General features: G+C 67.5%; 51 protein-coding genes, 1 tRNA gene, 2 pseudogenes and 2 riboswitches (2 of these 56 only partly in view). Of the genes and pseudogenes, 15 read left to right on the forward strand and 39 right to left on the reverse strand.

The window, feature by feature from the left end; all coding sequences use genetic code 11:
* The 6 genes from QK291_RS11520 to QK291_RS11545 form a co-directional block, all read right to left on the reverse strand.
* Positions 1-757: the 5' portion of a Gfo/Idh/MocA family oxidoreductase gene (locus QK291_RS11520; RefSeq protein ID WP_282381891.1), read on the reverse strand. It extends 278 nt beyond the left edge of the window; only the first 757 of its 1,035 coding nucleotides appear in the window; its start codon is at positions 755-757; its stop codon lies off the left edge, out of view.
* Between the two features lie 85 nt (positions 758-842).
* Positions 843-1,751 carry an ATP-binding cassette domain-containing protein gene (locus QK291_RS11525; RefSeq protein ID WP_282381892.1) on the reverse strand — a complete coding sequence of 303 codons (909 nt, stop codon included), beginning with the start codon at positions 1,749-1,751 and terminating at the stop codon, positions 843-845.
* Between the two features lie 15 nt (positions 1,752-1,766).
* The gene (locus tag QK291_RS11530; RefSeq protein WP_282381894.1) at positions 1,767-2,816 is read right to left on the reverse strand and encodes an ABC transporter permease; all 1,050 of its coding nucleotides are present in this window, start codon (positions 2,814-2,816) and stop codon (positions 1,767-1,769) included.
* A 52-nt stretch (positions 2,817-2,868) separates the two neighbouring features.
* Positions 2,869-3,864 carry a substrate-binding domain-containing protein gene (locus QK291_RS11535; RefSeq protein WP_282381896.1) on the reverse strand — a complete coding sequence of 332 codons (996 nt, stop codon included), beginning with the start codon at positions 3,862-3,864 and terminating at the stop codon, positions 2,869-2,871.
* 214 nt (positions 3,865-4,078) lie between these two features.
* Complete coding sequence (locus tag QK291_RS11540) at positions 4,079-4,867, reverse strand: hypothetical protein (RefSeq protein WP_282381898.1); 789 nt, start codon at positions 4,865-4,867, stop codon at positions 4,079-4,081.
* A gap of 124 nt (positions 4,868-4,991) precedes the next feature.
* Positions 4,992-6,281 (reverse strand): MFS transporter, encoded by a 1,290-nt coding sequence (locus tag QK291_RS11545; protein ID WP_282381900.1) that lies wholly within the window; start codon positions 6,279-6,281, stop codon positions 4,992-4,994.
* A gap of 173 nt (positions 6,282-6,454) precedes the next feature.
* On the opposite strand from QK291_RS11545, the gene QK291_RS11550 reads away from it, so the two are divergent.
* On the forward strand, positions 6,455-6,904 hold the full coding sequence (locus QK291_RS11550) for a MarR family transcriptional regulator (protein WP_282381903.1): 450 nt from the start codon (positions 6,455-6,457) through the stop codon (positions 6,902-6,904).
* Positions 6,905-6,968: 64 nt separating this feature from the next.
* On the opposite strand, the pseudogene QK291_RS11555 reads toward QK291_RS11550, so the two are convergent.
* The 7 genes and pseudogenes from QK291_RS11555 to QK291_RS11585 form a co-directional block, all read right to left on the reverse strand.
* A pseudogene (locus QK291_RS11555) lies at positions 6,969-7,315 on the reverse strand (TIM barrel protein); the annotation flags it as partial.
* Between the two features lie 98 nt (positions 7,316-7,413).
* Positions 7,414-8,427, reverse strand: a complete 1,014-nt coding sequence (locus QK291_RS11560) for a Gfo/Idh/MocA family oxidoreductase (protein WP_282381905.1) — start codon at positions 8,425-8,427, stop codon at positions 7,414-7,416.
* Positions 8,428-8,454: 27 nt separating this feature from the next.
* Entirely contained in the window at positions 8,455-9,366 is a 912-nt protein-coding gene (locus tag QK291_RS11565) for a sugar phosphate isomerase/epimerase (protein ID WP_282381907.1), read from the reverse strand.
* A 295-nt stretch (positions 9,367-9,661) separates the two neighbouring features.
* Entirely contained in the window at positions 9,662-11,590 is a 1,929-nt protein-coding gene (iolD, locus tag QK291_RS11570; protein WP_282381909.1) for a 3D-(3,5/4)-trihydroxycyclohexane-1,2-dione acylhydrolase (decyclizing), read from the reverse strand.
* 39 nt (positions 11,591-11,629) lie between these two features.
* Positions 11,630-12,580, reverse strand: a complete 951-nt coding sequence (locus tag QK291_RS11575) for a deoxyribose-phosphate aldolase (RefSeq protein ID WP_282381912.1) — start codon at positions 12,578-12,580, stop codon at positions 11,630-11,632.
* The gene (gene iolC / locus QK291_RS11580) at positions 12,577-13,578 is read right to left on the reverse strand and encodes a 5-dehydro-2-deoxygluconokinase (RefSeq protein ID WP_282381915.1); all 1,002 of its coding nucleotides are present in this window, start codon (positions 13,576-13,578) and stop codon (positions 12,577-12,579) included. Before iolC ends, QK291_RS11575 begins: the two co-directional genes overlap by 4 nt.
* Positions 13,579-13,946: 368 nt before the next feature.
* Complete coding sequence (locus QK291_RS11585) at positions 13,947-14,069, reverse strand: hypothetical protein (RefSeq protein WP_282381918.1); 123 nt, start codon at positions 14,067-14,069, stop codon at positions 13,947-13,949.
* 278 nt (positions 14,070-14,347) lie between these two features.
* On the opposite strand from QK291_RS11585, the gene QK291_RS11590 reads away from it, so the two are divergent.
* The gene (locus tag QK291_RS11590; RefSeq protein ID WP_282381921.1) at positions 14,348-14,710 is read left to right on the forward strand and encodes a metalloregulator ArsR/SmtB family transcription factor; all 363 of its coding nucleotides are present in this window, start codon (positions 14,348-14,350) and stop codon (positions 14,708-14,710) included.
* The gene (locus QK291_RS11595; RefSeq protein WP_282381924.1) at positions 14,707-15,189 is read left to right on the forward strand and encodes an SRPBCC family protein; all 483 of its coding nucleotides are present in this window, start codon (positions 14,707-14,709) and stop codon (positions 15,187-15,189) included. Before QK291_RS11590 ends, QK291_RS11595 begins: the two co-directional genes overlap by 4 nt.
* A gap of 222 nt (positions 15,190-15,411) precedes the next feature.
* Here QK291_RS11595 and sucD read toward each other — a convergent pair whose 3' ends face one another.
* The 7 genes from sucD to QK291_RS11630 all read right to left on the reverse strand — a co-directional run bounded on the left by sucD (position 15,412) and on the right by QK291_RS11630 (position 23,537).
* Positions 15,412-16,314: a succinate--CoA ligase subunit alpha gene (gene sucD / locus QK291_RS11600; protein WP_282381927.1), complete on the reverse strand. Its 903-nt coding sequence runs from the start codon at positions 16,312-16,314 to the stop codon at positions 15,412-15,414.
* A 12-nt stretch (positions 16,315-16,326) separates the two neighbouring features.
* On the reverse strand, positions 16,327-17,496 hold the full coding sequence (gene sucC, locus QK291_RS11605) for an ADP-forming succinate--CoA ligase subunit beta (protein ID WP_282381930.1): 1,170 nt from the start codon (positions 17,494-17,496) through the stop codon (positions 16,327-16,329).
* A gap of 225 nt (positions 17,497-17,721) precedes the next feature.
* Positions 17,722-18,429, reverse strand: a complete 708-nt coding sequence (locus tag QK291_RS11610) for a hypothetical protein (RefSeq protein ID WP_282381932.1) — start codon at positions 18,427-18,429, stop codon at positions 17,722-17,724.
* A 74-nt stretch (positions 18,430-18,503) separates the two neighbouring features.
* Complete coding sequence (locus tag QK291_RS11615) at positions 18,504-18,899, reverse strand: nucleotide disphospho-sugar-binding domain-containing protein (protein WP_348994573.1); 396 nt, start codon at positions 18,897-18,899, stop codon at positions 18,504-18,506.
* A 25-nt stretch (positions 18,900-18,924) separates the two neighbouring features.
* Positions 18,925-19,809, reverse strand: coding sequence for a hypothetical protein (locus QK291_RS11620; RefSeq protein ID WP_282381937.1), 885 nt, complete (start codon positions 19,807-19,809; stop codon positions 18,925-18,927).
* Positions 19,810-19,867: 58 nt separating this feature from the next.
* Complete coding sequence (pcrA, locus tag QK291_RS11625) at positions 19,868-22,390, reverse strand: DNA helicase PcrA (protein WP_282381938.1); 2,523 nt, start codon at positions 22,388-22,390, stop codon at positions 19,868-19,870.
* A gap of 292 nt (positions 22,391-22,682) precedes the next feature.
* Positions 22,683-23,537 (reverse strand): inositol monophosphatase family protein, encoded by an 855-nt coding sequence (locus QK291_RS11630; RefSeq protein WP_282381939.1) that lies wholly within the window; start codon positions 23,535-23,537, stop codon positions 22,683-22,685.
* Between the two features lie 100 nt (positions 23,538-23,637).
* Here QK291_RS11630 and QK291_RS11635 point away from each other — a divergent pair, with 100 nt between their 5' ends.
* On the forward strand, positions 23,638-24,291 hold the full coding sequence (locus QK291_RS11635; protein ID WP_282381945.1) for a hypothetical protein: 654 nt from the start codon (positions 23,638-23,640) through the stop codon (positions 24,289-24,291).
* A 110-nt stretch (positions 24,292-24,401) separates the two neighbouring features.
* Here the strand turns inward: QK291_RS11635 and QK291_RS11640 are convergent, their stop codons facing one another.
* From QK291_RS11640 to QK291_RS11655, 4 genes are all read right to left on the reverse strand, one after another.
* On the reverse strand, positions 24,402-25,427 hold the full coding sequence (locus QK291_RS11640; RefSeq protein WP_282381948.1) for a hypothetical protein: 1,026 nt from the start codon (positions 25,425-25,427) through the stop codon (positions 24,402-24,404).
* Between the two features lie 470 nt (positions 25,428-25,897).
* The gene (locus tag QK291_RS11645) at positions 25,898-27,430 is read right to left on the reverse strand and encodes an EAL domain-containing protein (RefSeq protein WP_282381951.1); all 1,533 of its coding nucleotides are present in this window, start codon (positions 27,428-27,430) and stop codon (positions 25,898-25,900) included.
* On the reverse strand, positions 27,420-27,893 hold the full coding sequence (locus QK291_RS11650; protein WP_282381954.1) for a hypothetical protein: 474 nt from the start codon (positions 27,891-27,893) through the stop codon (positions 27,420-27,422). Before QK291_RS11650 ends, QK291_RS11645 begins: the two co-directional genes overlap by 11 nt.
* 286 nt (positions 27,894-28,179) lie before the next feature.
* Entirely contained in the window at positions 28,180-28,983 is an 804-nt protein-coding gene (locus QK291_RS11655) for a DUF998 domain-containing protein (RefSeq protein WP_282381956.1), read from the reverse strand.
* Between the two features lie 86 nt (positions 28,984-29,069).
* On the opposite strand from QK291_RS11655, the gene QK291_RS11660 reads away from it, so the two are divergent.
* The 3 genes from QK291_RS11660 (at position 29,070) to QK291_RS11670 (ending at position 30,042) form a co-directional block, all read left to right on the forward strand.
* Positions 29,070-29,142, forward strand: a tRNA-Arg gene (locus tag QK291_RS11660).
* A 1-nt stretch (position 29,143) separates the two neighbouring features.
* A complete protein-coding gene (locus tag QK291_RS11665) occupies positions 29,144-29,641 on the forward strand; it encodes a DUF6314 family protein (protein ID WP_282381958.1) in 498 nt (165 codons plus the stop codon).
* Positions 29,638-30,042, forward strand: a complete 405-nt coding sequence (locus QK291_RS11670) for an NUDIX domain-containing protein (protein WP_282381960.1) — start codon at positions 29,638-29,640, stop codon at positions 30,040-30,042. Before QK291_RS11665 ends, QK291_RS11670 begins: the two co-directional genes overlap by 4 nt.
* Before the next feature lie 76 nt (positions 30,043-30,118).
* Here the strand turns inward: QK291_RS11670 and QK291_RS11675 are convergent, their stop codons facing one another.
* On the reverse strand, positions 30,119-32,032 hold the full coding sequence (locus tag QK291_RS11675; protein ID WP_282381963.1) for an ABC transporter ATP-binding protein: 1,914 nt from the start codon (positions 32,030-32,032) through the stop codon (positions 30,119-30,121).
* Complete coding sequence (locus tag QK291_RS11680; protein WP_282381964.1) at positions 32,029-33,699, reverse strand: ABC-F family ATP-binding cassette domain-containing protein; 1,671 nt, start codon at positions 33,697-33,699, stop codon at positions 32,029-32,031. The genes QK291_RS11675 and QK291_RS11680 overlap by 4 nt, the downstream gene beginning before the upstream one ends.
* Before the next feature lie 228 nt (positions 33,700-33,927).
* On the opposite strand from QK291_RS11680, the gene QK291_RS11685 reads away from it, so the two are divergent.
* Genes QK291_RS11685 through QK291_RS11700 form a run of 4 tightly spaced genes read left to right on the forward strand, consistent with a single transcriptional unit; the run spans position 33,928 to position 36,893 of the window.
* Positions 33,928-34,674 (forward strand): hypothetical protein, encoded by a 747-nt coding sequence (locus QK291_RS11685; RefSeq protein ID WP_282381966.1) that lies wholly within the window; start codon positions 33,928-33,930, stop codon positions 34,672-34,674.
* On the forward strand, positions 34,671-35,393 hold the full coding sequence (locus QK291_RS11690) for a hypothetical protein (protein WP_282381968.1): 723 nt from the start codon (positions 34,671-34,673) through the stop codon (positions 35,391-35,393). Before QK291_RS11685 ends, QK291_RS11690 begins: the two co-directional genes overlap by 4 nt.
* The gene (locus tag QK291_RS11695; RefSeq protein WP_282382102.1) at positions 35,393-36,127 is read left to right on the forward strand and encodes a hypothetical protein; all 735 of its coding nucleotides are present in this window, start codon (positions 35,393-35,395) and stop codon (positions 36,125-36,127) included. The genes QK291_RS11690 and QK291_RS11695 overlap by 1 nt, the downstream gene beginning before the upstream one ends.
* Before the next feature lie 22 nt (positions 36,128-36,149).
* Positions 36,150-36,893 carry a hypothetical protein gene (locus QK291_RS11700; protein ID WP_282381970.1) on the forward strand — a complete coding sequence of 248 codons (744 nt, stop codon included), beginning with the start codon at positions 36,150-36,152 and terminating at the stop codon, positions 36,891-36,893.
* A gap of 171 nt (positions 36,894-37,064) precedes the next feature.
* On the opposite strand, the gene QK291_RS11705 is transcribed toward QK291_RS11700, so the two are convergent.
* The 9 genes from QK291_RS11705 to QK291_RS11745 form a co-directional block, all read right to left on the reverse strand.
* On the reverse strand, positions 37,065-40,088 hold the full coding sequence (locus QK291_RS11705) for a glycoside hydrolase family 38 C-terminal domain-containing protein (RefSeq protein WP_282381972.1): 3,024 nt from the start codon (positions 40,086-40,088) through the stop codon (positions 37,065-37,067).
* A 92-nt stretch (positions 40,089-40,180) separates the two neighbouring features.
* The gene (fdhD, locus tag QK291_RS11710; protein ID WP_282381974.1) at positions 40,181-41,062 is read right to left on the reverse strand and encodes a formate dehydrogenase accessory sulfurtransferase FdhD; all 882 of its coding nucleotides are present in this window, start codon (positions 41,060-41,062) and stop codon (positions 40,181-40,183) included.
* 76 nt (positions 41,063-41,138) lie between these two features.
* Entirely contained in the window at positions 41,139-42,548 is a 1,410-nt protein-coding gene (locus tag QK291_RS11715; protein WP_282381976.1) for a molybdopterin molybdotransferase MoeA, read from the reverse strand.
* Positions 42,545-42,832, reverse strand: a complete 288-nt coding sequence (locus tag QK291_RS11720) for a DUF6457 domain-containing protein (RefSeq protein ID WP_282381979.1) — start codon at positions 42,830-42,832, stop codon at positions 42,545-42,547. The genes QK291_RS11715 and QK291_RS11720 overlap by 4 nt, the downstream gene beginning before the upstream one ends.
* The gene (locus QK291_RS11725; RefSeq protein ID WP_282381981.1) at positions 42,816-43,541 is read right to left on the reverse strand and encodes an NTP transferase domain-containing protein; all 726 of its coding nucleotides are present in this window, start codon (positions 43,539-43,541) and stop codon (positions 42,816-42,818) included. Before QK291_RS11725 ends, QK291_RS11720 begins: the two co-directional genes overlap by 17 nt.
* A 68-nt stretch (positions 43,542-43,609) precedes the next feature.
* Positions 43,610-44,110 carry an HNH endonuclease gene (locus QK291_RS11730; protein ID WP_282381983.1) on the reverse strand — a complete coding sequence of 167 codons (501 nt, stop codon included), beginning with the start codon at positions 44,108-44,110 and terminating at the stop codon, positions 43,610-43,612.
* Positions 44,111-44,328: 218 nt separating this feature from the next.
* On the reverse strand, positions 44,329-45,114 hold the full coding sequence (locus QK291_RS11735) for an NlpC/P60 family protein (protein ID WP_282381985.1): 786 nt from the start codon (positions 45,112-45,114) through the stop codon (positions 44,329-44,331).
* A gap of 309 nt (positions 45,115-45,423) precedes the next feature.
* Positions 45,424-45,583, reverse strand: a riboswitch (cyclic di-AMP (ydaO/yuaA leader).
* Between the two features lie 148 nt (positions 45,584-45,731).
* A complete protein-coding gene (locus QK291_RS11740) occupies positions 45,732-46,565 on the reverse strand; it encodes a M23 family metallopeptidase (protein ID WP_282381987.1) in 834 nt (277 codons plus the stop codon).
* Positions 46,566-46,568: 3 nt separating this feature from the next.
* Positions 46,569-46,777, reverse strand: a riboswitch (cyclic di-AMP (ydaO/yuaA leader).
* 149 nt (positions 46,778-46,926) lie between these two features.
* Entirely contained in the window at positions 46,927-47,622 is a 696-nt protein-coding gene (locus QK291_RS11745; RefSeq protein WP_282381988.1) for a metal-dependent transcriptional regulator, read from the reverse strand.
* 284 nt (positions 47,623-47,906) lie between these two features.
* Between QK291_RS11745 and serC the strand changes: the two genes are divergently transcribed.
* Positions 47,907-49,034, forward strand: a complete 1,128-nt coding sequence (gene serC, locus QK291_RS11750) for a phosphoserine transaminase (RefSeq protein WP_282381991.1) — start codon at positions 47,907-47,909, stop codon at positions 49,032-49,034.
* 85 nt (positions 49,035-49,119) lie between these two features.
* Here the strand turns inward: serC and QK291_RS11755 are convergent, their stop codons facing one another.
* From QK291_RS11755 to QK291_RS11765, 3 genes and pseudogenes are all read right to left on the reverse strand, one after another.
* A complete protein-coding gene (locus tag QK291_RS11755) occupies positions 49,120-50,427 on the reverse strand; it encodes an MFS transporter (RefSeq protein WP_282382103.1) in 1,308 nt (435 codons plus the stop codon).
* A gap of 305 nt (positions 50,428-50,732) precedes the next feature.
* Positions 50,733-51,188 (reverse strand): annotated as a pseudogene (locus tag QK291_RS11760) (DUF3027 domain-containing protein); the annotation flags it as partial.
* A gap of 9 nt (positions 51,189-51,197) precedes the next feature.
* Positions 51,198-51,581, reverse strand: coding sequence for a cold shock domain-containing protein (locus tag QK291_RS11765; protein ID WP_282381994.1), 384 nt, complete (start codon positions 51,579-51,581; stop codon positions 51,198-51,200).
* 178 nt (positions 51,582-51,759) lie between these two features.
* On the opposite strand from QK291_RS11765, the gene QK291_RS11770 reads away from it, so the two are divergent.
* Genes QK291_RS11770 through QK291_RS11780 form a run of 3 tightly spaced genes read left to right on the forward strand, consistent with a single transcriptional unit; the run spans position 51,760 to position 56,148 of the window.
* The gene (locus QK291_RS11770) at positions 51,760-51,993 is read left to right on the forward strand and encodes a hypothetical protein (RefSeq protein WP_282381996.1); all 234 of its coding nucleotides are present in this window, start codon (positions 51,760-51,762) and stop codon (positions 51,991-51,993) included.
* Positions 51,994-52,003: 10 nt separating this feature from the next.
* The gene (locus QK291_RS11775) at positions 52,004-54,496 is read left to right on the forward strand and encodes a helicase-associated domain-containing protein (RefSeq protein WP_282381999.1); all 2,493 of its coding nucleotides are present in this window, start codon (positions 52,004-52,006) and stop codon (positions 54,494-54,496) included.
* Positions 54,493-56,148, forward strand: a complete 1,656-nt coding sequence (locus QK291_RS11780) for a DNA repair helicase XPB (protein ID WP_282382002.1) — start codon at positions 54,493-54,495, stop codon at positions 56,146-56,148. Before QK291_RS11775 ends, QK291_RS11780 begins: the two co-directional genes overlap by 4 nt.
* A 91-nt stretch (positions 56,149-56,239) precedes the next feature.
* On the opposite strand, the gene QK291_RS11785 is transcribed toward QK291_RS11780, so the two are convergent.
* Positions 56,240-56,872, reverse strand: the 3' portion of a protein-coding gene (locus tag QK291_RS11785) for an FHA domain-containing protein (RefSeq protein WP_282382003.1). It continues 243 nt past the right edge of the window; 633 of the gene's 876 nt are visible here — the last part of the coding sequence; its start codon lies off the right edge, out of view; the stop codon is at positions 56,240-56,242.

Here is a 56,872-nt window from a genome sequence, read left to right on the forward strand (position 1 = left end):
GCGAGCCCTGGATTTCCAGCCGCACATCGTGGCCCGCCCCGTTGTACCGTGTGGCCGAGACGGTTCCCAGGGTGCCGTCGTCGAAGGTAACCAGCGCGAGGGCGGTGTCCACGTCGCCGGCATCCCCGATGGCCGGGTCCCCGTTGTTGGACCCCCGGGCGTAGACCTCGACGATTTCCCGGCCGGTGAGCCAGCGCAGGATGTCGAAGTCGTGGACCGAACAGTCCCGGAACAGCCCGCCGGAACTGGCCAGAAACTCGACCGGCGGCGGCGCCATGTCGCAGGTGACGGCGCGCAGCGAGTGGATCCAGCCCAGTTCCCCGGCCTGGTAGGCACGCCGGGCCTCCTGGTAGCCGGCGTCGAAACGGCGCTGTTGGCCGATCTGGACGACGCCGTTCCGGTCCCGGATGTAGTCCAGCAAGGGCAGGGCATCCGCCACGTTCAGGGCGACGGGTTTCTCGCAGAACACCGCGATGCCGGCGTCCACCCCGGCCTTGATCAGCTCCGGGTGGGTCCCGGTTCCGGTGGCGATGACGAGTCCGTCCAGCCCGGACGCGAGGAGCGCCTCCACCGAGGGCAGGAATTCGGCACCGAGCCCCGCGGCGATGCCCAGGGCGTGGTCCTCGGCGATGTCCGTGAGCCGGAGTCGGACGTTGAGGCCCTGGGGGTTGAGGACGCCGTTGAGCCCGGCGATGTTGTTGGCGTGCATGACGCCGATCCGCCCCACCCCGACCAGTCCGAGAATCACGTCTTTCATATTTCCACTTTCGTGTGCTCCGCAAATGTCCTGACGACGAAGAGCAGGGCCGTGCCGGACGGGCGGGCCCTGCTCCCCCGGACTGCTAGTAGGTTTTGCCAGTGGTCTTGGCCACCTCGGCCACTTCACCGTGGACTTCCTTGACGATGTCGCTGTGGCTGCCGAGTTGTTCGAGTTCGTGGGCGAGTTCAGCGAGTTCAGCGCCGCCGGCCATCTGGGCGGTGAGTTCGTCGAGGGTGATGTCTCTTTTGTCGTAGTAGCCAATGGACTTGCCGCGTTTGAGCAGCAGGAACCGGTCGCCGACGGGGTAGGCGTGGTGCGGGTTGTGGGTGATGAAAATGACGCCGAGGCCGCGGTCACGGGCCTGCAGGATGTAGCGCAGGACCACCCCGGACTGCTTCACCCCCAGGGCGGCGGTGGGTTCGTCCAGGATCAGGACTTTCGCGCCGAAGTGCACGGCCCGGGCGATCGCGACGCACTGGCGCTCACCGCCGGAGAGCTGGCCGATGGGCTGTTCGACGTCGCGCAGGTCGATGCCCATCGCGGCGAGTTCCTTGAGGGTGATCGCCTTCATCTTCTCGACGTCCATGCTCTTGAACGGGCCAAAGCCGGAGGTCAGCTCGGAGCCGAGGAAGAAGTTCCGCCAGATCGGCATCAGCGGCACCACCGCAAGGTCCTGGTAGACGGTGGCGATGCCGGCGTCCAGGGCGTCGCGGGGGGAGGTGAATCTGCGTTCCTCGTCCAGGACCTTCAGGGTCCCGGCGTCGTGCTGGTGCAGGCCGGCGATGATCTTGATCAGCGTGGACTTGCCCGCGCCGTTGTCGCCCAGGACGCAGGTGACACGGCCATTGTCCACGGCCATCGTGACATCGGAGAGGGCGATGATGTTGCCGTAGTGCTTGGCGACCCCGTCGAGGGAGAGCAGGTGCACGGGGGTGAGGGGGACTTCTTCTTTCTGCAGCAGCGTTTGCTGGTCGATTTCTTTGGCGTTCATGGTTCTCCGGGCCCTTTACTTCAGTTCCGTGCGGCGCTTGACGATGAGGTTGACGATGGTGGCCAGCAGCAGCATCAGGCCCAGGAAGAACTTGAACCAGTCCGGGTTCCACTGCGCGTAGACGATGCCCTTGTTGGCCATGCCGAAGATAAACGCGCCGATCGCGCCGCCTATCGCCGAGCCGTAGCCGCCGGTGAGGAGGCAGCCGCCGATCACCGCGGCGATGATGTAAAGGAATTCGTTGCCCACGCCTTCACCGGACTGCACGGTGTCGAAGGCGAAGAGGTTGTGCATGCCCAGGATCCAGCCGCAGAAGCCCACGGCCATGAACAGGCCGATCTTGGTGGCCCTGACCGGGACACCCACGGCGCGGGCGGCGTTGGCGTCCCCGCCGACGGCGAAGATCCAGTTCCCCACCCGGGTCCGCATCAGCACCCAGGTCGCGACCGCGACGAGCGCGAACCAGTAGAACACGGTGATTTTGACATCGACGCCGCCGATGGTCACCGAGGACGCGAACACCGCCCGGGCCGGGGCGAACCCCTCCATGTTGGAGATCGAGGGTGAGGACACGCCGCCGCCGATCAGCCGGGTCAGGCCCAGGTTCAGGCCGGTCAGCATAAGGAAGGTCGCCAGGGTCACGATGAAGGAAGGCAGCTTGGTCTTCATCAGGATCCAGCCGTTGATGAAGCCGATGGACAGAGACACCACCAGAGCAAGGCCGACGCCGACCCAGACGTTCGTGCTGAAGTACCAGCTGAACAGCGACGCCGTCAGCGCCGAGGTGATCACGGCGACACCGGTGGAGAGGTCGAACTCCCCGCCGATCATCAGTAAGGACACGCCTACCGCCATGATCCCGATCGTGGAGGAGCCATAGAGGATGGTCGCCAGCGCATTGGGCTGGGTGAACGTCGGGGACACCAACGCGAAGAAAATGAAGAGGACGATCGCGCCCGCCAGGGCACCGACCTCGGGACGTCCCAGCAGTTTCTGGAACGGACTGCGCTGGGCGACGCGCTCATCGGGCGCCGGCGACTTTGGCTTGGTCTGGGTAATGGTCACGATAGTTCTCCTTGCTGCCGGGCCGGCGTGAACCGCCCCGGCCAGCGGGCTGTTAGCGGATACCCTGCTGGGCGAAGGTCAGGACGTCGGCCGCATTGGACTTGTCGACGAGGCTCGGGCCGGTGAGGACCGACTGGCCGCCGCCGATGCTGAAGCCGCCGCGCTTGTTCTGCCACAGCGCGTCAACGGCGCCATAGCCCTGCAGCCACGGCTGCTGGTCCACCGTGAACAGAACTGCACCATCCACAATCTTCTGGGCGAGATCCGCGTTCAGGTCGAAACTTGCCACCTTGGCCGAGCTGCCCGCGTCAGTGACCGACTTGAGGAGAGTCAGTGTGATGGGAGCGCCGAGGCCGATGATGCCGTCGGCATCCTTGGAAGCCTGGAGCTTGGCAGTCGCGGTGGACTGGACCGAGGTCATGTCCTTGCCGTCAACGTAAAGGATCTCCGTTCCGGGCACCTTCGCCTTGACACCGGCGCACCGTGCTTCAAGTCCGACGTGCCCCTGCTCCTGAATCACGCAGATCGGGTGTTTGAAGTTCTCCGCCGCGAGCCGCGTGCCGACTGCCTCACCGGCGAGCTTTTCGTTCGAGCCGAAGTGGGTAAATGCTCCCAGCTGCGCCGAAACATCCTCGCCCGCGTTGAGGCTCACAATCGGGATGCCGGCGTCGGCGGCCTTCTTCAGGACATCCTTGAGGGCTTCGGGCTTGGCGAGCGTGACCGCGATGCCGTCGACCTTTTGGTCTATGGCCTGCTGGATGAGCTGAGCCTGACGCCCGGCTTCGGGGTCGGACGTGTAGAGGAGTTCAGCGTTGTCCTTCGCCGATGCCTCTTCGGCGCCCTTGCGAACAATGTCCCAGAAGGTATCACCTGCTGCGGCGTGCGTGATGAGAGCCACCTTGATCCGGTCGGTCGTGGCGACTTGGCCGCCGCCAGCCGCAATGCCTGCGTCTGCGGGCTTACCGCCGGTGCTTGAACATGCGCTCAGTGCCAGCATCGGCACAACCGCCGCCACTAGGGCCGCCCTACGCCAGGAATATTTAGCCATCGTGAATCTCCTCTGATTTCAGTTCCGGGCTGCTACCTTGCAGCCGCCGGAAATATTGCCTGCCTCGATCATGGTGATTTAGCTCACTCATGTCAGGGAGACTTCCTCCGGCCCCGAGCGCAAAGCCCTCCCTGTTCATCACCGAGCCGGCCACCCAGGCATGAGGCCAGATTCGTCCCCATAGCAACTTATCGGGACCGACGAAGTCAGCTCCTTACACTGTCGGAGCGGCCTTTCCCGTCCCGGATGCATGCCCCGCCCCGGCTCGGGCCGCCCGGCGCCTTCGCGCGCCGGCCACCCCTGCCGCCGCCACTGCCACTCCGGCCAGCAGCGCCGCCGCGCCCGGCACCGGGTACTGAGGCAGCAACCGCACAGCAACCCCGGCCAGACCCCAGGTTACGGCGGCGGCGTAGGCCAGGGAGACCGGCCGCAACCACGCCAGCGTAGCAGCGGCGCCGCCTGCAGCCACCAGCGCCGCTGCGCTCCAGGCCTCGGCGCCTGGCCAGGGGGCACTGATACCTGACGCGATGAGGGCCTCACCGCTGCCTGCCACCATCGCTACCGTAATCCAGCCACTGAAAAGGCCCAGCGGGACCCGCACCAGCCACCGGTCGCGCACGGAGACGGCCTCGCCCGGCCGCGCCGGTGCCGCCCGGGTGTAGGCCGTCACGGCTGCCGCAGCGGTTGCGGCGATCAAGGACAGCTCCAACCCCGGGGCGCCCTGGGCCCACACCCAAAACCCGGACAGGCCCACCGCGCATGCCGTGGCCCATCCGGTACGGCGGAGCACCGGGTCCCGGCGCCGGGCCGGCAGCGCCTGGTAGACGGCATGGCTGAAGAGACCCGCATAGATGGGCGCCCAGATGCCGAAGGCGTAGTTAGCCGGCACCACCAGACTGGGACCGGCTGCGGCGTCCCCGTAGTCCCCGGAAACACCAACAATGAAGCCTCCGCTAACCGCCGCGGCCACAGTGACCTGACGCAGTAAGTCACGATCGACCATCACTGACCTGCTCTCCTCCGGGCCTTTTCCATCATGCGCTCTCGGCAGGGCATCGGGATAGACCCCTCATCAGGGTCATCGGACCTGCGGTGATGCGCCACGGCTTCGTTCATGGCACACGGGCCTACGTGCGCTGAAGCTCCGCACTCTCCTGTTCGCTCTCCGCACCGACGGGGACGCGGGATCCGGAGGCGCCGCCGTCGTGTCCGGCTTGCCCGCCGTTCGTGGCGCGCCCGCCGCCGCGTCCGCCGTTGTGCCGCTTCGCCGCGGCCGCCGCGAACACCATGACCCCCAGGCCCAGCAGGGTGATCCCGGCGCCGGCCCAGATGGGTGAGGTGTAACCAAGTCCGGCGGTGATGGTCACGCCGCCCATCCACGCGCCGAGCGCGTTGCCCACGTTGAACGCTCCGATATTGGCACCGGAAGCCAGGGTGGGCGCGGTAGTGGCGTAGTTCATGACGCGCATCTGCAGCCCGGGAACGGTGGCGAAGCCGAAGCCGCCCAGCAGCACCATGGAGGCGATGGTCATTGGCTGGCTGGCGGCGGTCAGGGCGAAGACCACGAGGACGACGACCAGCACGGCGAGCGCCACGAGCAGGGTGCGGTCCACATTCCGGTCCGCCGCTTTGCCGCCCACGGTGTTGCCGATGAACAGGCCCACACCGAAGAGGATGAGCAGCCACGGCACGGTGGAGGCCGAGAATCCGGTCACCTCGGTGAGGGTGAAGGCGATGTAGGTGAAGGCGCCGAACATGCCGCCGTAGCCCAGGATGGTGACCAGGATGGAGAGCCAGACCTGCCCGGAGCGGAAGGCACGCAGCTCCCCGCGCAGTCCGCCACGGGCAGAACCATCGCCCGCCTGGCCCGAGCCGGTTTTCGGAACCAGGGTGAGGATGCCGACCAGTGCGAGCACACCGATGGCCGTGATCGCCCAGAAGGTGGACCGCCAGCCGGCGGCCTGGCCCAGCATCGTGCCGAAGGGAACGCCGAGCACGTTGGCCGCCGTGAGGCCGGTGAACATGATGGCGATCGCACCGGCTTTTTTGGTGGGGGCCACCATACTGGCGGCAACCACGGCGCCGATACCGAAGAAGGCGCCGTGCGCGAGCGCCGCGATGATGCGGCCGGTCATCATCAGCGAGTAGTCGGGTGCGACGGCGGAGACCAGGTTGCCGGCAATGAACAGCACCATCAGCAGGGCCAGCACGGGTTTGCGCTCGAAACGGGTCACGGCGGCGGTCAGGAGCAGGGCCCCGACGACGACGGCGAGCGCGTAGCCGGAGATGAGCCAGCCGGCCGTGGCCTCGCTGACCTGGAAGTCTGCGGCCACTTCGGGCAGCAGGCCCATGATGACGAACTCGGTGAGTCCGATTCCGAACCCGCCGAGGGCGAGGGCTATCAGGCCGATGGGCACGGGGGAGCTCCTTCAAAAACTGTACGGAAAGAAAAGCGAAGCGTAAGCTATTAGTTGCAGACGCGCTATTTATTGTTGCATAAGCAACTATGCCGCGCAAGCAACTAATTGGGGGCTGTCGGCGTTCCGCGGTTTTCTCGGGACGGGGCAGGCTGATCTGAAGGGAAGAACTGATGGGCATCAAGGACGACGCCGTCGAGGTCCGGGCGCAAGGCTGGCGGACCCTGGCGGCCCTGCATGGACTGATCGAGGCGGAGCTGGAGCGCTCGCTGCAGGCTGTGGCGCGACTGTCCATCGTGGAGTACACCGTGCTGGACGCGCTGAGCCGCCAGGACGGCTGGCACATGCGGATGCAGCAGCTGGCGCGCGCCACCGCGCTGAGCGCCAGCGCCACCACTCGCCTGGTCAACCGGCTCGAGGACCGCGGCCTGCTGACCCGGATCCTGTGCGCCGACGACCGCCGCGGGATCTACACCGAACTCACGCCGAGCGGGATCAAGCTGCTCGAGGAGGCCCGGCCCAGCCATGACGCCACGCTGGAGCGTGCGCTGGCCGAGGCGCAGGAGGTGCCCGAACTGGCGCCCCTGGTCGCTGCGCTCCCGACGCTGCACGCTCACGTGTAGCGACGTCCGGCTTTCCGGATACCTACAACTACCCCCGCTGACGGGCTGGCTACACGCTGATCAGCTCGGATTCCTCCGCCTTCTCCGGGCGTCCGCTGAATCCGGTGTTCATGGTGCTGACCCCGAGGTCCAAGGCGATCTGGATGGCACGCTTCCAGAACCGGACGGCCGCTTCGCGGGCGTCCTCGTCCGGGCCGGACCAGCGCAGCACCGGATGGCTTCGATCCCGGCGTCCGTGCAGGCCTTGGCCAGCTGGCCCACCAGTTCGTCGTCGGCCTTGGGGTGGTTGTAGAACGGGATGAGATCGGCGTGCGGGCTCATCTGCATGTACTTGTGGCCGAGGTCCGCCACCACGCGGGGAAACTCCAGCAGGGTGTGTGAGTGGCGGAAGGGCGTTGGATCAAGTGCGATTTTTACTTAGGACACTCCAGTGTGGATGGGTCAGGTTGTGCGCGGGACGGAACGGAACGGGAAGGAAGCCGCGGCCCCCAACGCGTTCGTCCCAGCGGTTAGCGGTAGAGGTCGGGCTTGGCGTTCAGCTTCACGGCGACCTTTTTGCCGTTCTTCTGCGCCTCGACGCCGGCCTCGCAGCAGGCGGCGGTGGCGTACCCGTCCCAGGCCGTCGGGCCGCCGATTTCACCGCGCAGGGCTGCGTCGACCCAGGACTGGATTTCGACGTCGTACGCCGCGCCGAAGCGTTCCTCGAAGCCGGGCGTGACGGTGCCGCCCCACCGGCCGTTGCTGCGGGTGAACGGGCCATTGTCCCCGCCGATGCTGACAATGCCGTCTTCGAAGGAAGCCTGGGTGGCCACCTCGTAGCCGAACCTGGCGTTGACGTAGATCTCGACGTCGGCCAGGACGCCGGATTCGGTTTCGATCAGCACGTGCTGCGGGTCGTGCTGGCCGCCGGGTGCGTTCCGGGTGGCCTTGCCTAGGCGGACCTGGACCGAGGTGATTTCCTCGCCGGTGAAATAACGGATGGCGTCGAATTCGTGGACGACGGAGTCGTTGATCAGCATCTCGTTGGTGAAGCCAGCCGGGGTGGTCGGGTTGCGGTGCTGGTGGTGCAGCATCAGCAGCTCGCCGAGTTCGGAATCGCGGATGATCTTGCCGAGGGCGGCGTATTCGGCGTCGAAGCGGCGCATGAAGCCGACCTGGATGCGCTGGTGGCCCAGCGTCTGCTCGGCCTGGACAACTCTCCAGGCGGTCTCGGCGTCCGGCGTGAGCGGCTTCTCACACAGGATCGGGATGTCCCTGGCGAGCGCCCTAAGCAGGATGTCCTCATGCAGGAAGCCGGGGGTGGCGACCAGCACGGCGTTGACGTCGCCGTTGTTCAGGGCCTCATCGGCGTCAGCCAGGGCGACGGCTCCCGGGATGCCTTCAATTGCGGCCTGCGCACGGGAGAAGTCAACGTCGACGACGGCGGCAACTTCCGCTCCGTGGATGCGGGTGTTGAGCCGCTGGATGTGGTCTGCGCCCATACGGCCGGCGCCAATGACAGCTACACGGAGGGTCTTGGTCATGGTTTTGTCCTCAGATCTGGTTGACGTCTAGTTGACGGCGGTGCGGGAGCCGCAGGAAAGCAGGTAATTCCGGGTGCGCTTGGCGATCGGCATCGGGACCTCGAAGGCGACCGGGTACATGTCCTGCTCCACGATGCCAAAGATCGGCCGGTTCAGCGCCTCGACGGCCTCGATGACGGCGCGAAGGTCCGGCAGGCCGTTCGGCGGTTCGGTCATCACGCCGGCCAGGTTGGCGGCGGCCCATGTCATGTTTTCCGCGTTGACCTTCCTGAGGATGTCCGGGTTGACCTGCTTGAGGTGCAGGTAGCCGATCCGGTCCGGGTAGTTCTTGATCAGTTCCAGGCTCGGGGCGCCGCAGTACTCGGCGTGCCCGGTGTCCAGGCACAGGTTGAGGTACTGGCCGTCCGTGGCGGCGAGCAGGGTCTCGATGTCCTCCTGCGCGCCGACGTGGGAGTCGGCGTGCGAGTGGAACTGCTGCTTCAGGCCGAAATCCTCCAGCAGGGTCCTGCCGAGGCGGTTGTGCCCGGCGAAGAGGTCGGCCCAGGCCTTCTCGGTGAGCTCGCCGCTTTCCACGGCCTCGCCGGTGACGTCGTCGCGCCACATCGCCGGGATGACCACGATGCATTCCCCGCCCATCGCGGCGGTGAGTTCGGCGACCTTGCGGGCCGGTTCCCACGCGGTTTCCCACTGCTCCAGGCCGCGGTGGAAGGCGGTGAACACAGTGCCGGCCGAGATCTTCAGGTCCCGGGCCTTGAGCTCCTCGGCGAGCCGGGCGGGGTCGGTGGGGAGGTAGCCATAGGGGCCGAGCTCGATCCATTTGTAGCCGGACTCGGCGACTTCATCGAGGAAGCGTTCCCACGGGGTCTGCTTGGGGTCATCCGGAAACCAGACACCCCAGGAGTCCGGCGCGGTACCGATGATCAGCTTGTTCTCAGTCATTGCCATTCCTTCTCATCGATTGCTCCACAGATGCCGTTTTGGAGCCTCAAAACGGCGGTTGTGGAGCAGTCGATTGGGGGTAGTAGGGTGGGCCCACGCCGCCAGGGTTCCCTGGCCGTGGGGCCCCACCGGCGAGGGCCCCTGCCTAAGCTTGCGAAGGCTGGGAGCCGGTGGGGACTTGCGAGGCGAGGGAGGCGGTGGGGACTAGTTGGACGGGAAGTAGTAGGAGGCGCCGGAGGGTGCTCATGGGAATGTCCTTGGGGGTTGGAAACTGGGATTGCTGAGGGGGCCGGGGTCAGCCGAGTAGCTTACGCTGGCGGCGCTTGTGGTCGACGTAGGTCTGGAAGGCCTGCTTCGTGGAGTCGAGCTCGGAGACCTGGGAGACCGGAACGTCCCACCAGGATTCGGAGCTGGGGGCGTCCATCAGCGGGTCAGATTCCACGTGGATGAGGATCGGGCCGCCGCGTTCGGGCGCCGCCTTAGCGTCGCGGACGGCCTGTTCCAGCTCCGCGATGACCTTCTCCCCCGGTTCGATCCGGATCACCCGCACGCCGAGGCTTTGCGCGTTCAGGGCCAGGTCCACGGGGAGCCGGTCGCCGTCTTCGAAGCTGTGCCGGTCCTCGTCCAGGGCCCGGTACTGGGTGCCGAAGCGCTGCGAGCCGAGGGATTCGGAGAGCGAGCCGATCGAGGCGTAGCCGTGGTTCTGGATCAGGACCACGATCAGCTTGATCCGTTCGGCGACGGCGGTGACCAGCTCGGTGTGCATCATGAGGTAGGAGCCGTCCCCCACCATCACGACGACGTCGCGCTGGGCCCCGCCCCTTGCGGCTTCGGCCAGCGCCGCGCGCTTGACGCCGAGGCCGCCGGGGATTTCGTATCCCATGCAGGAGTAGGCGTATTCGACGTGGTAGCCGAACGGGTCCCGGACGCGCCACATCTTGTGCAGGTCACCCGGGAGGGACCCGGCGGCGCAGATGATCACGTCCTGGGGGTCCATGGCCCGGCTCGTGGCGCCGATGATCTCGTTCTGCGCCGGCAGCGGGGTGAAGCGGGTGTCGAAGGCCTCGTCCACCGTGGCGTCCCAGCGGGTCTTCTCGGCCGCAATCCGCTGTTCCAGGTCGGCGCCGATCCGGTAGCCGCCCAGGGCCTGGTTCAGCTTGACCAGGGCCTTGCGGGCGTCCGCGACGATCGGCAGGGAGGTGCCGTGCTTGTAGGCGTCGATTGCGGCGACGTTGATGTTGATGAACTTCGCGTCCGGGTTCTGGAACGCGGTCCGGGACGCGGTGGTGAAGTCCTCATAGCGGGTGCCGATCCCGATGATCAGGTCCGCTTCGGCGGCGATGGCGTTGGCCGCCGTCGTGCCGGTGGAGCCGATCGCGCCGAGGGAGAACTTGTGGTCCCAGGGCAGGACGCCGACGCCGGCCTGGGTGTTGCCGACCGGGATGCCGGTCAGCTCGGCGAACCTGGCGAGTTCGTCGTTGGCGTAGGCGTAGAGGACACCGCCGCCGGCGATGATCAGCGGGCGTTTGGCGGCGCGGATGGCATCGGCGGCGCGGCGGACATCCTCGTCGTCGGCGTCCGGGCGGCGGATCCGCCATTCGCGTTCGGCGAGGAACTCCCCGGGCACGTCGAAGGCCTCGGCCTGGACGTCCTGGGGCAGCGAGATGGTCACGGCGCCGGTCTCGGCCGGATCCGTGAGCACCCGGAGCCCGTGGTGGAACGCGGAGAACAGCTGCTCGGGCCGGGAGACGCGGTCGAAGAACTTGGACAGCGGACGGAAGGCGTCGTTGACAGTGATGTCGTAGGCGTAGGGCTGCTCGAGCTGCTGCAGGACGGGGTCCGCGGCGCGGGTGGCGAAGGTGTCGCTCGGCAGCAGCAGCACGGGCAGCCGGTTGGTGGTGGCCAGCGCGGCGCCGGTGAGCAGGTTCGACGAACCCGGGCCGATCGAGGTGCTGATCGCGAAGGTCTGCCGGCGGCGGGTGTGGCGGGCGTAGCCGACGGCCTGGTGCGCCTGGGCCTGTTCGTTCCGGCCCTGGTAGTACGGCATGATCGTGGGATCGAGCTGTTGATACTGCTTGAGGGCCTGGCCGACGCCGGCGACGTTGCCGTGGCCGAAGATCCCGAAGATGCCCGGGATCAGCCGTTCGCGGAAGTCCTGGCCGCCGATCGAATCGACGGTGTACTGCTGGGACAGGTATTCCACGACCGCCTGAGCGACGGTCATTCTGCGTGTTCCTGAGGTAGTTCTGGTTCCCATGGGACGTTACTCCGATACTTCTGCGGCGCGGGCGGATGCGGCGCGGTGCAGCAGCGAGGCGGCGGTTGCCACGGCCCCGGCCACGTCGCCGTCGTGCGGGTAGAGCAGGGTCCGGCCGACGGTCAGGCCCTGGACGCCCGGCAGCGCGAGGGCTGCTTCCCAGCTCGCAAAGACGTCGTCCCGTCTGCTGTCCGGGTCGCCGCCGAGGAGCACTGTGGGCATGGTGGTGGACGCCATGACGCGCTCCATTTCGGCCACGACCGGGAGCTTCATCCAGGTGAAGGCGCTGGTGGAGCCAAGGCCTTCGGCGATCGCAACGGATTTGATCACGGCGTTGGTCGAGAGGTCGTTGCGGACCCTGCCGTTCTCCCAAATGGACAGGAACGGCTCCACCATCGCGATGAGCTTGCGCCCGGCGAGGGAGTCGATCGCCTTGGCGGTGGCTTCCAGGGTGGCGACGGTGTCCGGGTCGCCCAGGCAGATGCGCGTAAGCATCTTGCCGCCGTCGGCTCCCAGCGCCTCAAGGGCGGCCGCGGTGTGGCCGGTGAAGCGGTCATCGAGTTCATTGACCAGGCCGGAGAGCCCGCCGCGGTTCATCGAACCGAAGACCAGCTTGCCCTCGAGCGCACCGAGCAGGAGCAGGTCGTCTATGATATCCGGCGAGGCCAGCACGCCGTCGACGTCGGAATTGGCCAGGGCGATCTGGAGCCGGTCCAGCAGCTGCCTGCGGTCTGCCATCGCCATCGGGTCACTGCCGATGGCGAGGGCACCGCGGGCCGGGTGGTCGGCGGCGACAATGAAGTTCTGCTTGCCGGCCTTGACGCCGGGGTGGCGGCGGCGGGCCGTTGCAGCGCGGGCGATCGCGTCGGGGTCCTCGAGCCGGATGATGCTCAGGTGTTCGTAGCGGCGGGGATCATCGTCCACCGCAAGGGTGCCAGCGGCGGGATTGACACTCACAGGGTTGCTCCTTCGGTGGCGTAGGTGCCCGGCACGAGGCGGCCGCGTTCGGCGAGCAGGCCGGTGACTTCCTCCGGCGTCGGCATCGCGTCGGCGCAGGACAGCCGGGAGGCGACCAGCGCACCGGCTGCGTTGGCGAAGTCGAGGATCTGGGCGAGCGGCCAGCCGGAGAGCAGCCCGTGGCAGAACGCCCCGCCGAAGGAGTCGCCGGCGCCCAGGCCGTTGACGGTTTCCACCGGCACCGGGGCGGAGACGACGCGCTCGGTGCGGGTTTTTGCCATGACTCCTTCCGGGCCGAGCTTGACGACGGCGATCTCGACGCCGGCCGCGAGCAGCCGGTCCGCCTGTTCGTCCGGAGTGCCTTCGCCGACGGCGACGGCGCATTCCCTGTCATTGCCGATGGCCACGGTGACGTGCGGGAGGATCCGGGCGACCTGTTCCCGGGCTTCGGCCTCGGCGGCCCAGAACATCGGCCGGTAGTCGAGGTCCAGGATGGTGAACTGGCCGGGTTTCAGCCCGGTGCGGGGCCGCGCCTCGTGGGCCGCGAGGTGGGCGGTGCGGCTGGGCTCCTGGCAGAGGCCGGTGACGGTGGACCAGAAGATGCCTGCGTCCCTGATGGCGTCCAGGTCCAGCTCCTCGGCCTTGATCTGCAGGTCCGCGGCCGTGGGGAAGCGTCCGTAGAAGTAGAGCGGGAAGTCCTCCGGCGGCTTGATCGCGCAGAAGGTGACGGCGGTGGGCCATTCCTTGACCGCGGTGACGAAGGAGTCGTCCACGTTGAACTTGCGCAGTTCGCGGTGCAGGTAGCGGCCGAAGGCGTCGTCGCCGGTGCGGGTGATGATAGCGGCGCGGCGGCCGTGGCGGGCGGCGGCGACAGCTACGTTGGACGGTGATCCGCCAAGGTACTTTCCGAACGACGTGACATCCTCCAGATCCACCCCGATGTCGTTCGGGTAGATATCAACGCTGATGCGTCCGATCGTGAGCAGTTCGTTGGTCACGGTGATCGCGGACCTTTCTGGTGTGAACTCGGTACCTTTGCCCAGCCTGGACTTCGGCGCCTAGGAAGCCGGTGTGAGCCGGGCCACATCCACTACTCTGCCCTAGAATCCATGTACTGTCAAAGCTTTGTACTGACATAATTACAACTGCCATTGAGGCCCTGGATACCCCGCGGCGCGGCTGTTCTTGGCGGCAGCCGGCGCCCCCCCCTGCAGGCTACTTGCCGGGCACGCCCAGCTCGCGGGGACGTACTGCGCCCGGCCGAAACCGAACGACCAAGTCCCCCGCGGTGTTCTCCACAGGCGATGAGGACGTCCTCGCCGGCGACCCCGACGGCGGCCAGCCGTTCCGCTGTGGCGGCAAGCAGCTACTGCTTGGCCTCCTGGCCGCGTCCGGCCCGGCTGTAAATCTGGATCATCACCACATCCGGCGTCCGCTCGAAGCCGGGGCCGGCGTCGATTCGCACGAGTGGAACTGGCCACTCCTTCATTAGTTTGTCCTGACATAACAACAAAACTAGGATGAGCGAAGCAAGGCCACACAGCAACGCGGGGTCACTTTGCGCCCATCCCGGGGTGTGGGACGGGCGCGCAGTGACCCCGCGTTGGACTCTTGCGCAGGCCGGAGGCCAGGCGTAGCGTTAACAACCTAGAGGTTGATCAATGAGGCGGTTGAAGATGCGGTTGAAGACGCGGTTGCGGACGCGGCTGATTGCCAGTTGATCGAACAAATTCACTCTCGAATGCGGGACGGGAGGTGGGGAAACCAGTGGACGAACGCGACGACGATCAGCTCAACTCGGCCTTCCTGGCCCTCGCCGACCCGGTCCGCCGCCGCATCATCTCCCGGCTCAGCCGGGGTCCGGCCACCGTGAACGAATTGGCGGAACCTTTCGCGATCACCAAACAGGCGGTCTCGAAACACATCCAGGTCCTCGAGCAGGCGCAGCTGGTCACGCGCACCCGTGACGCCCAGCGACGGCCCGTCCACCTGAACCCCGCACGACTGGAGGCGCTCACCGCATGGATCGACCAGTACCGGCTGGTCCGCGAGGAGCAGTTCCGCAGCCTTGACGCCGTGCTCCAATCAAACGCCGCGGCACGCGGCACACCGGCAGAGGAGTCATCATGACCAACGCCCTGAAACTCAGTGTCCCGGAGGGATTGCCCTTCATCGATTGCGAGCGGGAGTTCGATTTTCCCGTCGCCGACGTGTTCCGGGCCCACAAGGAGCCCGCCCTCGTCGCCCAGTGGCTCGGCCCGCGGCGGCTGAAGATGGACATCGACCACTACGACTTCCGGACCGGCGGCACCTACCGCTACACCCACACGGGACCGGACGGCGCCGCCTACGGCTTCAAGGGAGTCTTCCACACGGTCCGGGAAAATGACTTCGCCATCCAGACCTTCGAGTTCGACGGCTACCCGGACGTCGTCAGCATCGAGTTCCTGACCTTCGAGGATCTGGGCGGCCGACGCACCCTGCTGAAGGCCCACGGTGTCTATCCCAGCCTGGAGGCCCGCGACGGCATGGCCGTATCCGGCATGGAGACCGGGCTGACCGAAGGCTACCAGCGGCTCGACGAACTCCTGGCCGGCGCCAAAGTTTGATGCTGGACGCCGGCAAGCGCCAAAGTCCGAGGGCCGGCGTCGAGAAGCGGCACAGCAACAGAGCGGCAGAGCACGACGGCGGCGGGCCGCCTCCCCGGGGAAGGCGGCCCGCCGCCGTCGTGCTTAAAACAAACAACGCGGGGTCACTTCCGGCCGATCCCAGCGAGTGGGACGGGCCGCAAGTGACCCCGCGTTGTTTTAGTGCTGGTGGTGCTTCGGCACTTAGAGGGTTGCGAAGACCTCGCGCAGGAGCTTCGCGGTCTCGGACGGCGTCTTGCCGACCTTGACGCCGGCAGCCTCGAGGGCCTCCTTCTTGGCCTGGGCGGTGCCCGCGGAGCCCGAGACGATGGCACCGGCGTGGCCCATGGTCTTGCCTTCCGGGGCGGTGAAGCCTGCGACGTAGCCAACAACCGGCTTCGTGACGTGTGCCTTGATGTAGTCGGCGGCACGCTCTTCGGCGTCGCCGCCGATTTCGCCGATCATGACGATCGCCTTGGTTTCCGGGTCGGCTTCGAAGGCCTCAAGGGCATCAATGTGGGTGGTGCCGATGACCGGGTCGCCGCCGATGCCGATGGCGGTGGAGAAGCCCAGGTCGCGCAGTTCGTACATCATCTGGTAGGTCAGGGTGCCTGACTTGGAGACGAGGCCGATGGGGCCCTTGCCCGTGATGTTTGCCGGGGTGATGCCCACGAGGGCCTCGCCGGGGGTGATAATGCCGGGGCAGTTCGGTCCGATGATGCGCGTGACCTGCTTGCCCTTGGCGTCGACCTTGGACTGTGCCAGGGCCCAGAACTCGGCAGAGTCCTGCACCGGCACGCCTTCGGTGATGACAACGACCAGGCCGATGCCGGCCTCGATGGCCTCAACGACGGCGTCCTTGGTGAAGGCCGGGGGGACGAAGACGATGGAGACGTCTGCGCCGGTCTCGGCCATGGCTTCCTTGACGGTGCCGAAGACGGTGATCTCGTTGGCGCCGTGCACGACCGTGGTGCCGGCCTTGCGGGCGTTGACGCCACCGACAACGTTGGTGCCGGCCTTCAGCATCAGGGCGGTGTGCTTGGTGCCCTCGCCGCCGGTGATGCCCTGGACGATGACCTTGGAGTCCTTGTTCAGATAAATAGACATAGTCGAGTCCCTTTACTTCGCTGCGTTGGCGAGCTCGGCAGCCTTGTCGGCGCCCTCGTCCATGGTGGCGGCCAGGGTAACCAGCGGGTGGTTGGCCTCGGCCAGGATGCGGCGGCCTTCCTCAACGTTGTTGCCGTCGAGGCGGACTACCAGCGGCTTGTTCGCGGAGTGGCCCAGCTCGGCCAGTGCACCGACGATGCCCTTGGCGACGGCGTCACAGGCGGTGATGCCGCCGAAGACGTTGACGAAGACGGACTTGACCTGCGGGTCGCCCAGGATGACGTCAAGGCCTGCTGCCATGACCTCGGCGGAAGCTCCACCGCCGATGTCCAGGAAGTTGGCGGGCTTGACGCCGCCGTGGTTCTCGCCGGCGTAGGCAACGACGTCGAGGGTGGACATGACCAGCCCGGCACCGTTACCGATGATGCCGACGGAGCCGTCCAGCTTGACGTAGTTGAGGTCCTGCGCCTTGGCCTTGGCCTCGAGCGGGTCAGCAGCGTCCTTGTCTTCAAGGGCGGCGTGCTTGGGGTGGCGGAAGCCGGCGTTCTCGTCGAGGGAAACCTTGCCGTCGAGGGCAACGATGTCACCGGCGCCGGTCAGGACCAGCGGGTTGACCTCCACGAGGGTGGCGTCTTCCTTCTTGAAAACGTCCCAGAGCTTCAGGATGACGCCGGCGACCTTGCCGCGCAGTTCCTCCGAGAAGCCTGCGGCGGCGACGATTTCGTCGGCCTTGGCCTGGTCGATGCCGACGGCCGGGTCGATGGCGATCTTGGCCAGGGCGTCGGGGCGCTCAACGGCGAGCTGCTCGATTTCCATGCCGCCTTCAACCGAGCACATGGCCAGGTAGTTGCGGTTGGCCCGGTCCAGAAGAACGGAGAAGTAGTATTCCTCGGCGATGTCCGCACCCTGGGCGATCATCACGCGGTGGACGGTGTGACCCTTGATGTCCATTCCGAGGATGTTGGTGGAGTGTTCAAACGCCTCGTCAGCGGTCTTGGCGACCTTGACGCCGCCGGCTTTGCCGCGGCCTCCGGCCTTGACCTGCGCCTTTACGACAGTTACGCCGCCGATTTTCTCGGCAGCTGCCTTTGCTTCTTCAGGGGTGTGCGCCACGATGCCAGCAAGCACGGGTACACCGTGCGCCTCGAACATATCGCGCGCCTGGTATTCAAACAGGTCCACGGTTTAGTGTCCTTCTACGTCGAAGTAGTTTCTGTACAGCCGGACCCCACGTTATCGCGGTTACCGGGCTGCGGAATAAACGCACCCTGCGACTGGTTTGGAAACGAGCCACACGGCGCAATGCTCCTCTTTCGAACTCTAGCCCTTCCTTGGGAGGGGCCCGTCCCAGAGTACCCGTTATGTGAGTAAGGACACTATTCTATGGAGCGTAGAAAAACCGCTAGATTACGGGGTTTTTGGGGCGTCTGAGGGTGCCTGGGCGGCCGTTTTCCCGGCGTCGGAGATCAGTTCGTAACGCTCGCGCGACACGAAGAATGCGACGCCGGCAGAGACGTTTCCGCAGGCGACTCCGCCGTTGTAGGCCGAGCAGCGCAGTCCGTTGCGCTCCAGGTTCTGGCCCTCGCCGAGGACGGGGAGCTGGGATATCGGGCCGTTGCGGCTTCCCTGGGGCCCGGATTCGGCTTCCTGCTGTGTGACGCCGGAGCGGCACTCGCCGTAGCCGGCGCGCTCCGGGGTAAGCAGCGCGGCGCCGCCGAGGTAGCCCAGGCCCGTCCCGCCGCAGTCGTCAGTGATGTCCTTCGCGTCCGGCGCGGGGTAGGCCGCCAGCTCACAGTGCGCCACCGGGACGGTCGCCTGCTTGTTATTGGCGGGGTCGGCATAGCCGTTCTGCTCATACGGCAGGTTCACGTGCTCGCCGCGGGCCGAGGTCAGGGAGCAGACCACGTTCCGGTCGTCGGTGGCAAAGCTGAGGATGTCCTGGCCCACGGCATACGTGGCCGCGTCCGCAAGGGGCGCCTGCCTGAGCTGCTCGAGGGCAGGAAGCGGTGCGGGCCGGACATAGTCCGGGTCCTTCTGCGTGACGGTGCATGCGGTGCCCGCCAGCAGGATGAGGCCGGCCAGGATCCCCAGAAGTGTCCGTCGCATGGGCTCCATTATGCCTGCAGGGCCGCTGGGCGCTGGCCATTGCCGGCGCCAGCCCCCTGCGCCGGTGCTTCCGTGTGCCTGTGTCAGCCGGCGACGACGGCCTTGATGACCTCGACGGCGGCGCCGACGCTGTCTTCGGCCTCGAACTGCCCACGCATCGCCTGCGCCCGTTCCCGCAAGGACGGATCGCCCAGCACGGTGTCGACGGCGGAGCGGATCGCAGCGGCACTGGGGTTCTCAGTCTTCAGGTTCACCCCGACGCCCGCGTAAGCCACCCGGGCGTTGACGTCGCTCTTGCCCTCGTTGAGTCCCGCCGTCACGAGAGGAACCCCGTGGGACAGGCTCAACAGCACCCCGCCGAATCCGCCGTTGGTGACGAACACGTCCGTGAAGGGCAAAAACCCGGGCAAAGTCGACGTAGTTCTCGACAACGACGTTCGGCTGCGGATATCGCCGCCGCAGTTCTTCGGTGCCCACACCTCCGGTGGCCACGACAATGCGGTATCAAGTGTCCTTGAGCGCCTCGAGGGTGGGGACCATCAGCTTTGTCGGGTCCCGGTTGTCCACGGTTCCCTGGGTGACGACGACGGTCCGGGACGTTCCGCCCGCCCCCGTCTGCTGCGCGTCCAGGTCTGGAGCGGTGGCGGTCACCGGGCCGACGGCGGCTCCCCGACGGTGCGGCAACAGGGCCCCGACGTAGTGATTGGTGACGTTGCGCCGCGGGAAGTCCAGCGAAGCGGTGCCCGTCTGGATGATCGCATCGGACCACCGATACGGCTCGTCGGTGATCGGGTGGCCCCGTTCGGTGCGGAGACCGTAGCCGTGCAGCTGCCGGACATACCTGGCCCGCGCCGGCTTGGTCACGAACTGGTCCGAGACCAGCCGCGCACCGGCATGGAGGGCCTTGTCGACCGGGTTCCGTGCCGGGGCGAAGCCGAAGAACATCGGGGGCACGAGCGGATCGATTTCCATATTTCCGGTAGGGAGGCAGCTGACCACTGTCTTGCCCAGCACCACGGCCACCAGCCGCTGGATAAACATGGTGTTGTCCATCACGACGACGTCGAATGGAAAGCGCCGCTGCACGTCCCTGATGTCTTCGAAGAAGTTGGTGACGTTCCTGGCAAAGATCTTTCCGCCGTCGAACCGGATGGCGATCGGCCTCTTGAGCCGGGCGCGCTGCGGGTAGAGCTCGTTGAGGTTGTCCCCGGTGTGCTCGATCGCGCGACCGAACGGGTAGAGCGGGATGCCCAGCTCGGCCAGCCTGCCGGCCAGCGTGCGGCCCGTATACCAGCCGACGTCGTGGCCCTCGTCCTTCAAACGAACGCCGATGCCCGTCATGGGATTGAAGTGTCCGGCGATGGCCTGGCTTGCCAGCAAAACTTTCATGCCTGAGTTTACAAAACTCTCATGCCTGAGTTGAAGCGTCGAGCTTGGTCAGCGGCGCTTAAGCGTCGACCTTGGTCAGCGGGGCGTACCGGAGAAGGAGCCGCTTTTCGCCGATGCTGAACTTCACCTTCGCGACCATTTTGTCCCCGGCGCCCTCCACGGCCAGCACGGTGCCGTTGCCGAAGCTCGTGTGGTTGACCTTGTCGCCCACGCTGACGGCGACGATTTCCTTCTGCGGCTGCACGCGGTTCTTGGCGATGGCGGCGGGAACGTCCGCGTTGAAGCCGGCGGACGGGCTGGCCTCGGTCCCGCGCGCGGTGCCGGCTCCCCAGAAGGATCCGCCGTACCGGCTGGAGCCGATGGAGGCGCCGCCGCTCCAGCCGCCGGCCTGGCGGGTGGAGCCTTCGCGCTTCCACTCGACCAGCTCGGCCGGGATTTCCTCAATGAACTGGCTTGCGGGGTTGTACTGGCTCTGGCCCCACATGCTGCGCACCTCCGAGCGGGTCAGGTAGAGGCGTTTCCGTGCCCGGGTCAGGCCCACGTACGCCAGCCGGCGTTCCTCGGCCAGCTCCTTGGGGTCGGTGGCGGAGCGCTGGTGCGGGAACAGGCCGTGCTCCATGCCTGTCAGGAACACCACCGGGAACTCCAGCCCCTTGGCGGTGTGCAGGGTCATCAGGGTGACGACGCCGAGCCGCTTGGCTTCGGCGACGGCGGCGGCCAGCTGGTCGGGGGACCCCGCCGGGGCGTCGGGGATCTGGTCGGCGTCGGCGACGAGGGAGACCCCCTCCAGGAAGGCCCCGAGCGATCCCTCGGGGTTGTCGCGCTCGTATTCACGCACGACGGCGACGAGTTCCGCCAGGTTCTCCACCCTGGACTCGTCCTGCGGGTCGGTGCTGGACCGAAGGGTGGCGAGGTAGCCGGTCTGTTCCAGGACAGCCTCCAGGGCGGCGGCCGCGCCGGATCCGGAGGCCACCTCGGCGAGGTCGTCGAGCAGTTTCACGAAGCCCTGGACCGCGTTGACGGAACGGGTGGCCATGCCGGGGGCCTCGTCGGCGCGGCGTGCCGCGGCCATAAACGAGATCCGGTCCCGCTGCGCGAGGGAGGCCACGGCACCTTCGGCCCGGTCGCCGATGCCGCGTTTGGGCTCGTTCAGGATGCGGCGCAGGTTGACGTCGTCGTCCGGGTTGACCAGGACCCGCAGGTAGGCGAGGGCGTCCTTGATTTCCTTGCGCTCGTAGAACCGGGTGCCGCCGACCACCTTGTACGGCAGCCCGACGCGGACCAGGACATCCTCGATCGAGCGGGACTGGGCGTTGGTGCGGTAGAAAATCGCGACGTCGCCGGGGCGCAGGTCGCCCTCGTCCTGCAGCCGGTCGATTTCCTTGGCGATGAACTGGGCCTCGTCGTGCTCGTTCTCGCCGACATAGCCGACGATCTTCTCGCCGTCGCCTTCCGCGGTCCACAGCCGCTTCTCCGGCCGGTTGGGGTTGCGGGAGATGACCGAGTTGGCGGCGCTGAGGATGGTCTGGGTGGAGCGGTAGTTCTGCTCGAGTTTGATGGTGCGGGCGTCCGGGTAGTCCTTCTCGAACTCCACGATATTGCGGATGTCGGCGCCGCGGAAGGCGTAGATGGACTGGTCAGAGTCGCCGACGACGGTCAGTTCGGCCGCGCCGGGGCCCTCGCCGACGATCTCGCGCACCAGTGCGTACTGGGCGTGGTTGGTGTCCTGGTATTCGTCGACGAGGACGTGCCGGAAACGGCGGCGGTATGACTCGGCGAGCGCAGGGAAGGCGCGGAACATGTAGACCGTCTCGGCGATCAGGTCATCGAAGTCCATGGCGTTGGCCTGGCGCAGCCGCTGCGTGTAGCCCTTGAACACCTCGGCGACGGACTGTTCGAAGGGGTCGTTGTGGTTGGCGCTGGCGGAGTAGCCGTCGGCGTCGATCAGTTCGTTCTTGAGCGCCGAAATCTTGTGCTGGATCGCCTTGGGTGCGAAGCGCTTCGGATCGATGTCCAGGTTCTTGGCCACGAGCGTGATGAGGCGCAGCGAGTCAGCGGAGTCGTAGATGGAGAAGTTGGAGTTCAGGCCGACGTTCTTGGCTTCGCGGCGCAGGATCCGGACGCAGGAGGAGTGGAAGGTGGAAACCCACATGGTCTTGGCCCGGGGGCCAACGAGGGCTTCGACCCGCTCCCGCATTTCGGCGGCAGCCTTGTTGGTGAAGGTGATGGCCAGGATCTCGCCGTGGTGGGCGCGCCGCGTGGCGATCAGGTAGCCGATCCGGTTGCTGAGCACCCGGGTCTTGCCCGAGCCGGCGCCGGCGACGATCAGCAGGGCGCTGCCGGCGTGCTTGACGGCCTCTTCCTGCTGCGGGTTCAGTCCCTCGAGGAGCTCGGCCGCTCCCGGGAGCCGGTGGTGGTCCGCGTCCCCTGCCGGATTGTCCCCGTGGACGCCGTGGGGCCCGGGACCTCCCGCGGAGGGCAGGGTCGCAGTCCCCGTTCCCGCGGGCGTTTTGGTGAGCGCCGCCGTCTTCGAGGCAGCTTGGAAGGGTCCGTCGGTGTAGGGGTCAAACAACATATCCATGGTGTTAACAAGTCTAGGCGGTGCCACTGACACCGGCGTCCGCCCCCTCGGGACATGCCCTCCCCTGCCTGCGGCCACTGGACACAATGCCAGTATGACCATGCCCCGCCACCAACAATGTGCCTGCCCCCAGACCTTCACAGCGCCCCGGCCGGACATGCCCTCCCCTGCCTGCGGCCACTGGACACAATGCCAGTATGCCCATGCCCCGCCACCAACAATGGGCATGTCCCCCAGTGGGCGGCGCGAAGAATGGGCATGTCCAGAAGTCAGGGGTGTTCCCCGCCCGGATCTACCCGGCGGCGCCTGATTCCAGGGCGGCGCGGAGTTCCCGGACCGCCGTCGTGCCCCCGGCGACGAACCAGTCGAGTCCATTAACCCGCACGACGTCGGTAGCGCCGCCGGCCGCAAGGATAATCGCCTGGCCCGGCAGCCAGTCCCATTCCGGGCAGCTGTGCTGGAACCAGCAGCCCAGTCCGCCGTCGGCCACCCGGCTGAGGTCGCAGGACCCCGAGCCGAACATCCGCAGCGCGGCGGCGGAGGTCGCGGCGGCGTGCCAGGGCATCGCGCACATCGGGTCGGCGAGCCAGGTGGGGTGGATGTACGTTGCGGCGCCCAGCTCGGACAACGGGGTGTTTGAACGGCCGCCCGGAACGCCGTCCGGCCCGAAAGTGGTCAGGCGTTCGCCGTTGAGCGTGGAGGGGTGGCCTGTTCCGCCGAGCCAGAGCTTGTCCTCTTCCGGCTGGTAGATCCCGCCAAGCAGCACCCCGGAGGTGTCCTTGAGGGCAATGGCGGAGCACCAGTAAGTGGAGCCGTGCAGAAAGTTGTAGGTCCCGTCGACGGGGTCGATCACCCAGGTCCTGCCGCTGGCGCCGGCCACGGAGGCGCCCTCTTCGCCGAGGATGCCGTCGTCGGGCCGGCAGCGCTGGAGCTGTTCGAGCACATAGGCCTCGGCCGCGTGGTCCGCGGCAGTGACGACGTCGGATACGGAGGTCTTTTGCCGGCCTTCGAGCCCGGCCTGCCGCATAAGCAACGCCAGGGTCCCGGCCTCGCGCACGAGGGCCTCGGCGAGCTGATAGTCGTCCAGGGCGGGGTTGAGTTCAGCGGTGCTGTGCCGGCCGAGCCGGTGCTTTCCTAGTTCGGTCACGCGTTCCACCCTAGCGGCGCCTGCCGGCAGTGAACAGGCGGCAGCACGACCGGCGCCCGGCCCGCGCCGTCCCCCGGTCAGGACGGGCGATAATGGTGCCATGGCCAAGACACCCGCACAGCGAATGAAGAAGCACGGCGCCAACGCCGTCGTCCCCCAGCATCATCTGCCGTCGGTGATCAACCCCAGCACCAGCCGGTCCCCGCAGAAGGCCCAGAACAACAGCAACCTGATCCTGATCGCCGGTGTCGTGGTGAGCCTGTTCCTGTTCTGGTACGTCCACCTGCTCACGCTGAACCAGCTGACCCAGCTCAGCGGCGGCCTGGCCATGCCGGACTCCCTGGTCGGGGGCTTCGACCTGGGCTTTGTGGAGCAACTGCGCCTCGCTATGGACGAGGCTGCCCGGGGCCAGCTCAACTATGTGCACAAGACGGCCGGCACCCTCTTCCCGCTGATCTTCGGCTTCACCTGGCTGCTGCTCATCGGCACGAACGTGGCACGCAAGGGGCTGCGCTGGGCGCTATGGGCCGTGCCGCTGCTGTTCGCGGCCGTCCGGCTGTGGGGCAACGCGTCCATCGACTCGCTGATGTCCGCGGACACCGTCGACGCCGGCCAGGTTGCCCTGGCCTCGGGGCTCACCGTCGCGGGCTGGGTGCTGCTGGTGCTGAGCCTGGTGGCCGGCGGCGCCGCGGTGTTCCTGGGCCGCAAGCGCGCCTCCGCTGCGGCCCCCACCGCGGGACAAGCCCAGTCCTAGGCAGAGCCACTGGACATAGTCCCGCTATGTCCATCCGCTGCGGAACCCGGAGGGCATGCCCACCGCCGGGGTCGCGCAGGCGACTTCCTGGCAGAGTTACACAGCCGGGCTCAGAACTCGGCTATCAAGTATTCCCGGGCCTGGTCCGCACGCTGCTTTGCGCCCGCAGCCTCAAAATAGATGGCAGCCTTGAGCAGGTTCCGGTCTGCTGTCGGCCCGTCGCCAAGCGCCTTCTGTGCCCGTCCCAGCAATAGGCAGGCTTCCCCCAAAGTGTGTGGCTGGAGCACGTCTTCACGCTCGCAGACATCGTCCAGTAGCTGGACAGCCGCTGCCGGATCCCCGGCCAGAAAGTTCCAGTGGCCACGGTTCAACTTCTGCAACAGAACGTTCTCCTCGCTTCCGCCGATGACGTCAGTGGCCAATTCGGCTCGTTCGATACACCGAAGGGTGGCCGAATCGGCGACATCTGCGGCCAGCCGCATCGCCGCGGACGCATTGTTGAATCTGGCCCAAACCTCCAGATTCCTTCCCGGCGAAAGAGTGCCAGCTGCCAAGTCATGGAAACGTAGGCCTTCATCAACCCTGCTGCTGAGAAATGCCACGTTGCCAATGGCCCAGTAAACGTTGCCCAACAACTGTTCGTCGACTTCAGGCGAGATTACGCTGGCCAAATTAAGACTCTCGGTCCAGGCCTCGTCAAGCCTGCCACTTTCACCAAGTGCAGCGATTAGAGCCAGGCTGGCCGTCACACTGACCTCATCGTCAGAGTCACCGGCCATCAGATTGGCGGCGGCCATAGCCTCTTCAGCAGCCTTTTCCAGAAGTCCCGCACCCTGCCACGCTTTGGACAAAAGAATTCTCACCCTCGCCTGCATCCGCTCCCCGGAGTGGCGCGGTTGGCTTATCAGCACTCCGGCGACGTCTGCGCACTCCTCGAATAGTCCAGCAGCCAGCAGGCTTTCCGCCTGGAAGAAAGTCATGCTCCACCAGGATTCAGCGTCCCCGGCGTTGAGGGCAATCTCCGCAGCACTGCGAGCACTGGTGGCAGCCTCAATGAACGCATGGCTGGCCCAATGTTCCCGCGCCTGAAGCTCAGCGGTGACATAGGAGGGAGAGACGGCGTTTTGTTGTTGCATGATTCGATTATCCGTTGCCCCGGGGGACAAAAAGTACCAAGGATGCAAGCATTTCCCGCGCAGTATTGCCACAGGAAACCCCAAACTTCGCGCGAGTAACACAGTTTTGAGGGGGCCGCGGAAATTGTCGCGTTGCGGCGTGTCTTATGCCCCTATACTGAACTTGCATCTCATGAGTCACATCAGCCTCTTACGTATCAGGAGCCCCCAATGAAGAAAACCCTCGCGACTCTCCTCGTCGTTGGCGCACTTGCCACGGCAGGCTTTTCCGCCACGGCCGCAATCTCTGCAAGCGGTGACAACTCGGGACAGACTTTGGTAGCAGCTCCGCAGTGGTGGCCGAATTCCACTCCCAAGTACTAAGGGAGACGGTCTGAACGGCGGGTACTGGAAGGCGACTTCCGGTACCCGCCTTTCTTGCCTAACACCCGCCGCCAAGGCCTGAACAAGGCAATGACGGGCGGCTGAGCCTACTCCCCCGTCGCCCCCGGACTAATCAGCGCTTCAATCTGCGCCGCCGGCACGGGCCGGCTGAAGTAGTAGCCCTGCCCGCTGGCGCAGCCCAACCGAACCAATTCCGCGGCCTGCTCCGCCGTCTCGATGCCCTCGGCAATCGCCGTGAGCCCGCAGGCATGGATGAGATGCAGCACCGCCGCGACGAAGTTGCTCTGCTCCTCGTCCGAGCCCAGCCCGGCGATCAGGCTCTTGTCGATCTTGACCACGTTGACCGGCAGTTTCCGCAGGTAGCTGATGGAGGAGTAGCCGGTACCGAAGTCATCGATTTCGAGCTGCACCCCCAGCCGCCGCAGCCCGCTCAGGGAGTACTGGTCCACGTCCCCGCCGTTGACGGCCATGGACTCCGTGAGCTCGACAATGAGGTTGGCGGCGTCCACTCCCGTTTCCCGGAGGATGTCGCGGACGTGATCGATCAGGTCGAGGTTCTGCAGCTCGGTCGTGGAGATGTTGACGCGGACATTGAAGCTGGCGTCTACGTTCAGCTCCTGCTGCCAGCGCCGCAGCTGGCGCACAGCATTCCGCAGGACCCAGTGGCCCAGGTCCACGATCATCCCCGTCTCTTCGGCCAGCGGGATAAACGAATCGGGCATCAGCAGGCCGCGCTCCGGATGGTTCCAGCGCACCAGCGCTTCAACACCTTCGATCCTGCCGGTCGCAAGTTCCACCACCGGCTGGTAGTGCAGGGTGAGCTGGTCCTGGCGGATCGCCTCACGCAGTTCCGTGATCAGGACGCTCTGGAGCCTGCGGGCATAGAGCAGTGCCGGTTCGAACACCTTGATGCTGCTGTGCGGCTGGGCCTTGGCGGCGTACATCGCTGTGTCCGCCTCCATGACCAGATCGTCGACTGACTGCCCCGGCTCTGCGACCCGCAGCCCGATGCTGGTGCCACAGGTGATACGCAGGTCCCCAATTTCCAGGCCTTCGCCGAGGGCCTTGAGGATCCTGTTGGCGACCCGGCGGGCCCTGACCAGGTTGGACTTCGGCAGCATGACGGCAAACTCGTCGCCGCCGAGACGGGCGACCGTGTCCGTGTCGCGGACGGCCTGCTGCAGCCGCCGCGAGATCACCCGGAGCACGTCGTCGCCGGCGCTGTGGCCCAGGGTGTCGTTGATGCCCTTGAAGGAGTCGAGATCGAGGACCAGCAGTGCCGGCGGCAGTTCGCCCCGGCTTGTCTCGGCAAGAGCGTGGCTCAGGACCGAGTTGAGCGCCGTCCTGTTGGCAAGTTGGGTCAGCGGGTCGGTCAGCGCCATCCGTTCGAGCTCGACCTGGGCTTCGCGCAGCATCGCGGTCCGGCTTTCGACGCGTTCCTCGAGTTCCTGGTAAATGGTCTGCAGGTCATCTGCCATCAGGTTGATCCCGGCGATAACCGCGGCGACGTCGTCCCTGGCACCGGAGTGCGGAATCCGGGTCGTCAGGTCTCCGCCGGCAATCCGGACGATGCCTTCGACAAGGGCGTGCAGCCTGGGGTCCGGTGGATCAGTGTTCACTCGAGTAGCGCCCCAACCAGCCGATAGCTTCAGCCTCAGACAGGAAGAACTGCGCCGGGATGGTCTCGGTCCTCGACCGCAACAGGTAGTGCGCGATCACGCGGTCGACGGGGCTTTCGCCCACCAGTGCAAAGGCGGACGCCGCGATCGAAGTGCTGTAGACGTGCCGCGCCTCGGCACTGATGCCCACCACACCCGTGATGACCAGCAGCACAGGCACGCGCCGACCGTGGGCCAGGGCCCGGACCGCGGCTCCGGCTACGCGGGCCTCGGGACCCTCGATTTCCTCGTTGGCGGGAAGCGCGACTTCGATGATGCCGCCCTCGCGCAGGCGGACGCCAATCGGGACACGCGCGAGGGTCCTCACTCCGGCGTCGTGGGCGGCGTCGTGGCCGGCGTCGTTCGCGTCGGCGGGTTCTGCGGGGATGAGTTCGCCGGGTCCGGCTGTGGCCTCGATCGTCATGGGAACTCAACCCTCCGGCACGCCGGCACAGCAAGTTCGCCGTCTCGGCCGGCGAAGGCCGTCGCTCCATCAATACGCCGCAAGACTCGCTGATCAGACATTCGTCCCCATTGGACTCCACAATCGGCCATTCGCTATGCGCTGGAGTCACGACGCGCATGCTGCGCCGGAATATGCCGGCGAATGCCCTCATGATAATCCAAGGTGCGCCTCCCATGAGACATAAGACACCCCCGCGCCGCTGTGCCCCTCAGATCAGGACCCCCGCGCCGCTGTGCCCCTCAGATCACGACCCCGGCGGCAGCCGGCGCCCGGCCTGCCCGCCCCGCGCGGCCCGCGCGGCCTTCCGCACGCTGCGTTCCCGCCCCACCCGCTGGGCAACCACCAGCCCGACGGCGGCCGTGCCGATCGTGATGGGGTAGCCCATCAGCCGTTCCAGGGTGCCGGGCTCCGGTACGTCCATCCCGGTCACGCCGCCGGCGATGAGCGCCCCGAGGGACACCACGCCGCAAGCCAGGATGGGCCAGCTCAGCGCTGTCTGCCGGAGCCAGAGCCAGCCCAGCAGCACCAGCGCCAGGCCACCGGCGGCAAAGTACAGGATGGCCCCCACCACGTGCCACTCGGATCCGGCGTCCTCGGGGACCAGCCCCACCAGGACGGTCCCGGCACCGGCGGCGGCGGTGAGGGCGCGCGCGGCGATGGCGGCCGCCCACATAACCCGGCTGGCCGGTGCCAGCGTAAACCGGACGCCGGGCCGCGCCGCCGTGCACAGCAGCGCCGTGCCGAGCAGCAGCGCACCGACCATCATGCCGATGCCCTGGACCACAAACGAGGCGTTCATCAGCACGTTCGCCGGCGAGCAGACGTCCCGGCCGTCGAAGACCCCGCAGCCCACCGCGCCCAGGTCGCTGATGTAACCGGTCCTGCGGCTGTACGGCTGCTGCCCCGCCCACGCACCGATCACGGCGGCCTCCGCCACGAAATACTGCAGCACGCTGAGCAGCGCCAGCGCACCGGCGTAGAACCGGGTGGACGGCAAGGCCGGGATGTAGATGATGTCCTTGGACGGCGAGTCTGCAGCGGTGGTCATGCAAAGAGCGTAGTACGGCCCCTCACCTTGTATGCTTGTATCCGTGTCCGAACGGGCCGGCCCGCCGCCGACCAGCACGGACGCCCGCCCTCGTAGCTCAGTGGATAGAGCACGGCTCTCCTAAAGCCGGTGTCGTTGGTTCGATTCCAATCGAGGGCACTTGAACCCCCAGTCCCCGGACGCCGCTCCGGACTTCGACCTCCGCGCCTACCTGCTGGGCAGCTGGGTGGTGGAACGATCCCTGCTGGACCTGTCCGCCGGCACCCGGGGGACCTTCACCGGCGTCGTCGGCTTTACCGCAGCGGACGACGACGGCGGCCTCCGCTTCCGCGAAGAGGGCACCGTTTCCTGGGCGTCCGTCCCCGGCGGACCGGCCGGCACACCGTTCACCGGGCCGGCCAGCCGGGAGTACCTGCTCCAGCCCACCGGCGCACCGGACACGATGGACATGTTCTTCCCCGACGGCCGGCCGTTCCACCGCATAGGCTTCGGCCCGCGGAGCAGCCAGGACCAGCACTGGTGTGACCCGGACGTTTACCGCGTGAGCTACACCAGGACGGGCCCGGACGACTTCCGCTACGAGTGGGATGTCACCGGACCGGCCAAGGACCTGCTGCTCACCTCGGTCCTGCGCCGCACCAATAAGGCCGCGGCGTGAACCCGCTCATTGTGGTCTCCGCGGTCTGCGTCTTCGACGAGGCGGGGCGCCTGCTCACCGTGCGTAAACGCGGTACGGACAAGTTCATGCACCCCGGCGGCAAGCCCGAGTCGGGCGAGACAGCCGCGCAGACGGCCGCGCGGGAGCTGGCCGAAGAGGTCGGGATCGTGCTCCGGGCCGATGAGCTGGTGCTCCTGGGTATCTGGTTAGCGGACGCCGCCAACGAGGCCGCGACGCAGATCCAGGCGACGGTCTTCACGGCCCCCGGGGTCTGGAATGCCCGGCCCTCCGCGGAAATCGCCGAGATCCGCTGGCTGGATCTGGCCGCGGAGCTGCCGGACGACCTCGCCCCGCTGCTCACCGACCACGTCCTGCCCGCCCTCTCGGGCCAGGCCGGCTAGCGCCTGGCCGAACAGCGCCTGCCCGATCAGCCCCCCCCCGGCACAGCTACTGCCCGTACGGTTAGGGCCCGTGCAGTCAGTGCCCGGGAACGGCCTCTTCCGCCACGGCGCTGGCTTCGGCGAACTGCGTCCGGTACAGCTCCGCGTAGCGGCCTTCGGCGGCCAGCAGCTCGGTGTGCGTCCCGCGCTCAACGATCCGGCCGCCCTCCACCACCAGGATGGCGTCGGCGGCCCGGATGGTCGACAGCCGGTGGGCGATCACGACGGCCGTGCGCCCCTCGAGCGCGGCGCCCAGGGCCTCCTGGACGGCGGCTTCGTTCGTGGAGTCCAGGGCCGCGGTGGCCTCGTCCAGGATCACAACGCGCGGCTGGGCAATGAGCAGGCGGGCGATGGTGAGGCGCTGGCGTTCGCCGCCGGAGAGGCGGTAGCCGCGCTCTCCCACGACGGTGTCCAGTCCGTCCGGGAGCGAGCGGATCATGTCCTCCAGCCGGGCCTGGCGCAACACATCCCACATCAGCTCGTCGCTGGCGTCCGGGCGGGCCAGGCGCAGGTTGGAAGCGATGCTCTCGTGGAACAGGTGCCCGTCCTGGGTCACCATGCCCAGGGTGTGCCGCATGGAATCGAAGGTGAGGTCCCGGACATCCACGCCGGTACCGGGCACGGCTCCGCCGAAGCGGACCGCACCGGAATCGACGTCGTACAGTCGCGAGAGCAGCTGCGCGATTGTGGACTTGCCGGCCCCCGAGGACCCCACGAGGGCGACGGTCTGGCCGGGTTCGACCCGGAAGCTGATGCCGTGCAGCACCTCTTCGCCGCCGCGGGTGTCGAGGGTGGACACGTCCTCGAGCGAGGCGAGCGAGACCTTGTCCGCCGAGGGGTAGGAGAAGCGGACGTCGTCGAACTCCACGGACAGCGGCCCGGCCGGTGAGGACACCGCGTCGGGCTTCTGCTGGATGAGCGGCTTGAGGTCCAGGATCTCGAAGACCCGCTCGAAGCTGACCAGGGCGCTCATGATCTCGACCCGGGCGTTGGAGAGCGCGGTGAGCGGCGCATAGAGGCGGGTGAGCAGCAGTGCCAGCACGACGACGTCGCCCGCGGCCAGCTGCCCCTGCAGGGCGAGGAAGCCGCCGAGTCCGTAGACCAGGGCCAGGGCCAGGGCCGAGACGAGCGTCAGTGCGGTCACGAAGGTGAACTGCAGCATGGCCGTGCGGATGCCGATGTCCCGCACGCGCCCGGCGCGGACGGCGAATTCCCGGGATTCCTCGTCGGGGCGGCCGAAGAGCTTCACCAGGGTGGCGCCCGGGGCGGAGAACCGCTCCGTCATTTGGGTGCCCATGGAGGCATTGTGCTCGGCGGCCTCACGGCGCAGGTCGGCAAGCTTGGAGCCCATCCGGCGGGCCGGGATCAGGAAGATCGGCAGCAGGATCATGGCGAGCACGGTGATGAGCCAGGACTTCCCCAGCATTACCACAAGGGTCAGGGCGAGGGCCACGACGTTGCTGACGACCCCGGAGAGGGTCCCGGCGAACGCCGACTGGGCACCGATCACGTCGTTGTTCAGCCGGCTCACCAGCGCCCCGGTGCGGGTGCGGGTGAAGAACGCGATCGGCATCTTCTGCACGTGGTCGAAGACCTTGGTGCGCAGATCCACGATCACACCCTCGCCGATGGTGGAGGACAGCCAGCGCGTGACAAGTCCCAGCCCGGCTTCGGCGACCGCCACGATCGCGATCAGCACGGCCAGCCAGACGACGACGTCGGTGGCCGCGCCGGCGATGATCGCGTCCACGACCTGGCCGGCGAGCACGGGGGTGGCGACAGCCAGCACGGCCATCACAATTGAGAGCAGCACGAAGGCGATCAGCTTGCCCTTGTGCGGGCGGGCGAAGCTGAACACCCGCTTGAGCGTCTCCTTCGAGAACGGTTTCGAGCCGCTCGAGGCGCGTGTGATGTTGTAAAGGGAGCTCCAGGCTACCCGGTCCATGCTCATGTGTTGTTGCCTTTCGGGGCGGTGTGGCCCAGGAGCTCGGTGACGACGCCGTTGTCCACGTTCCAGCGCGCGTCAAGGCGCACGTTTTCCAGCAGCCTGCGGTCGTGGGTGACCAGCAGCAGGGCGCCGTCGTAGCCTTCGAGGGCTTCCTCGAGCTGTTCGATTGCCGGAAGATCCAGGTGGTTGGTGGGCTCGTCGAGCACCAGCAGGTTCACGCCGCGGGCCTGCAGCAGGGCCAGCGCGGCCCGGGTCCGCTCCCCCGGCGACAGGGAGTCCACCGGGCGGGAGGTGTGGTCTGCCTTGAGGCCGAATTTGGCCAGCAGGGTCCGGACTTCGGCCGGGGTCTGGTCCGTGAGCACGGCCTCGACGGCGTCGGCCAGTTTCAGCGGCCCGGCCAGCAGCCCGCGGGCCTGGTCGATCTCGCCGACGGCCACGGAGGTGCCCATGGAGGAGTCACCGGAATCGGGCCGCTGGATGCCCAGCAGCAGGCGCAGCAGGGTGGACTTGCCGGCACCGTTGGGGCCGGTAATGCCGATGCGTTCCCCGGCGTTGAGCTGCAGATTTACCGGCCCCAGGGTGAAGTCCCCCTGGCGGGCGACGGCGTCGCGGAGCGTCGCCACGACGGCGCTCGAGCGCGGTGCCGCCCCGATGCTGAACTGCAGCTGCCATTCCTTGCGGGGTTCGTCGACCTCGTCCAGCCGGGCGATGCGCGATTCCATCTGGCGGACCTTCTGGCCCTGCTTCTCGGAGGACTCGGTGCTGGCCGCGCGCCTGATCTTGTCGTTGTCCGGGTTCTTCTTCATGGCGTTGCGGACGCCCTGGGAGCTCCACTCGCGCTGGGTGCGGGCGCGGGAGACCAGATCGGCCTTGGTGTTGGCGAACTCCTCGTACCGTTCCCGGGCATGCCGGCGCGCCACGGCACGCTCCTCGAGGTAGGCCTCGTAGCCGCCGTCGTAGACCGCCACGGAGTTCTGCGCGAGGTCCAGTTCCACGATGGTGGTCACGCAGCGGGCGAGGAACTCGCGGTCGTGGGAAACCAGCACCACGCCGCCGCGGAGTCCCTGCACGAAGGCCTCGAGTTTGGCCAGTCCGTTGAGGTCCAGATCGTTCGTGGGTTCGTCCAGGAGCACGATGTCGAAGCGGCTGAGCAGCAACGCCGCGAGCGCCACACGGGCAGCCTGCCCGCCGGAGAGTCCGGTCATTTCGGCGTCCTGCCCCACCTCGAGGCCGAGGTCGGCGAGGACGGCCGGGATGCGGTCGTCCAGGTCCGCGGCGCCGGAGGCCATCCAGCGGTCGAACGCGAGGGAGTAGTCGTCGTCGGAGCCGGGAGCGCCATTGCCAAGGGCATCCGCCGAGGACTCCATGTCCAGGGTGGCCTGCGCGCAGCCGGTGCGCCGGGCGATGTAGCCGGCGACCGTCTCGCCGGCGACCCGTTCATGTTCCTGGGGCAGCCAGCCCACGAAGGCGTCCGCCGGGGCGAGGCTGATGGTGCCTTCCTGCGGCTGGTCGACGCCGGCCAGGAGCCGGAGCAGCGTGGATTTTCCCGCCCCGTTGGCGCCCACGACGCCGACGACGTCGCCGGGCGCGACGGTCAGGGAGAGTTTGGAGAAGAGGGTGCGGTGGTCGTGACCACCGGAGAGGTCCTTGGCAACAAGGGTTGCAGTCATTAGTCCATTCTCTCACCGCGGCCCGCAGCAGACCGCCACAGGGGGTTCCGGGCGGCCGCCGGCCGGCGGGCATGAAAGAACCCGCTGGTCCGGACTTGGGGGGTGTACGGACCAGCGGGTTCGAGCATTTAGCATAGTTGAATCAGCACGTCCCGTAAAATCGCCACAGTCACCTCTCCACCGACCGACAGCAGCCGCACCTCCATTCGACTCTGCAGGAAGCCGTAAATGCCCTTACCCGCCAAGGCGTTTCAACACTGGCTCCATGTCGTTGCTCCGAGCGCGAGCACAGCCGACATCTGCAGGCTTTCCGGGATCAAGCGCACCACCCTTGCCCAGCAGCTGGTGCGCGGCAAGGTTGCCGAATCCACCCTCGTCAGCATCAGCCGGGCCCTCAAGCGCAGCCCTTTGGCCGACCTTGCCGCGTTCGAGAGCTATGCGGACCTTGCCGGGCGGCCGCAGCCGCCGACTCCCGCGGAACTCGTCAGCCAGATTGCCACCATGGATCTGCTGCGGGCCGTCATTTCCCGCTCTGCACCGGCGTACGGCGGCTATGGCGACGACGGCAGTGCGCTGACGCCGGCGCTTGGTGCCGCACCGCACGCCACCTCGGTCCGGAACTGGGTGGACGCGATCGACGACGGCGAATTGCGGCACCGGGTGTCGGACGCCACGGGGGTTGCGCCGCAGAACTATTCGGCCCAGTTGACCGCCAACCGGCTCTCCCCCGAGTTGGCGGTCGCGACCGCCCGCGCCGCTGGCGTAGGATTCACGGGCGGACTCGTCGCTACGGGATTGCTCACCGAAGCCGAGGCCGGCTGGCCGCCGGAGGCCAAGCAGGCCGCCCTGGACGCCTTGTCCGATGGCGAACTCACCGTATTGGCCGGGGAGCGCCTTCAGGCCCTCGGCAAGACCCTGCGCCGCCAGGAACACGAACAAGAACAAACCAAAAAGATATGGGAGAACCTCGGATGATCGCGATCCTGCAGTGGACCACTTTTGCGGTCTGCGCACTTGTCGCGATCGCGCGGATTCCGAGTGCGCTGCGGCGGGAGAACAGGTCGATTTTCGGCGTCTTCGTGCTGTCCACCGTGGCCATTCTGCTCAGCATCGATGTGAGCTACCAGTCCATCGACGCGTGGCTCGGGTCCGAGAACTACACAAACCTGATCCTTCGTTTTGTCGTCTATGGCACGGTACTGCTGGCCGGCTACCGGATCGCCAAGGCCTTCGATGGACCGAGGAGCATCCGCCTCATCGTTGGCCCCGTGGGGAAGTCAGTTCTTACTGGCGTGGGCATCGCCACCGTGATCCTCTTCCTGTTGGCTGACACCGAGGGAACCGCCACCGGTCTGAAGACGCTGCCCGCCAGAAGCCCCCAGAACGCGGCGCTGATCGAGTCGTACGCCGCAGTGGGACGCCTGTACCCGGCCTACGTCGCCGCGTGCATCCTGCCCGCCACCTTCGTGGCAATCAGTCGGCCACTCCCCAAAACCATCCGCATCGGTGCACTGCTGCTGACGGTCGCATTCGCCGCAATGGCCTTCGGCTCCTTCTACCCGCTGATCCCCAGCGAGGCCGGGTTTCTGGAGTACGTCATCAACTACACGTCGGTGTTGTGCCTGGCCCTCGGGCTAGCCTTCGTCTGGATTTCCAGCCTGATGGCAAAGCGCGCGCTGCGGATGCACCCGTGATGATCGCAATCCTGCAGTGGACCACGTTGGCGGTCTGCGCATTCGTCGCGATCGCGAGGATTCCGAGTGCCGTCCGGGGTGAGAATAGATCGCTGTTCTTCGTGTATGCGTTCATGACGGTGGCCATCGTCTTGAGCATCGAGGCACCGTACCTGGCCGTGGACAGTGTCCTGGGCGGCGTGAACCTGGCCAACCTGCTGCTGCGCTTCATCATCTTCGGCACCGTCTTTGCCCTCGGGCTCAGAATCGCCCGGGGCTTCGGCGCCGATGACGCCCTCCGTTTGATCACCGGTCCCCCGGGGATCGCATTCGCGGGAGCTGCATCGGTGGCGGTAGTGGTGGTCTTCCTGATGATGGACACGGCAGGATCGTCCGCAGGATTGATCTCGGTGTATGACAGGGATGCCCGCAACGCGGCGCTCGTGGAGTACTACGGAGCCGCCGGACGGCTCTACCCCGCGTACATCACGCTTGCCCTCTTTCCTGCCATGGTGCGGGCAGTGCGCGGCGGGCTGCCGGGCCTTGTCCGGCTCGGCGCTGCCTTGCTGGCAGTTGGTACCTTAGCCATTACGCTGAGCCTGTTGTCCCCGGTGATTCCCGCGTCGCTGGCCTACCTGCGCTTTGTCTTCAGCTATACCGCCATTTTGGGGCTCGTCGTGGGACTTGCCGCGATCTGGCTGTCGAAGATTCTGGCCAGGAAGATGCGGAAAGCGCACACTGGCCTGACCGGATAGCGGAGCGACGGGGAGAACCCTGATGATGGCAACCCTGGAGTGGATGACTCTCGTGGTGTGCTGTGTGGCGCTCTTTCTGCGGGTGCCGGATGCTGTGCGGGGCCGGAACCGGACCGTTTTCGGAATCCTCTTCCTGGGCAGCCTGTGCAGTGTGCTCGCCGTCTCAGAGCTCTACGAGGTGATTGACGGCGCCCTGGGTGGCTGGGACCTTACCAGCCTGATCCTGCGCTATCTGGTCTTCGCAACCGTCCTGCTGGTCGGTCTCCGGGTCACGAGTGGACTCGCCGCAGCCCGGGCCCACCAGCTCATTTCCGGAGGTATCGGGCGCTGGGCGCTGGGGCTCGGCTGTCTGGCCGTGACGGTGGCGTTCTTCCTGACGGGCAGTTCCTGGCCACCGGCGGGGCCGCCCGCGCAGGGGGCGGGCGGTGCAGGGGACGCGGACCTGTCCCCCTGGTTCACGGCTGCCGGCCGCACGTATCCTGCCTTCGTGTCGCTCGTCCTGGCGGCTCCGCTGCTGGCGGCCGTCAGGAGCAGGCTGCCGCGCCTGGTCAGGGCCGGTGCCCTGCTGGTCCTGCTCGGCGCCGTCTGTGCAGCCCTCAGCCTCCCGGCCGCCCTGACGCCGCCCAGTTGGGCTGGCGCGCAGCACTTCGTTAACTACGCGGCGGCCCTGGGCTACGTCGTGGGCCTCGTCGTGTTTTGGTTTTCGGGGCTGATCGCGAGTCCTTCGGGTAACGCTCGCGCAAGATTACGTCGGAACCGCAACTAGGCATTCACAAAATCATTAGATCGTGAGAGGATCATGAATGTGTGAAAGCGGCATTCGCTTCGTGAACGGGGACAATCCGTGCGGAGCCGAGGCAGCCGCCCAAGCGCCATTGGGGGGATGAGTGGTAGCGGTCCAACAGGACCGCTCCCACTCAGCCTGTTTAAGGGCCCTTCAGCGCACAAACCTCAAGGTCACCAGCTGGAAGGGCCGGAGCGCCAGTTCCGCCGAGTCCCCCGCCGCCGTCACGCCCGGCGCAGCTGCCGGCCGTTCCAGCAGGTCCACGGTGTGGACGCCGTTGACGGCAAAGCCGGCTGTCACCGTTCCCGCGGACCTCTCCCCGAGCGATTCGTAGACCCGGACAACAACGTCGCCGGAGCCATCCTCGGCAAGTTTCACGGCCTCAACGACCAGGGCCGGGTTGGAAACGGCAATGAGCGGTTCCACGCCGTGGGCGCCCCTGACCACGCGGGGGGCCAGATTCGTGCGGTACCCCTCTTCGACGGCGTCGGCGATGCCTGCGCCGGGCCGGATGGTGACGTTCAGTTCGTGCCGGCCGCGGTCAGCGGCGGGGTCGGGGAACTTGGGCGCGCGCAGCAGCGAGAGCCGCACGGTGGTGGTCGTTCCGCCGTCGTCCTCCCGGATATTCCGGGTGACGTCGTGGCCGTAGGTGGATGAGTTGGTGACCGCCACGCCGTAGCCGGGCTCGGCGACGTGGATCCACCGGTGGGCGCAGATTTCGAACTTCGCGGTTTCCCAGGAGGTATTGAGGTGCGTCGGGCGGAACACATGCCCGAACTGGGTCTCCGCGGCCGAGCGGTCCGCCCGGACGTCCAGCGCGAATCCGAGCTTGAGCAGCTTTTCGCTTTCCTGCCAGTCAACCGCCGTCGAAATCGCCAAGGAGCCGGCGCCTGCCGCCAGCGATATCCGCTGGGTGAGCGCCGAGGATCCCGCCAGCCGTTCCACCACAACGACGGCGTCCCGGCCACGGGATTCCAGCGTCAGGGAACGCGCACCGGTCAGGCGGACGACGTTGCGGCGGTAGAAGGCGTCGATGTCCCAGGCATCCCATTCGTTGGGGGTGTCCCGGTGCAGCTCCAGCAGGTTCCCGAACTGCCCGGGAGCGATGGCGTCGCGTCCGCTGGCATAATCAGTCAGGGATTCGAGCAGACCGTCGGCGTTGATGACGGCGCGGATGATCCCGTTGTCCAGGATGTACCCGCCGCCGGCTTCGGTGGCCAGCACCGGCGGTCCGGCGGTCACCGGCTCGGCTGCGGCCAGCGCGGGGACGCCGTGGCGTTCGTGCGGAGCGGCGTTGAGCAGGAAGTCAGTGTCCCCCGCGCCCAGGACCGCGCCGGCGGCGTCGGCGATGATCGCTTCAAGCTGCCGCCCGACGGCGGCGTAGTTCCGTTCGGCATCCTGGTGCACCCAGGCGATGGAGCTGCCCGGGAGGATGTCGTGGAACTGCTGCAGGAGCACCAACCGCCAGAGGCGCCTGAGCTCGTCCGCCGGGTAGGCGTATCCGGCGCGCACGGCCGCCGTCGCGCACCAGAGTTCGGCTTCGCGGAGCAGGTGTTCACTGCGCCGGTTGCCCAGTTTGGTCTTGGCCTGGCTCGTGTACGTGCCGCGGTGCAGTTCGAGGTACAGCTCGCCGACCCAAACCGGGAGCGCCTCGTACTCGGCCTGGGCGCGGGCGAAGAAACTGGCGGCCGAGCCGAGTTCCACCTTCGGCGATCCCTCAAGGTCCTCGGTGCGGCGCGCCGCCGCCAGCATCTCCCGGGTGGGGCCGCCGCCGCCGTCGCCGTAGCCGAACGGAACCAGCGAGACCGTGCCCCGGCCGTGGTCCCGGTAGTTGCGCTCGGCGTGGGCGAGTTCCCGGCCGCTGAGTTCGGAGCTGTAGCTGTCCACCGGCGGAAAATGCGTGAAGACCCGGGTGCCGTCGATTCCCTCCCAGTTGAAGGAGTGATGCGGCATCCGGTTGACCTGGTTCCAGGAGATCTTCTGCGTCAGGAACCACTTGCTGCCGGCGGCCTTGACGATCTGCGGCATGGCCGCCGAATAGCCGAAGGTGTCCGGAAGCCAGGCCTCCTCGCATTCCACCCCGAACTCGGCCAGGAAAAAGCCTTTACCCTCTAGGAACTGGCGGGCCATGGCCTCGCCGCCGGGCATGTTGGTATCCGATTCGACCCACATGCCGCCGACCGGGACGAACTGGCCAGTCTTGACCTTTTCCCGGATCCGTCCGAACAGCTCCGGATACAGCTCCTTGACCCAGGCGAGCTGCTGGGCTGAGGAGCAGGAAAACACGAACCGGGGATCCTCGTCCATCAGTGCCACCACGTTGGAGAAGGTACGGGCGCATTTGCGGATGGTTTCGCGGACCGGCCACAGCCAGGCGGAGTCGATGTGTGCGTGTCCGGTGGCGAGCAGATGGTGGGCGGAGGCGTACGCCGGCCGGGCCAGGACACCGGCCAAGGCCTCGCGCCCTGCCGCCGCGGTCCCGGGGACGTCGTCGGGATCCATTGCGTCCAGCATCCGTTCCAGGGCGCGCAGGATTTCGTGGCGGCGCGGCAGTTCCATCGGCAGTTCGTGCATCAGGCCACTCAGGGTCCAGATGTCCTGCTGCAGCTCCCAGACCGTCTGGTTGAGTTCTGCGATGACGATCCGGCCGAGCCGGTACTTCGGCTCGTTGCCGGCGGTTGCCTTGTCGCCGTAGGGGGTGGCCGCGAACGTCCACCCCTGCGAAAGGTCGGGGTTGGCGGCCGCCTCGACGTAGAAGTCGACGGCCATCCCGCTGCCCAGCAGCTTCAGCGGAATGTACTGGTTCCGCGGGGAGATGGCCTTGACGATCGTCCCGTCCGGCCGCCAGGCGATGCCCTCGCATTGGAACCCGGGAAGGTCACTGCTGAAGCCCAGGTCCACAATGACTTCCACCGAGGTGTCCGTTGCCGTGCCCCAGGCGTCCGGGACCTGCCCCTGCAGCCGCAGCCACTTGGTGCTCCACGGCCGCCCCCAGGCCGCTCCGTGCTCCTGCGGCGTGAACTCCTGCCGGAGGGCGTCCGGGACCGGGACGGGTTCGTCCGGGACATCCCAGCTGCTCAGGGTGAGCGGCACGCTGCGCGGGTAGACCGCGGGGACGATGCGTTCGCGAACAAAGCGGTCCAGCCGGACTTCCGTGAGACGGCGGTCGTCGTGCAATGTGATCCTCTTAGCGCTGCGTGGATGACGCTGAATTGCATCCAATCGATGGATAAAATTTACTTCGCCGCCGGCCCCCCGCCAAGTGGCTGTCAGCGGACGCTGTCCGCCAAGCCCACGGGCACGCTCACGCGGCCGGCTCCCGCATAGACGTTCAGCGAGGTGCCGCGGCTGAAGCCGGCCAGCGTCATGCCGCTGGCCTCCGCCAGTTCGACTGCCAGGCTCGACGGCGCGCTGACCGCGGCGAGGACGGGAATACCGGCCAGGGCTGCCTTCTGCACCAGTTCAAACGATGCCCGGCCGGAGACCTGGAGCACGGTTCCGCGCAGCGGGAGCATGCCCTCACGGAGGGCCCAGCCGACCACCTTGTCCACGGCGTTGTGGCGCCCCACGTCCTCGCGCAGGCACAGCAGTTCCGCGGAGCCGTCCGCGGCGGTCCGGAACAGGCCGGCGGCGTGGACCCCGCCGGTGACGTCGAAGACGGCCTGGGCTTCGCGAAGCCGGTCCGGAAGGGCCGCGAGCGTGGCCACGGGCACCGTCAGCGGGTCGTCGGCGGGGCTGAAATGCGAGGACTTGTGCACGGCCTCGATGGAATCAGTGCCGCAGATGCCGCACGAGCTGGACGTGAACACGTTCCGGCCGGTGTCCGGCCGGACGACGTCGGGCCTCAGCTGGGCTTCCACCACGTTAAACGTCTGGACGCCGTCCTCGTCTTCGCCGGCGCAGAACCGCAGGGAGACGAGCTGTTCGGGGGTCCAGATGACGCCTTCGGAGACAAGGAATCCCGCCACGAGGTCAAAGTCGTTCCCCGGTGTCCGCATGGTGACGGAGAAGGACAGGCTGCCGATCCGGATCTCCAGCGGCTCCTCCACGGCGAGCACGTCCTCCCGGTGCCGGACCGGGAATTCCAGGGCCTGGGGGGATCCGTCCAGGACATACTTATGCACCTTGCGGCGCTGCGTGACGCGGCCCATCAGGTACTCCTAACCAACATAACTCCATCATGACAAGCACTGGGCCGGGTGGCCAGCACGGGTTCAAGACCGGGCGCTACCCCAGCAGTTCGCTCCAGTCCACGGGCCCGACGGTACCGGGGGGCTTCCGGGCGGGCCGTTTGGGGGCGGGCTTGCCTTTGGGCATCGCAGGCACCGGGAGGGGTGCGCCCCAGGGAAGGGTGAAGGCCGGGACGGTTTCCCCCAGCTGGACCCCGTGCGGCGGGACCACCAGGACGCCGTCGGCCGCGGCCAGTCCGCGCATCATGCCCGGTCCGGTGTGCTGTGCCGGAGACGCCATGCCGTAGAGCAGCCGGAAGGGCATCAGCCGGGTCCGGCCCGGGTCAGGGTCGATCATGGCGCCGCAGGGGACCTCGGTGACGGGCGGCAGGGACCGGTGCCCCAGCGCCGCCAGTAGCGGGCCGCCGATGGTTGACAGTGCCATCATGGCCGCGAGCGGGTTGCCCGGCAGCCCGATGATGAACCTGCCGTCCGGGAGTTCGGCCAGCACGGCAGGATGGCCGGGACGCATCGCGATGCCGTCGATCAGCAGCCGTCCGCCGAGTTCGGCCACGGAACGGCGCAGGTGGTCGGTCCCGGAGCGGCCGGTGCCGCCGGTGGTGATGACGACGTCGGCGGGCAGCGGTTCAGTGCCGGACCGGACGGGCGGCTGCGGTTCATCAGCCGGCCCGGCTTCGGCCGCCGGGTCGGTGTCCTCGAGCGCGCTGAGCCATTCGGCGTAGCCGTCGCCGATTTTCGTTTCGCCGGCACAGATCCCACCGAGCATTTCCATGACGCCGGCGAGCTGGGGACCGAAGGTGTCGCGCACCTGCCCCGGCCGGGGGATACCGGCTGTGACCACTTCAGAGCCGGTGAACACCAGCCGGACGACGGGTTTGCCCAGGACCGGCAGGGTGTCGTGGCCGGCGAGGGCCGCGAGGGCCAGGTGGGCGGGGTTGAGCAGGGTGCCGCCCTGGATCAGTATGTCGCCGGCGGCGGCTTCCTCACCGGCTTTCCGGATGTGCTCGCCGTTTCGAGGCTCGCCGGGCTTCGCTCCGCCGCCGAGCTGCAGGACCGGCAGCCCGTCCTCGTCGGCGGCAATGGTGCCGCTTTCGCTGCGCAGCACGGCCTTCGCTCCGGGGGGAATCAGCCCGCCGGTGACGATCGGGCTGGCCTGGTGGGGCGCCAGCCGCTGGCCGGGTTCCGCGAGGATCCATGGTCCGCTGCCGTTGACCGCCCAGCCGTCCATGGCGGAGGAAGCGTAGTGCGGCATGTCCACAAGCGCCGCAACATCGGCGGCGAGTTTCCGCCCCACCGCGTCGCGAAGGGACACGGGTGCGGCTGGGATGGGAGTCGCACAGTCGAAGGCAAGCTGCCGGGCTTCCCGCCAGGTGTGCGCGAGGTGCCGGTGGGGCGCAGACTCAACCGCCGCGGCAGCTGCGCTGCCGTGAGGGGGTGCAGGTGTCATGCTCCGGAGGCTTCGTTGGCTGCGTAGTCCTTGGCCAGTTTCCGGGCAACACCCATCGCGGCCCGCATCGAGACGGCATCCGTGGCCTGGCCGGAACCGGTGGCCAGTCCTGCGGCAAAGCCGGCAATAAACGTTGTCAACGGCGCGGCGGGGCGCACTACGGAATGCGCCGCCACCCCCGCCAGGGCCAGGACCTCGTTCACGTCAACCTCGACGCCTTCCAGTTCCAAGGCCTGAAGCAGGGCACGGCACCAGTCTTCGAGTGTTTCATCCTGGCTTTTCACCGTTTGCCTCCAAAGTCGAGTTCAGCCGGGGAACCCCGGGCCGGAGGCCTGGGCCATGGCTGCCGCGGTGATGGCTGCCGAAGCCATGGCTGTCAGCCGGGCCGGTCACCCCCAGCGCGGAGGCATCGTCCCAGGTATCCACATCATCCGTGGAGCCCCTGGGGACGCTGACCTCCCGCACCTCCAGCCTAGCAAGAAGGGCGAATATCGAGGCGTTTTCGAGCGCGCCGCGCTGCCTGGCCTCGGCCACGCACCGTTGTAGCGCAGCCGTGCTATATAGGCCGGCCAGGGGCTGCCGGCGCCCGTCGGTCGACACTGACATCAGCCCGTCGCCCGGCGGGGCTTCCGCGGCGGCTGCCAGCAGGGTGCCAACGGCGGCGTCCGCCCGGGGCATGTCGACGGCGAGGACCAGGGTCAGCGGCGCCGCGGCAGGGTGGCGGGGGTTGCCGCTGCGGTGCTGTTCCAGGGCGGAGATCCCGGCGGCGACGGCTGCGGCGGGGCCGCCAAAGGCCGGCTCTTCCCGGCAGCTCAGCACTCCCCCGGGCAGGTTTCCCGGGTCGGGCCCGACGACGGCGACGGCGGCCGCGCCGCGCACGGCCTGCAGGGCGCGTTCCAGGAGGGTGACGCCGTCGTGCATCAAACCGGATTTGGGCACGCCCCCCAGCCGGGACGACCGGCCCCCGGCGAGAATGACAGCATCAAATTCCACCGGCCCAGCCTAACTGGCTATGGGTCCTGTCCCGGCGCGGCGGCCAAGGCGCGCCGGGCAGCGCCGGGTCAGGCAGCCGATTCCGGCAGCAGGAAAGGGTCCCACGCCGGCGTCGGTTTCTCCAGCTCCTTGATTTGCCAGGTCGTGCCTTTTGGCGGCGCGGGGCTGAACCCGAGCTTCCACCCCATTTCCCCCGGAGTGTGGTCGCCCTTGGCGTTGTTGCACCGCAGGCAGGCGGCGACGAGGTTTTCCCAGGAATCCGCGCCGCCCCTGGATTTGGGCTGGACATGATCGATGGTGTGGGCCGCCTTGCCGCAGTAGGCGCATCGGTGTCCGTCCCGGCGGAGCACCCCGCGGCGACTCACCGCTGTCACGGTGTTGTACCGGGGCCGGATGTAGCGATGCAAGAGAATCACCGAGGGCCGGCCCAGGACGTCCTGCGGTCCGACGACGGGATCATCGCCTTCCGCCACGACACTGGCCTTGCCAGCCAGCACAAGGACGAGCGCCCGGCGGAAGGTGACAACCGCCAGCGGTTCATATCCAGCATTCAGAACGAGAGTGCGCATCCGCATACCTCTTCACGGCCGCACCCGCCAGGGGCACGAGGGCCGGCTGCCCTCTGCATGGTCGGGCTATGGATCGACAAAACAAGAGTAAACATGGACATGCCAATTCACCGAATTTTTTTGCCCGCCCCGCCCGTTTGCGCCGAAGTTCATGTCCCGGCAACGCAAAGGACCCCCGCCGAATGGCAGGGGTCCTTGAGTTGCTGGCAGTTGTTGCCTTAGCCGCCGACGCGGATGAAGACCGGGCCGGAGCCGACGTTGACGCTCTGCAGGGAAGTGGTTCCACCGTTCCAGCCGCCGTGGACGGCCTTGCCGTTGCCCACGTAAACAGCGATGTGGGCCATGCCCGATCCGCCGTTCTGGTAGTAGGCGAGGTCGCCCGGCTGTGCCTCGGCGGCGCTGACCGTGCGGCCGAGGGACAGGTAGCCTGCCGGCCAGCCGTGGTAGTTGATGCCCGCAGCAGCCAGCGAGTTCGTGGCGAGTGCGGTGCAGTCCTGGCCAACGCCGAGCTGGGCGTAGGCGGCAGCGGCGATCGTGGCGCCCATGCCGCTGGCGACGGCCGGAGCCTTGGTGCTGGCTGCCGGGGCTGCAGTGGCGCCGACCTTGGTGCTGGCGGTCTTGGCCGTGGTGGCGGTCTTGGCCGTGGTGGCCGTGGGGGTCTCCTGGACCTTCACGACGGGCTTCGGGGCCTCCACGACGGGGGCCGCCGTGGTGGTGACCGCCGGCTTCTCGAAGGAGATGGCGATCGTCGAAGCAGCAGAGATCGTCGCCGGGGCGGCCGACTGGACTTCGAGGGTGGAAGCGGAAGTGGAGTCGCGCTGAACGTTGGCCTCAGCAGCGTTGGCTGCGATACCGCTGGTCAGGACGAGGCCGGAGGCAGCAGCGATAACTGCGGCCTGGCGACCCATGCCACCGGCGTTGTCGCCGACGGCCTTGGCAATGACGGCCAGCGAGTTGGTCTTGGTGACCTCGGCGCGGTGCCGTGCGTTTGCACGAGTAGTCATTAAGTTCTCTCTTTCGTGATCCTGGGTCCGCGCTTTTTGGGCGCGGGCTGAGGACGCTCCGGCATCTTGGGGGTACGCCGGATCGCCCCGAAATGGGTTACTTAGCGAAGGGTGTACTGCGAAGACGCGCCAAAAGCGGGAACTGCTTGCAGGTGCATAGCCTGCGGGCCGGACTCAGCAGAGCTTGAGACGGCGGTGTGAGATCCATTTCGGGCGCCACGAAGGGCACTGCCGAGGGTGGATTTCAGCGGGCTCGTAAGAGCCGCGCAAGCGCGGTGACGCGCAGCATTGTGGCGTGAAGACACGAAAGTAGCCTCTCCCAATGCCTACGAGGTGAGCTGTCGGATTCGGATGGGAGTCACCCGGCCGCGCTGCTTCCTAGGAAGCATTGCGACTTAACCCCAAGGCCTTCATTTCGAAGGCCAAAATTGGTTCCCCCGCCCCTGCCAGACGATGTCATGCGAACGGACCTTGAGCGGTGGCAGAGCTAGGCAATCCACTCAAGAGCGCCAACTTCGGAGAAGTTGGCGTAGGTCATACGGTACAGCAGTTGGGGCTCAATGTCACATTCAGATCACGGCGTGTCATATGAATGTGAGAGTGGCCCATCAGCTCGGTTAGAGCCAGCCGGTCGGGTCGACGACTTCGCCGTTGACCATGACCTCGAAGTGAAGGTGGCAGCCCGTGGAGGCGCCCGTGGTGCCGCTCATCGCCACGGTAGCGCCGCGGGTGACCTGCTGGCCCACCTTGACACTGGCGGAGGACAAGTGGTTGTAGGTGGTTTCGAGGCCGTTGCCGTGGTCGATCACCACACGGTTTCCGCCGCCATAGGGATGCCATCCCGTGAACGTGACCGTGCCGCTGGCCGCCGCAAGGACGGCAGTGCCGCACTGGGCCGCGTAGTCCTGGCCGCGGTGGAACTCCCCGGAGCCGCCGGTGATGGGGCTGACCCGGTATCCGAAGGGCGACGCTGTCTTCAGCTGGCCCAGGGGCGCCCCGAGGCTGCCCGCGGACGCGGCGCGGGTGATGGAGCCGACCGATTGGGCGCTCAGCAGTTGCTTGAGCTTGCCGTCCGGGTCGCTCTGGGTTGTGACGGCGCTGCGGTTGAAGTCAATTTTGGCGTCCGCGGCGGTCACATCCGGCTGGACTGCCGCAGAGACGGAACCGGCGGTGGATCCGGCGGCGGACCCGGTGTCCGTTGCCATTACGGGGCCCGTGGCGGGAACGGCAACGGTGAGGACCAGTCCCGTGGCAGCCAGCGCAATGCCGGCTTTTTGCCCTACGCCACTGGCGGCGGCGAAGTCCGTTACCTGGCGGAACGGGCTGCGGCGGCCTTTGCGTTCGTCGCGGTGCGCGTCACGTGGGCGGTCTGCCGTGACGGCGACGGCCGGACGCGGCTCCGGAGCGGGGCCGGTCGCACGACGGCGGCCCCTGACGATCTGGGTGGTCAAAAAGGTTCCTCTCTGGAGAGCCTGCGGAGTTAGCTGTCGGATTCGGGTCAGAGAGATCAAAGACCCGGTCCGCCGGGGCAAGCATCCAGGCACAGAGGCATCAAAGGAGGACCTCGGTCGAGCGTGCTTGCCGCTGACGGACTTCACCCCAAGGCTGTTGAACAGCCGGAAGTGGTTCCCCCGCCCCTGCCAGAAAGTGGTTCTGCGACTGATCCGCTGGCAGAGCTCGGCTCGGATCAGATAACGCTTTGGTATCGGTACTAGTGATCAACTATAGGCGATTAAGCCGTCCAGTGATAAATCCGTTACCGACCTGTGGACATCTCATGGGAGGTCCCACGAGTTGCCCGGTGAGCCCGGGTTAACCGACCGTAACAAAGACGTGGGCCGCCACCTCGGGCGGGAGCTCCAGGGCTCCCTCGATGTCGGGCACGCGCACCGAGATGTACTCCCCCACGCGTTCCAGCGACACCCGTGCGCCGGGGCGGATGCCGCCCTCATCAAGCTGGACGAGCAGTTCCGGTTCGACCTGGATGGGCTCGGCGAGCCGGCTGACCATGATCCGGGAATCCGGACCGTAACCGGCCATGGCCTCCAGCAGGTTCACGACGCCGTCGGCATAGGGCTGGGAAGGCAGACCGCCCAGCTCCGCGAGGCCCGGAATCGGGTTGCCGTAAGGCGAAACGGTGGGATGGTTCAGCAGTTCGAAGATCCGCCGCTCCACCCGTTCACTCATGACGTGTTCCCAGCGGCAGGCTTCCTCATGGACGTAGGCCCAGTCGAGCCCGATCACGTCAGCCAGCAGCCGCTCGGCAAGGCGGTGCTTGCGCATCACTTCGATGGCACGTTTCCGGCCTGTTTCCGTCAGTTCCAGGTGGCGGTCGCCGGAAACAACCACGAGCCCGTCGCGTTCCATCCGGCCGATGGTCTGGGACACAGTGGGGCCGGAGTGGCGCAGTCGTTCGGCGATGCGGGCGCGGAGGGCGACGATGTTTTCTTCTTCAAGTTCCAGAATGGTCCGAAGATACATCTCGGTTGTATCGATCAGATCCGTCATTCAGCTCAGCTCCTCGAGCGCCGTCCTTGCGTATTCCCACCGTACCGCGTGCTGCAGGCGCCCTGGCGGGGTCAGCCGTACGTTCGCAGGCCAGCTTAGCCTATTTTGAATTACTCCGGATAATCTCAGTGACCGGACTGTGACGGGCTTTTTTGCCGCCCCCGCCGGGCAGTCAGGCAGAATGAAACGCAAGGCTCCGCTGCAGCCACGCTGCCGGGCCGCCTCCCGAGCCGCACCTTTTGTACCAGCCGAAAATTTTGTACCAGCCGAAAATTGGAGCCACTGTGAGCGACACCAGCATCACGATTCCCGCCAACCTCCTGCCCAAGGACGGCCGGTTCGGCGCCGGACCGTCCAAGGTCCGTCCGGAGCAGATGGAAGCCCTCGCCGCGGCGTCGCAGCTGCTGGGAACCTCCCACCGACAGGCGCCGGTGAAGAATCTGGTGGGATCGGTCCGGAACGGGCTCAGCCAGTTCTTCCGCGCCCCCGAGGGGTATGAAGTCATCCTGGGCGTCGGCGGGTCAACCGCGTTCTGGGACATCGCGAGCTTCGGCCTGGTGGAGAACAAGGCCCAGCACTTGTCCTTCGGCGAGTTTGGCTCGAAGTTCGCCTCCGCCACCAACAAGGCGCCGTTCCTGGCGGACTCCAGCATCATCAAGTCCGACGCGGGCACCCGCCCGGCGGCCAAGGCCGAAGCCGGCGTCGACGTTTATGCCTGGCCACAGAACGAGACCTCCACCGGCGTTGCCGCTCCGGTCCAGCGTGTGGCCGGCGCTGACGCAGGTTCCCTCGTCCTGGTTGACGCCACCTCGGCCGCCGGCGGGCTGGATGTCGACGTCGCCGAAGCGGACGTTTACTACTTCGCCCCGCAGAAGAACTTTGCTTCCGACGGCGGCCTGTGGCTTGGCCTGTTCTCCCCGGCGGCGCTGGAGCGTGCTGCGCGGATCAAGGCCGGCGGCCGCTGGATCCCGGACTTCCTGGACCTCCAGACGGCGATTGACAACTCGCGGCTGAACCAGACCTACAACACCCCGGCCCTGGCCACGCTGGTCACCCTCGATGCCCAGGTGCAGTGGCTCAACGCGAACGGCGGACTGGACTTCGCCTCGGCACGGACGGCGGATTCGGCCGGCCGCATCTACCGCTGGGCCGAGGCCTCGGAGTACGCCACCCCGTTCGTGGCAAAGGCTGAGGAACGCTCCAACGTCATCGCGACGATCGACTTCGATGACTCCATCGACGCCGCAGCGATCGCGAAGGTGCTCCGCGCCAACGGCATCGTCGATACCGAACCGTACCGCAAGCTGGGCCGCAACCAGCTCCGCATCGCAACCTTCGTGGCGATCGAGCCGGATGATGTGTCGGCGCTGCTGGAGTGCATCGACTTCGTGGTGGGCGAGCTGAAGAAGTAGCTCCCCGCGCCAGCGCGGGTGTCAGTGCGTCAGCGTTTGACGGCGTCCGCCGGCGTTTGAGGGCGCCCGACGCTGTCGCCCGGGTCTAATCCCGGGCGGCGCCGTTCGCGTCGGGCCCGTTTGAGTTCCCCGGGCCGGCGGACACCACGCGGAAGTGGCGCAGCCCCCGGGCGCGCCGGTCGAACCGGATCCGCAGCTGCCTGGCCCGGACAATCCACACCAGTCCGATCAGGGCCGCGATCAGGCCGGAGGCAGCGGCGACGCTCAGGGACCAGCGGGGACCGGCGACGTTGGCAACCCACCCGACGAAGGGGGCCCCGATGGGCGTGCCGCCCATAAAGATCGCCATATAGAGCGCCATCACCCGGCCGCGCATCACGGGGTCCGTGGTGGTCTGCACGTAGCCGTTGGCGCTCGTCATCATGGTGATGGCGAAGAGCCCCACCGGTACCAGCGCCACGCCGAACCAGAAGTAGCTGGGGGCCAGCGCTGCGATGCCGGAGGCGACGCCGAAAGCTCCGGCCGCTCCGAAAATGATCCGCAGCCGGGGCTTCTGGCGGCCCGCGGACAGCAGCGCGCCGGCGACGGATCCGATGGCCATGATGGAATTCATCAGCCCGAAGGCGCTGGCATCGAGGCCGAATTCCGTGCCGACCATGGCCGCGATGAACAGTACGAAGTTCAGTCCCAGGGTCCCGACGATAAAGACCGCGACCAGCACCACCACGATGTCCGGCCGGAACCGCACATAGCGCAGCCCCTCGCGGATCCGGCCCTTGCCGGCCGCGGCCCGGGGCAGCTGGCGCAGCGAGGCGGTGGGAATCTTCCACAGGCTCAGCAGCAGCGCCACGAACGTCAGGGTGTTGATCAGGAAGACCCAGCCGGGGCCGACGGCGACCGTAAGGATGCCGGCCACCGCAGGCCCGATCATGCGGGCCACGTTGAAGGAGGCGCTGTTGAGGGCCACCGCGTTGGGCAGGTAATCGTCGCGCACCAGTTCAGAGACGAAGGTCTGCCGCACCGGGGCATCGAAGGCGGACACAACGCCGAGCAGCAGCGCGAACCCGTAGACATGCCAGAGCTGCGCGGCCCCGGACACCACCAGGATGCCCAGCCCTGCACTCAGCACCGCCATCGCGGACTGGGTCAGGATGAGCAGCTGTTTGCGGTTGAAGCGGTCGGCCAGCAGCCCGGCCACGGGGGCGAGAAAGAGCTGGGGTCCGAGCTGCAGGGCCATCGTGATGCCCATGGCGCTGGCGTCGTGGTCGGTCAGGTGGTCAAAGACCAGCCAGTCCTGGGCCGTGCGCTGCATCCAGGTTCCGATGTTGGAGATCACCGCGCCGATGAACCAGATCCGGTAGTTCAGGATATGCAGTGACTTGAAGGTGGACATCATGCCCAGCCCTCACTCTGCAGCGTCCCGGATAGTTCCAACCGTTAGTCAGCCTGCGCGGCGGGCAACTCGTCGTCGGGGGCGTCTCCGGTAGCCACGCCCGGGACGTCGTCGTCGTTGTCGTCGGACTCGTCGTCGTCGACATCGTCGGCGTCGTACTCGTCGCCGGCACCGTCCGCGTTGCCGTCCGCATCGTCGGAGTCGTCTTCGGGCGCGTCGTCGTCGGACTCAGCGGCGTCGAGCGCGTCCAGGGGCGCGTCGGCTCCGGCGGCGTCCTCCGGCGGGGCCACGACTGCGGCTGCCGTGAGTTCGTCCTCGCCCTGTTCGTCGCCGGGGCGGACACGTTCGGCCCACGGGATCCATTCGGGCGCCAGGATCGAGTCATCGGAGGGCAAAAGCCCCAGTTCGTCGACCGTTGCAACCTTGGACCGGGAGTTCCGGGTGAGCACGGCGTACCACTGCCAGCCCCCGTAGCCGGCCAGCTTTGACTCGAACAGGTGCGTGACCAGGCGGTCGCCCTCGCTCTTGGCCGCGAGGTGCCGGCCGATCTGCTCGGCGGGGGCGATGCCCTCGAGGGCAGTACGGGCGACGTCGACGGCGGCGGCCAGGAAGGCATCGGGTTTGCCGGTGCGCCATACGGGAACCCCGGAGCGCGGCTTGCTGCCTTCTTTGGTTCCGGTTTTTTTATCCCCGGCGTTCCTATCCGCGGCGGCAGTTTTGTCCCCGGCGGGGGAGCCGGTCTGATCAGTTTCCGGAGTCATCGCGGAGCCCTACGCGTCCAGCTCGTCGGCAACCTTACGCAGGGCGACGGCGATCGCCTTGCCCTTGTTGCCTTCCGGGTACTTGCCCGCGGACAGGGTTCCGGACAGGTTGTCCAGCACGGAGACGAGATCCTGAACCAGCGGGGCGAGATCCTTCGCGCTGGGCCGTTTGGCCTTGGCGATGGACGGTGCCTTGTCCAGCACGCGCAGACCCAGGGCCTGTGCGCCCTTGCGGCCGTCGGCCACTCCGAATTCAACCCGGGTGCCTGCCTTGAGCTCGGTTACGCCCTCGGGCAGCGCGGACTTCGGCAGGAAGACTTCCTGGCCGTCCTCGCCCGCGAGGAATCCGAAGCCCTTTTCCTTGTCATACCACTTGACCTTGCCGGTAGGCACGTAATCAACCTTCTTCGTTCTGCTGGTGACACGGCCGGCGGTCACCGCATCCGCATTGATATGCGGGTTCAGGGTATGACTGCCCGGACCGTGTTGGTCTGTTCCGTCAAGGTTATCCTGCCCGGCCAATTTTGGCCGTTTGGGGCGCGGGACAGGCCGGACTGTTAGCGTTAGCTCCATGACTCCATTGCGTTTCCGGCGGCCACTGCTGATCGTTGCGGCTGCCGCCGCCGTGCTGTCGCTCACGGCCGTCGGCGTCGTGATGGCGATGGCCTTCAACAGCGCCGTGTCGCCCGCCTGGGTCACCTCCGCCGCCCTCTATGGGCTTCCCGTGGCTTTCCTGCTTATGCTCTTGCTCGTGATCGATGGCGTCGCAGCCCGGCGACGCACGCGAGAGCCGGACGAGAGGTAGCCTTGCACTGATGTCTCTTATCCGCGCGCTGAGCAAGGAACTGCAGGCACGCAGCGACGACTCGCTGCGGGCCTTGTTCTCCGCGCGGCCGGACCTCATCTCCCCGGGTGTGCCGGACTTCGCCGCCCTCGCCGCCCGTGCAAGCGGCCGCGTCAGCGTGCAGCGGGCCCTGGAGCGGCTGAACCGCCCGGAAATGCAGGTCCTGGAAACCCTGCACCTGTGCACGAACACGGACACCGGGCACAGCGCCTCGGCCCCGATGCTGAAGAAGCTGATCAACGGCGCGACCCTGACCGCCATCGAAAAGATGCTGCATTCGCTCCAGGAACTGGCCCTTGTCCGCCGGGCGGAACCTCCGCCCGGCGCAGCGCCGCCCGCGGGACCAAAGCAGCGCTACTACCTGCCGGTCGGCAGCCTCAAGGACGTCATCGGGATCTACCCGGCCGGACTCGGGCGCAGCTACACCGAGCTGGTCCGGCTCCAGCCGGCCTTCGCGCAGCGCGTGGTCCAGCTCGTCGGGGAACTGCACCGCGGCGGCGCGGCCATCTCCCCCGCGGCCACGCCGATGGAGGCCGCGCTGTCGCTGCAGCACTGGACGGCCACGCCGGAGTCCCTGCGGCAGATCCTGGCCACCGCCCCGGAACGCACCCCTGCGCTGCTCGCCCGCTTCGGGAACTGGGCCATGGGCGCCGTTCCCCAGGCGCAACGGCGCGCCTCCGTGCTGCACGAGGCCGCCGACGTCGGGCCGGTGGACTGGCTCCTGGCCCGCGGGCTGCTGGTGCCGCTGGACGCCGCCCACGTGGAGCTTCCGCACAGCGTCGGGGTCTCGCTGCGCGGCGGCTTTGTCATCGAGAAGTTCGCGCTGACGCCCCCGGTGCCGCGGCTTGGCTCGACCTCGGCGGCGCTGCGCCGCAACGCCGCCCTGGGCGCGATCGCCGAGACCCTCCGGCTGGTGGGTGAACTGCTGTACAGCGTCCGCGAACAGCCGCTCGTCACCCTGCGCAGCGGCGGCGTGGGCGTCCGGGAGCTCAAACGCCTGGCGGACGTGGTGCGGATCGAGGTGCACGACGCCGGGGTGCTGGCCGAGTTGTGTGCCCTGTCCGGCCTCATCCGCCTGGACGTGGACAGTTCCGCCTGGGTCCAGCCGGCGCAGCTGGAGTGGCTGACGCTGCCGCGACAGGAACAGTGGCTCTGGCTGGTCAATGCCTGGCTCGCCAGCGAACGCGCGCCATCCCTGGTGGGACAGCCCGTCAGCGGCCAGGCCGCGGTCCCGGCCCTGCACCGCGGGGCGGCCGGCGGCACCATCAACGCGCTCTCGGCCGAAGCCCAGCGCCCGGACGCTCCCGTGGTCCGGAAACGGATTCTGGAAATCCTGGCCGAACTGACCGAGGAGGCCGCGGCCCTTGACGGGCAGGCCCCGGTCCTGGATGCCGCGGCCGTGCTGGAACGCGCCGACTGGACCCAGCCCCGGATGGCGCGGCGTTTCAGCTCGCTGGTCCGCGGGATCCTGGCCGAGGCCGAACTGCTGGGCCTCATCGGCTCGGGCGCGCTAAGCCAGATCGGCGCGGCCATCGCCGCCGAACAGCCCGATGAGGCGATGGGCATCCTGGGCGAACACCTGCCGGCCGCCCTGAACCACGTCCTGCTCCAGGCCGACCTGACGGCGGTGGCGCCCGGCTATCTCGCGCCGGATCTGACCGAGAAACTCCTCACCATGGCCGACGCCGAAGGCCAGGGCCCCGCGACAATCTACCGCTTCTCCGTCGCCTCGGTCCGGCGCGCGCTCGACGCCGGCCAGGACGCCCAGGCGATGCTGGACTTCCTGGGCCTGCACTCGGCCACGGCGATCCCGCAGCCGCTGAAGTATCTGATCGAGGACACCGCCGCCCGGCACGCCAGGCTGCGGGTGGGGTCCGCCGCGAGCTTCATCCAGAGCGACGACGAAATGGCCCTCCTGGAACTGCTCAACTCGCCCGGCGCCGCCGGCCTCGGCCTGGTCCGGCTCGCCCCCACCGTGCTGGTCTCGCACGCCGCGCCGCGGGAAACAGCGCAGCTGCTCCGCAGCCTGGGGCTGTCCCCGGCGGTGGACGAATCCGAGGCAGGCGGCATCCGGCTGCGCCGCATTACTGCGGTGCCCGGCAGTGTCCGGCCGGTCTACAGCGCCCCGCGCACGGCCCCTCCGGAAGCCGACGTCGACGCCCAACTGGCAGTACTGCGCAGCGAACGGACCGGCGCCGGCGCGTCCCTGCATCCGGCCGCGGCCCCCGGCAGTGAAGAGGCGACGCAGCTGGGGCTGGAAACCCTGCAGAAGGCAATCCGGCTCAAGCAGCGTGTGGTGATGAACGTCGTCGACGGCATGGGGAATGCCGTGCGGGAAACTGTTGTTCCGGTAGCTGTGAACGGCGGACGGGTCCGGGTCTTCGACCCGGCCAGGGAAACCGAACGCGTCCTGTCCATCCACCGGATTATCGACGTAGAAGCCGCAGAGGAATTGCTCCAGTGAACGATGGACCGCTGATCGTCCAGAGTGACAAAACCATCCTGCTCGAAGTGGACCACGAACTCGCCACCGAAGCCCGCCACGCCATCGCCGCGTTCGCCGAGCTGGAACGTGCCCCCGAGCACATCCACAGTTACCGGCTGACGCCGTTGGGGCTCTGGAACGCCCGGGCTGCCGGCCTGGACGCCGAGAAGGTGCTGGACACGCTGCTGAAGTACTCCCGCTTCCCGGTCCCGCATTCCCTGCTGATCGATGTCGAAGAGACCATGTCCCGGTACGGCCGGCTGCGGCTCGAAAAGGACCCCCAGCACGGACTGGTCATGCGCACCAACGATTATCCGGTGTTGGAGGAGGTCAGCCGCGCCAAGAAGATCGCCCCGCTGCTGGGTCCGAGGATCGACGGCGAGACCGTCGTCGTGCACTCCTCCCAGCGCGGGCAGCTCAAGCAGATGCTGCTCAAGATCGGCTGGCCGGCCGAGGACCTGGCCGGCTACGTCGACGGGACCCCGCACCCCATCATGCTCGACGAGTCCGGCTGGAAGCTCCGCCCCTACCAGCAGCTGGCGATGGAGAACTTCTGGGCCGGCGGCAGCGGCGTCGTCGTGCTCCCCTGCGGGGCCGGGAAAACGCTGGTCGGGGCCGCCGCGATGGCCACCAGCTCCACCACGACGCTGATCCTGGTCACCAACACGGTCTCGGCCCGGCAGTGGAAGGACGAGCTGCTGAAACGGACTTCCCTCACCGAGGAGGAAATCGGCGAGTACTCCGGCTCCGTCAAGGAAGTCCGGCCCGTCACGATCGCCACCTACCAGGTCCTGACTACCAAGCGGGGCGGGCTCTACCCGCACCTGGAGCTGGTGGACGGCAACGACTGGGGGCTGATCATCTACGACGAGGTCCACCTCCTGCCCGCCCCGATCTTCCGGATGACGGCGGACCTGCAGGCCCGCCGCCGGCTTGGCCTGACCGCCACACTGGTCCGCGAGGACGGCCGCGAGGGCGAAGTCTTCAGCCTGATCGGCCCGAAGCGCTACGACGCGCCGTGGAAGGACATCGAGGCGCAGGGCTATATCGCGCCGGCCGACTGCGTCGAGGTCCGGATCGACCTGCCCCGCGAGGAACGGGTGGCCTACGCGATGGCCGAGGACGCGGACAAGTACCGGCTGTGTGCCACGTCCGAGTCCAAGACCCTGGTGGTGGAACAGCTCGTGGCCGGGCACGCCGGCGAGCAGCTGCTGGTGATCGGGCAGTACATCGACCAGCTGGACGAGATCGGCGAGCGCCTGAACGCTCCGGTGATCAAGGGCGACACCCCGGTCAAGGAACGCCAACGGCTCTTTGACGCCTTCCGCGCCGGCGAGGTGCACACCCTCGTGGTGTCCAAGGTCGCCAACTTCTCCATCGACCTGCCCGAGGCCTCGGTCGCGATCCAGGTCTCCGGGTCCTTCGGCTCGCGGCAGGAGGAGGCTCAGCGCCTTGGCCGTCTGCTGCGTCCCAAGAAGGACGGCCGCGCCGCCCGCTTCTACTCCCTCGTGGCCAGGGACACGCTGGACCAGGACTTCGCGGCCAAGCGCCAACGCTTCCTGGCGGAGCAGGGCTACGCCTACCGCATCATGGATGCCCGGGACGTCGGCACCAGCTCCCCCACCGAATGACCTTGCGCACCGCCCACCGCCCACCGCCCACCGCCCGGCGCACCGGCCTGGGCCGCCCTGCGACCCGCGCCCCTGCCGGACAGGCCCCGAACTAGCGGATGTACGTCGACCCGTCCTGTTCCAGGGCTCCGGTCCGCGGGTCGCGCTGCGGGCGCTGGTAGGCGAACTCGCCGCCGCTGCGGCCGCCGAAAGGGCGTCCGTGGTCGGCAAATTCTTCACGGAAGAACGCCAGGCACCACGGTCCCATCTGGAGGCGGGAGCCGGTCCGCAGGACCGACGCCGAACCCGGACCGAAGCTGCCGCTGACTTTCCCGTGCCGGACCAGGACGTATTCATCCCGGTCATTGTGGACGATTTCCGCATGCACTCCGTCGAGACCCGGAAGCTGCAATTCGGCGGATTCATCACTGCCGATGCGCACCCGTTCCGCGGTGAGGCTGAACTCACGAGGGACCTGCCCGTTCCAGGACTTCGAGTCCTGCACGAAAATCAGCCGCGGCCGTCCGCCGCCCCGCGTGTAGTGGGTCGTCGTGACGCGGCGGGGAATCCTGCGCTTCACCGTCGGTAGCAGCGGCAACAGGGTCCCCGGCGGCAGCAGGGACAACCCCCGGGCCGGAGAACGCCGGCCCCGTTTCAGCATGGGTGCCAGCGCTCCCAGCTTTCCCAGCTTGATGTGGGGTGACCTGGTAATCACCCGCTGCGACGCCGGCGCCCCGACGGCGCC

It is taken from the genome of Arthrobacter sp. AL12 (genome assembly GCF_029960645.1).
In the GTDB taxonomy this organism is placed as follows: domain Bacteria; phylum Actinomycetota; class Actinomycetes; order Actinomycetales; family Micrococcaceae; genus Arthrobacter.

Bases quoted from the DNA above. Each gene is read 5' to 3' on its own strand.
- QK291_RS11595 (WP_282381924.1), top strand. From the start codon at position 14,707: ATGACCAACGCCCTGAAACTCAGTGTCCCGGAGGGATTGCCCTTCATC.
- QK291_RS11620 (WP_282381937.1), bottom strand. From the start codon at position 19,809: ATGAAAGTTTTGCTGGCAAGCCAGGCCATCGCCGGACACTTCAATCCC.
- QK291_RS11585 (WP_282381918.1), bottom strand. From the start codon at position 14,069: ATGAAGGAGTGGCCAGTTCCACTCGTGCGAATCGACGCCGGCCCCGGC.
- QK291_RS11685 (WP_282381966.1), top strand. From the start codon at position 33,928: ATGCCCTTACCCGCCAAGGCGTTTCAACACTGGCTCCATGTCGTTGCT.
- QK291_RS11655 (WP_282381956.1), bottom strand. From the start codon at position 28,983: ATGACCACCGCTGCAGACTCGCCGTCCAAGGACATCATCTACATCCCG.
- QK291_RS11700 (WP_282381970.1), top strand. From the start codon at position 36,150: ATGATGGCAACCCTGGAGTGGATGACTCTCGTGGTGTGCTGTGTGGCG.
- QK291_RS11735 (WP_282381985.1), bottom strand. From the start codon at position 45,114: ATGACTACTCGTGCAAACGCACGGCACCGCGCCGAGGTCACCAAGACC.
- QK291_RS11565 (WP_282381907.1), bottom strand. From the start codon at position 9,366: ATGACTGAGAACAAGCTGATCATCGGTACCGCGCCGGACTCCTGGGGT.
- QK291_RS11770 (WP_282381996.1), top strand. From the start codon at position 51,760: ATGACTCCATTGCGTTTCCGGCGGCCACTGCTGATCGTTGCGGCTGCC.
- QK291_RS11525 (WP_282381892.1), bottom strand. From the start codon at position 1,751: ATGAACGCCAAAGAAATCGACCAGCAAACGCTGCTGCAGAAAGAAGAA.
- QK291_RS11640 (WP_282381948.1), bottom strand. From the start codon at position 25,427: ATGCAACAACAAAACGCCGTCTCTCCCTCCTATGTCACCGCTGAGCTT.
- QK291_RS11715 (WP_282381976.1), bottom strand. From the start codon at position 42,548: ATGACACCTGCACCCCCTCACGGCAGCGCAGCTGCCGCGGCGGTTGAG.
- iolD (WP_282381909.1), bottom strand. From the start codon at position 11,590: ATGACCGTCGCTCAGGCGGTCGTGGAATACCTGTCCCAGCAGTACACC.
- QK291_RS11745 (WP_282381988.1), bottom strand. From the start codon at position 47,622: ATGACGGATCTGATCGATACAACCGAGATGTATCTTCGGACCATTCTG.
- QK291_RS11695 (WP_282382102.1), top strand. From the start codon at position 35,393: ATGATCGCAATCCTGCAGTGGACCACGTTGGCGGTCTGCGCATTCGTC.
- sucD (WP_282381927.1), bottom strand. From the start codon at position 16,314: ATGTCTATTTATCTGAACAAGGACTCCAAGGTCATCGTCCAGGGCATC.
- QK291_RS11775 (WP_282381999.1), top strand. From the start codon at position 52,004: ATGTCTCTTATCCGCGCGCTGAGCAAGGAACTGCAGGCACGCAGCGAC.
- QK291_RS11535 (WP_282381896.1), bottom strand. From the start codon at position 3,864: ATGGCTAAATATTCCTGGCGTAGGGCGGCCCTAGTGGCGGCGGTTGTG.
- QK291_RS11690 (WP_282381968.1), top strand. From the start codon at position 34,671: ATGATCGCGATCCTGCAGTGGACCACTTTTGCGGTCTGCGCACTTGTC.
- QK291_RS11635 (WP_282381945.1), top strand. From the start codon at position 23,638: ATGGCCAAGACACCCGCACAGCGAATGAAGAAGCACGGCGCCAACGCC.
- QK291_RS11675 (WP_282381963.1), bottom strand. From the start codon at position 32,032: ATGAGCATGGACCGGGTAGCCTGGAGCTCCCTTTACAACATCACACGC.
- QK291_RS11730 (WP_282381983.1), bottom strand. From the start codon at position 44,110: ATGCGCACTCTCGTTCTGAATGCTGGATATGAACCGCTGGCGGTTGTC.
- pcrA (WP_282381938.1), bottom strand. From the start codon at position 22,390: ATGGATATGTTGTTTGACCCCTACACCGACGGACCCTTCCAAGCTGCC.
- QK291_RS11550 (WP_282381903.1), top strand. From the start codon at position 6,455: ATGGGCATCAAGGACGACGCCGTCGAGGTCCGGGCGCAAGGCTGGCGG.
- QK291_RS11680 (WP_282381964.1), bottom strand. From the start codon at position 33,699: ATGACTGCAACCCTTGTTGCCAAGGACCTCTCCGGTGGTCACGACCAC.
- QK291_RS11610 (WP_282381932.1), bottom strand. From the start codon at position 18,429: ATGGAGCCCATGCGACGGACACTTCTGGGGATCCTGGCCGGCCTCATC.
- fdhD (WP_282381974.1), bottom strand. From the start codon at position 41,062: ATGGGCCGCGTCACGCAGCGCCGCAAGGTGCATAAGTATGTCCTGGAC.
- QK291_RS11540 (WP_282381898.1), bottom strand. From the start codon at position 4,867: ATGGTCGATCGTGACTTACTGCGTCAGGTCACTGTGGCCGCGGCGGTT.
- QK291_RS11650 (WP_282381954.1), bottom strand. From the start codon at position 27,893: ATGACGATCGAGGCCACAGCCGGACCCGGCGAACTCATCCCCGCAGAA.
- QK291_RS11560 (WP_282381905.1), bottom strand. From the start codon at position 8,427: ATGACCAAGACCCTCCGTGTAGCTGTCATTGGCGCCGGCCGTATGGGC.
- QK291_RS11755 (WP_282382103.1), bottom strand. From the start codon at position 50,427: ATGTCCACCTTCAAGTCACTGCATATCCTGAACTACCGGATCTGGTTC.